We start from the raw sequence: 45,423 nt of genomic DNA, 5'->3' as shown, positions 1-45,423 counted from the left end.
ATGACCATCAACCAGGCCCAAGCCGCCTGACCGAACCTGTCACCTACTCGTGCAGCAGACCCGGATGATGGTGCCGGTGTTGGTGCGTTTGTCGAGTCGGCTGTCGATAGCCATACCGAGTGCGTTGGTGACCAGCGCACCGGTCGGTGAGGAGTCGATCGACCAGCCCACGATCCGGCGAGAGTAGGTGTCGAGGACGGCGCAGCAGTACACCTTGCCCTCCCTGGTCGGATGCTCGGTGATATCGGTGACCCACAGCTGATCTGGCCCCTTTCGCGCGAACCTACGCTCGACGCGGTCGGAGGCGATGTCGTCGGCACGGATCCGCTTCCACTTACGCCGCCCGGTGAGACCCTGCAGGCCCGCGCGGCGCATCAGCAGCTCGACCTGGTTGTGGCCGACCACGACGCCACGCCCGAGAGTGAGCTCGGCGTGGATCCGTCTGCCGCCGTAGATCTGGTGGGACTCGACATGGATCTGGCGGATCAGGTCAGTCAACAGCGCGTGCCGGATCGAGCGCTGGGATGGTGCCCTGTTGCGGTGCTCGTAGTAGCCAGACTCCGAGACGCCCAGGACCCGGCAGGCGACCTGGACAGGAAGTGCCTTTGCGGCCATCACTTCGATGGCCGCGTACCGCCTTTTGGGCTGGTCTGCTCCTTCAGCAGCTCCATAGCGTGGCGACTGATGGCTAGCTCGGTCTCGAGCTCGCCGATCCGCTTCTTGGCGGCCGCCAACTCGGCGTTCTCCGCGGTGCTCCGGCCCGGTTGCAGACCTCGATCGATCCGGTCCTGCCGGCGCCAGTTGTAGATCGTCTGGTCGCTGACGTCGAGGTCGTGCGCGACGATAGCGACGCTCCTCCCGTCAGCAAGCAAGTCGAGGACCTTGCGTCGAAACTCTGCTGGGTAACCATGACGTGCCATCTGATCCTCCTGGTGTCAGACACCAGAATCCAGAAATCCGGACGCCGTGGAACCCAGGACAGACCAGAGCCTCCACTGAACCCAGTACGGGACAGTTGTCATTTCTTCGGGACTGCCCAGGTCGGGCTAGGTCTGGGCGAGAACGGTGTCGCTCATCAGGTGGTGGAAGCGGTCGGGCTGTTCGAACAGGGGTCGGTGCCCGGAGGTGTCGAACGTGATCAGTTGCTTGTCGGGGGCGTCGAGGAGGTTGAACCACTGGGTGGCTGGCCCCAGCCGGCCGGGGGCTTCGTGGCGACCTTCGACGAGGTAGACGGGCACCGCGAGCTGGGTGACGTCGTCGCGGAAGTCGATGTCTTGCAGCTGCGGGTACAGGACGGTGAAGACGTCGAAGAACCCGGCGAAGGCGTGCAGCTGCTCCAGCAGGGTGTATTCCTGCACGAACAGGTTCTCCGAGAAGCCGCCGGCGCCCTCGGCGTTGCGGCTGTGGTCGTAGGGGTAGACCTGACCCTCGTTGGTGAGGGCGGACTCGTAGTCGAGCATGTCGGTATAGGGGGGCGGGCCGCTGCCGGTCAGCCGGGCGGCGAGCGTGGTTTGGCCGGTGCGGCGGGCCCAGGCGAGTGAGTCTCGGTAGAAGACGTTGTCGGTGGCGCGGGGGTCGACCATCTGTCCCACGCCGATGTAGGCCCGGTACAGCTCGGGACGCTGATGGGCGGCGAGGACGCCGAGGATGGTGCCGTAGGACTGGCCGAGCAGGTAGATCTCGTTCTGGTCGAACCGCTCACGGAGGTAGTCGGTGACCTCGATGGTGTCGTCGACCGCCTGTTGCAGGGTCAGCGTCGAGGCCGGGTCCAGGCCGTCGTACGACCTGCCGGTGCCGCGCTGGTCCCAGGTGACCACGACGAAGTCCTGTTCGAGCGCCTGGCCGTGGCGGCGCATGGCTCCCAGCTCGGTGCCTCCGGGTCCGCCGGCGAGGAACAGCAGCACCGGGTTGGTCGTGCTGGTGCCACGGATCATCATCGCCTGGTCGTGTCCGCCGATCGGGACCCGGATCAGCTCGGCCACACTGCCCGGCGCGGCGGCGCCGGTCGCGGTTCGGATGGGGTCGGTGCTGGCCGGTCTCGCGATCGCGACGGTCAGCACCAGCAGGGCGGCGGCGGCGATGACGGCGAGGGCGCGGCGTGTGCCCCGCCAAGCTCTGGCCGCACCGTGCTCGTTCTGAAGGTTGTTGCCGCGTCGCGTCAGGCCGGCCCCTACGGCGGCGCCGAGGATCATCGGTAGCAGAGCCAGCACGGCGTGCAGGCCGCGGCCGAGCAGGAACGCGAGGATGCCGAACGTGCCGCCGTCGCCGAGCCGGAGGCCGTCCACCAGGGGTCCCGTGGAGGTGACGCGGGTGGCTTCGAAGACGGCGGCGAAGATGACCGGGGTCGCCAGCATCGCCCACCGGCTCCGCATCAACCAGCCGCCGACGATCCCGACGGTCAGGCTGACCCCGGTCGCTGACAGCGCCTCGACGGTGGTGATGGGTCCGCGGGGGGTCCACCAGCCGGCCAGCACACCCCAGCCGGCCGCGATGATCACCGGCCCGGCGAGACGGATCCACCGGGACCGGTCATGTCGTCCGACGGTGCCGGTCGTTCGGGCAGGCGTCGGCTGATGAGCGGAGGCTGGGCGTTGTGTGTCGAGGGTGCTCATGCCCCTACGCCGTCCGCTCGACCTCGGTGTCACCGGTGGGGTCGGTCACGGACCCGTCCCCGCTCGGCCGGCGGGCCGCGTTGGTGTCGTCGTCGATGAGAATGGCGGTGGCGCCAGCGGACCTGGACAGCATGGCCTTGCGGTTCACCAGGACGACCACGACAGCGACGAGGACGAACAGGCACATGTCCCACGGCTGCGCGTCAGGCCAGGCCGGCCCGTTCACCTGGGCATGGAACAAGACCGCGACCAGCAAGCTGCCGCGGGAGGCGTTGACCATGGCGGTCAGGATCACGCTGATCGCGACGACGCCGACGAAGAACGGCCAGTACGACCAGCCGCTCTGTTTGGTGCCGCTGAGGAAGAACGCGGGGGTGTGCCACACCGCCACGACCCCACCCAGGATCAGGGACGCCCCCAGGGGCGCGAGGCGGCGCTGCAGCAAGGGGAGGGCGATGCCTCGCCAGCCGAGCTCCTCGATCGGCCCGATCAGCAGCGCCGGCAACATCGCCGGGAGCACCGCATACCAGGGGGCGAACGGGAACGGGTCGGTGAGCGTGCCTTTGACGGCGGCGCCGAGGTAGAAAACGGCAGGCAGCCCGATGGCCAGCAGCAGCCACCAGCCGGCGGGCATCCGCCACAGCGTCAGTCGCCGCAGGAACCGTCCCAGGCCGCGGATCCCGTAGTGCCGGACGACGAGCACGAGCGCGACGATCCCGGGCGTGTACACGATCAAGATGAAGGCCGGGTTCGTGTACCCCATCGGCCCGAACAGGGCCTCGGCCCGGTCGGGGAACACAGCGAGGAGCGTGCCGATCCCCCAGGAAACCATGAACGTGGCGAGGAAGAACACGCGCAGGGTGCGCAACCTGATCGGTTTCGAGCTCGTGGTGTGCGGGGCGGTGACGGTCATGAAGACCTCTCAGAGGGCGGTAACCGATCGACCAGCCAACGGCCGGCCGTCAGCCAGAACATCACCCGTGCCGGGGGAGTCTGGGCGGGGCAACGGGTCTAGGCGGCGGCGGTCGTCGCGTAGATCATCAAGACGTCGACGCCGGGATGCTGTCGATGTGCCCGTTCGGGGCAGGCGTCACCCGGATCGGCGCGGTGGCCGGCGCTGGCACGGCGGCGGCCGCCGATTCGCGAGCCAGGAACGCGCCGAGCTCGGCGATCGTGGACATCAGCGGGGCCGGGACCACCACAGTGGTGTTCTTGTCCACGCCCAGCTCGACCAGGGTCTGCAGGTTGCGGAGCTGAAGTGCGAGGGGATGAGCCACCATGATGTCGGAGGCCTCTCCGAGGGCCGTCGCGGCGAGCGACTCGCCTTCGGCGTTGATGATCTTGGCGGGCTTCTCGCGCTCGGCCTCGGCCTGGCGCGCCATGGCTCGCTTCATGCTGTCAGGGAGCTGGATGTCCTTCAGCTCGACCAACGTCACCTCGACGCCCCATTCGACGGTCGTGACGTCGAGGATGGCACGGATGTCGAGGTTGATCTGATCGGTTTCCGACAGGGTCTGGTCCAGGGTGTGCTGACCCACCACCTTACGAAGCGTGGTCTGGGCGATCTGGTTGATGGCGGCGTTCACGTCCTCGATCGCGACCACCGACTTCGTCGAGTCGACGACCTTGAAGTAGGCGACGGCGGACACGTCGACGCTCACGTTGTCGCGGGTGATGATGCCCTGGGACTGGATCGGCATGGTCACGATCCGCATCGACACCCGGTGCAGGACGTCGACGACCGGGATGATCAGCCGGATCCCCGGCTCGCGCAGCCCCACCACACGTCCGAACCGGAACAGCACACCCTGCTCGTACTGCTTGATGATCTTCACCGACAGCACGGCGATCACGAGCATGACGGCGGCGATGATCAGGATCGTGAGGACGGTGTTCATGGTGATTCTCACACTACGTCTGAAATAACAAACTAGCAATGCGTTTCTAGTAACGGTCTGCTACTGTTCTGTTGGTGACCAGCTGGCGATTCCTCAGCAACCACGGGCGGGCGTTGGTGTGCATCGCCAACGACCCCGGGGCGCGGCTCCGCGATGTCGCCGCCCAGCTGGGAATCACCGACCGGCGGGCTCACGGCATCATCACCGATCTCGTCGAGTCGGGGTATGTGATCAAGACCAAGGACGGCCGCCGCAACCAGTACCAGGTGCGGGTCGACCTGCCGATTCCCGACCCGCCGCCGACCGGCCGGAAGATCGGCGAGGTGCTGGAGCTCCTCGCCTGGACCGGCAACGCCGACACCACCTAGTCCACAACCCGCTACCCCCGCGGGAGGAAATCACTCCGAGGCCGCCCTCGGCCGGCCTGACCCGAACTATCCCGGCCACCGTGAGGCCGGTCGTCATACCCCTGCCGTCCTCGCCGTCGAGCGACCCCAGAGGCCCGCACATCGTAGGACTACGCAGGGAGCTCCCGACCATGACAACGATCCTCGACTCATCTCCGCCTCCCGAAGTTCCCGCACCTCAGGGCAGGACGGGAGGTCACCTCGCGTTGCTGATCCTGGGTGCGGTGCTGGCCCTCGTCGGTCTGGCGCTCACCGGTGCCGCGGCCGGCCTCGGGGCGGCGGTGTTCCAGCAGCGCGACCAGGGGTACCTCACCTTCCCGACCCAGCGGTACGCCGTCGACTCCTACGCGATCACCTCCGAGCAGCTCGAGGTGGTGCTGGACGACGACGACCTCGACCTGGGACGCAGCGGGCCGGTAGCGAGTCTGATGCTCCGGGCGACGTCACCGGGGCCGGGACAGGACGTCTTCGTCGGTGTCGGACCCCGCGCCGAGGTCGCTGCCTACCTGGCCGGGGTCGAGCACTCCGAGATCACCCAGATCGGGTTCAACCCGTTCCGGGTCACCTACCAGACCAGCCCGGGTGCTCAACCCCCGACCACGCCCGGACTCCAGGACTTCTAGGTCGTGTCGGCCCAGGGCCCGGGCACCCAGCAGATCGAGCTCGACCTGACCACCGGCGACTGGGCGATGGTAATCATGAACGCCGACGGCACCAGACCGATCTCGGTCGACGTCCAGGCCGGTGCCCGCTCCAACCTGCTCGGACCGCTGAGTCTCGGCACCCTGATCGCCGGTCTCGTGCTCCTCGGCCTCAGCATCCCCCTGATCGTCATCGGTGCCTCCGGCATCGGCCGTTCCACCGCGATCCAGTCCACCGGTGCACCGATCCTGCGTGTGAGCTCCCTGGCCGCCGGTGGCGCGGAGAGCGCCGCCGCTCCGTACCCAGCGCGCCTGCGAGGCGATCGCGATCCGACGCTGTCCCGTTGGCTGTGGCTGGTGAAGTGACTGCTGGCCTTCCCGCACTACCTGGTGCTCGCTCTGCTGTGGGTCGCCTTCGTGATCACCACGGTCGTCGCCGGAGTCGCGATCCTGTTCACCGGCCGGTACCCGCACGGCCTGTTCCACTTCAACGTCGGGGTCCTGCGGTGGTCCTGGCGCGTCGGCTTCTACGCCTACGGCGCCCTCGGCACCGACCGCTACCCGCCGTTCACCCTCGCCAAGACCGACTACCCGGCGGACTTCGACGTCGACTACCCCGAGCAGCTCAACCGTGGCCTGGTCCTGATCAAGTCCTGGCTGCTCGCTCTTCCGCACCTCGTCGTCATCGGACTGGTGACCGCCACCAGTGCCTCGTGGTGGGCGGCAAGGAGCACCTCGAGCACCGTGGCGGCCGGCGACGGGTCGGCCGGCACGGCAGGGATCTCCCTCCTCGGCGTGCTGGTGCTCATCGCCGGTGTGGTCCTCCTGGTCACCCGGCGGTACCCGCCCGCGCTGTTCGACCTCATCATCGGCATCAACCGCTGGGCCTACCGCGTGCTCACCTACATCGCCTTGATGCGGGACGAGTACCCACCGCTGCGCCTCGACCAGGGCCCGCTCGATCCCGGCGAGACCGGGCCCGAGCACCCGACCGTGCCCACGCCCGAGCCTGTCCCGGTGTCGACATCGTGACGACCGGGCAGATCTGATGAGGACCGTGGTCAGGTGGGTGGTCGTCCTGGTGGTCGTCCTGCACGGACTGCTCCATCTCCTCGGTGCGGCCAAGGGTTTCGGCTGGGCCGAGGTGAGCGCGCTGACAGTGCCCGTGAGCCCTGTCATGGGCGCGGCGTGGCTCGGGTCCGGAACCCTGGTGGTGGTCGCCGGTGTGCTCCTCGCCCGCGCCAGCCGTTGGTTCTGGGTCGTGGGCGCTGTCGCGACCCTGGCCTCGCAGGCGATGATCCTCTCGTCCTGGCGCGACGCCCAGGTCGGCAGCCTGGCCAACGTCGTCCTGTTGGCCGCCGTCGTCTACGGCTACCGCTCCCAGGGACCCACCAGCCATGCCGCGGAGTACCGGCGTGGCGCGACGGCTGCGCTCGCCGGCGCAAGAGGCGAGACCGTCGTGGTCACCGACCGGGACCTGACGTCACTGCCCCCGGCCCTGGCGGACTACCTCCGTGGTTGTGGCGTGGTCGGGAAACCCCGCGCCTCCAACTTCCGGCCCGCTTCCACGGGCGGATCCGCGCATCGGGCGACGCGGCCTGGATGCCGTTCACCGGAGAGCAGGTCAACACCTTCGGGCCCCGGCCGAGCCGACGGTTCCTGATGGACGCGACCCGGGGCGGGCTTCCGGTCGATGTCCTGCACGTCTACCAGGAGGCCACGGCCACCATGCGGGTCGACCTGTGCTCGCTGGTACCGATGGTCAACGCAGGCGGCCCCGAGCTGGACCGGGCCGAGACCGTCACGGTGTTCAACGACCTCTGTCTGCTTGCCCCGAGCGCCCTGGTCGGTGCCCCGATCGCCTGGCGGAGCATCGACGCTCACCGGACCGAGGGAACCTTCACCAACGGCCCACTCACCGTACGAGCCGAGCTGGTCTTCGACCAGGACCACCAGCTGGTCGACTTCGTCTCCGACGACCGTTTCCGTGCCGGCACCGACGGCAGACCGTCACGACCCGAACAGTGGTCCACCCCGATCCGTGGTCGCGGCACCGTCGACGGTACGCAGGTCGTCACCGACGGCGATGGGCGATGGCGCGGTCCCGAAGGGGACTTCACCTACCTGGAGTTCCACCTCGACGAGATCGCCTACGACGTCACCACTCCAGGGGCGGTCGAACTCGTCCGACCCGAGCGGGTGGTGCCGTCCTCAGTCATGCTCGGCGACGGCTCCGCAGCCACCACCGGCCTCCGCCCATGACGCTGCCGGTATCGCGGCTGCGCGCCACGCTCTACTGGCTGCTGGTCTCCGTCACCGTGTTCTACGCGCTGTCGGCGATCGGCGGTGGGCTCGGCATGGTCGTCGCCGACGGGTTGTCGATGCCGAAGTCCCTGCTGGCTGCCACCCCGTTCACCACCTTCGCCATCCCCGGTGTGATCTTGCTGCTCGTCGTCGGCGGCACCCAGGCGTGGGCGGCCTGGTTGCTGATCGCTCGACACGAGTCCGCCCTGCTGTGGTCGACGGTCGCGGGGTTCGGGATGGTGATCTGGATCATCAGCGAGATCTACCTGATCCACGCGTTCACCTGGATCCAGTCCATCTACGTCATCGGCGGGCTGCTGCAGCTCGTCCTGGTGCTCGCCCTGCTGGGCGTGGCGCCGTGGCTGCCCCGGCAGCTCCCCTGGATGCCTCGCACCCGCAACAGCGGGGGCGCCGCGACACGACGCGCCGGTGGACTCGACCCGTCGGTGCAGTGAGGGTCGCGATGCCACAGCTCCTCGGTAGCAGCGCACGCCGACTCGGGATCGTGTCCGCGTCCGTCACCGTGCTCCTGAGCCTTGCGTACGCCGTCCCCCTCACGGCGGGCTTGATGTCCCTCCCGTCACCAGACGCCCCGATCGGCGAGCCGTGGTTCGCGATGATGGAGATCTTGATCATCATCAGCATGCCGGCCATGGTCGCCATGATGATCGCCATACATGCATGGGCGGCGCCGAGCAGGAAGGTCTTCGCCGCGGTGGGCGTGGTCTTCATGGCTCTGACCACCGTCGTGACCAGCAGCGTGCACTTCGTCATCCTCACCGTCAGCCACCGCGCCGAGCTCCTCGGCCAGCCGTGGCTGCAGCCTGCGCTGTCGTTTCGGTGGCTGTCTGTCACCTACGCCCTCGACATCCTGGCCTGGGACGTGTTCTTCGCCATCGCTGTGCTGTCCGCCGCCGTCGTGTTCAGCGGAGACCGTCTGGCTCGGTGCGTCAGGCTCGTGTTGATCGTCAGCGGTGTGCTTGCGCGGACCGGGCTCGCCGGCATCGTCCTGGACGGCGCTCATGTCCGTAACATCGGCATCGCGGGCTACGCGGGTGTCTTCCCGGTCGCTGCGCTCCTGCTGGTGATCGTGTTCCACCGAGCCGGCGCCGCACCAACCGGTGCTCTCCGAGACGAGTCGCGGGCAGTTCTCGTCTGATGTCCGGACTCACGGGCAGCGCCGTCGTGATGCGGTCGAGGCGGTCGCGGATCGGCTCGGGACGTGTCGGAGGGAATCGCCGGCTCAGACACGGGCGTTGATCGCCACCGACGGCGGATGCTCGTTTCCCGGCTGCGATGGGACGCCGCAGTGTGCCAGCCGGTCAGCGCTGGACGGCCTTGATGATCGTGGTCGCCGCTGTCACCCAGTCGTGCTGGATCGCCGCCCCTTCGCGCAGGTGCTCCTCGTACGTCCACAACACGTTGCAGACCTCGCGGACGACGACCCAGTCCCGGACGCGGTCCTCGTCCAGGCCGGCGACGTCCACCACGGTGAACAGCCGGTCCAGCAGCGCCTGCCGGGGCGAGGCAGCGGCCATGATCTCGTCCCACCGGTTGCCCAGCAGAGGTCCGACCTCGTAGCCCGGGTCGCCGGCCAGCGGCTTCGGGTCGATGGCCAGCCACGGCTCGCGCTCGGCGGCGAGCACGTTGAAATAGTGCAGGTCGCTGTGGATGAGGGCCAGGTCGGTCTCCGGGTCACCGGCGAAGTCGCGCAGCAGGCGCTCGGCCTGGCTGACGAAGCGCCGGGAGATGAGGTTCGCGTCCAGCAGTACCGGGAGCCGTCCGAGCCACTCGCGGCACAGGTCGCTGAGCCGTCTGGTCTGGGGGAGGGGGTCCACGTGCAGCCGCCGGTAGAGCCCCGCCACGACCTCGCAGGCGTCGAGGACACCGAGAGCGTGGAGGTCCCGGTCGACGCTCGCCCGCTCCAGCAGCAGCGCGAAGCGGCGGGGGTCGGCCCGCCACAGCTCCACCGCCCCGTCGCCCTGCCACGCGCGCAGGGCGAGGTGCTCGGTCTCGGCCTCCCAGTGCGGCCAGGTCAGCTTGAGCACCGCCTCGCGTCCGTCGTCGGTTCTCACCGGCACGACCATCGCGCAGTTGCCCGACAGCGTCGGCCCGTCCACACGCAGCCGCCACTCGTGGATCAGGTCGTCACTCAGTCGGGGCGCCCGCGCCAGCCAGTCGTCCCAGGAGGGGCGACCCTCGGCCCGGGCGCGCAGTGCAGCGGGGACGTCGACCACCCCGCGACCCTACTCACCCGCGGGACGCCGGACGCCCTGTCGTCTCCCGCCCGTCCCTGCCCGTCCGTCGTCCGCATCGGGTCACCGGATCGGACCGGATTGACTCCGGCACGACTGGGTAACCTGACCCCCGGCCGCCGTCAGCCAGCGCGGCCTTCCCTCACTCACCGACGCAGGAGACAGCCATGTCCGATGTACCCACTCTGACCCTCAACGACGGCCACCGCATCCCCCAGCTCGGCTTCGGGGTCTGGCAGGTGTCCACCGAGGACATCGTCGCCTCGGTCGCCACGGCCCTCGAGATCGGCTACCGGCACATCGACACGGCAGCGATCTACGGCAACGAGGAGGGTGTCGGTCAGGCCATCGCGGACTCCGGCATCCCCCGTGACGAGCTGTTCGTCACCACCAAGCTGTGGAACGACAGCCATGGCGTCGACGCCGCCGTCCGGGCCGCCACGGACAGCCTCGCCAAGCTGCGGTTGGACTACGTCGACCTCTACCTCATCCACTGGCCGACGCCGGCCCGCGAGAACTACGTCGCCGCCTGGCACGGGCTGGAGAAGGTGCAGTCAGCCGGTCTGTCACGCTCGATCGGCGTCTCGAACTTCACCGAGGAGCACCTGCGGCGCGTGATCGCGGAAGGGTCGGTCGTGCCGGCGGTGAACCAGATCGAGGTCCACCCCACGCTCACCCAGGAAGACATCATCGCGGTGAACGACGAGCTCGGCGTCATCACCGAGGCCTACAGCCCCCTGGGCCTGTCGGCGGACCTGGAGGACGAGACGGTCCGGTCGGTCGCCGAGGCCACCGGTCGTACGCCCGCGCAGGTGATCCTGCGCTGGCACCTGCAGCTCGGTCGGGTGGTCTTCCCCAAGTCGGTCACGCCGAAGCGGATCAAGGAGAACTTCGAGGTGTTCGACTTCGAGCTGTCCGACGACCAGGTCAAGGCCATCTCGGGGGTGAACACCGACAACCGGCTGGGGTCCCACCCGAACGACTTCAACTGATCGTCGCGCCCCTGGGTCACTCCCTGGGCGAGGTCGACGGGCCGTCCGCCGCTCAGAGGACCCGGCGGATGGCCCGCTCGAAACCGGTCACGTGCGCCAGGGCCAGCGAGGCCGCGGTGTCGGCCTGACCGTCGGCGATGGCCTCGAGCAGCTCCGCGTGCTCGCGCACGTGCTCGGCCAGGTCGGGCAGCTTGTCGATCACCAGGCACCAGATCCGGGTGGCCAGGTTGTCGTAGCGGACCAGGACGTCCTCGAGGTGGGGGTTACCGGTCGCCCGGTAGACCAGCTTGTGGATCGCCAGGTCCTCGGTGATCACGGTGGTGTGGTCGTCGTCCACCACCTCGAGGTGCCGCACGTCGGCGGCGGTCGCCCGCAGCTCCGCCCGCTGCCGGGTCGTCGCGTTCTCGGCGGCACGACGGGCGGCGTGCGGCTCCAGCAGCTGGCGGAGGTCGGAGATCGCGCCGAGCTCGGTGACGTCGACGACCGTGGCGAACGTGCCCCGGCGCGCGTACGACACGACGAGGTGGTCGGTCTCCAGCCGCTTGAGGGCCTCCCGGACCGGGGTGCGGCCGACACCCAGCTCGGCGGCGAGACCGACGTCGTTGATCGGGTCGCCGGGCCGGATCCGGAGCATGATGAGCCGGTCCTTGATCTGCTCGTACGCCTGGCCGGCCAGCGACATCGCGCCGCCCCGCTCGTCACCGGTGGTCGGTAGGTGATCGATGATCATGGTCGCGGCACCCCCTGGAGGCACCGGTGCTGGCCGCCCGGTGGCCGGGGACGTCTCGATTGACAGGCCCCTTCGGCGGTGAGCATACTACGTGCGAGCGATTGATATATTAGTGACATACCAACAGTCCGGTGGAGGTTGCCGATGGCCGAGGCGCTGCCGCCCCATCCGGAGTTCCTGTGGCGGAACCCCGACCCGAAACGGTCCTACGACGCGGTCATCGTCGGCGCCGGCGGTCACGGGCTGGCCACGGCCTACTACCTGGCCAAGAACCACGGCATCACCGACATCGCGGTGCTCGAGCGTAGCTGGCTGGCGGGCGGCAACATGGCCCGGAACACCGCGATCATCCGCTCCAACTACCTGTGGGACGAGTCCTCGGCGATCTACGAGCACTCGCTGCAGCTGTGGGAGGGTCTGCCCGCCGAGCTCGACTACGACTTCCTGTTCAGCCAGCGGGGGGTGATGAACCTCGCCCACACGCTGCAGGACGTGCGCGACTCGGTCCGCCGGGTGAGTGCCAACAGGCTGAACGGCATCGACGCGGAGTGGCTGGATCCGCAGCAGGTGAAGGAGCTCTGCCCGATCATCAACATCAGCGACCGGATCCGCTACCCGGTCCTGGGGGCGACCTTCCAGCCGCGGGGCGGCATCGCCAAGCACGACCACGTGGCGTGGGCCTTCGCCCGCAAGTGCGACGAGCTCGGCGTGGACCTGATCCAGAACTGTGAGGTGACCGGCTTCGTGCGGGACGGCAACCGGGTCGTCGGCGTCGAGACCACCCGCGGGAGGATCGCCACCGGGAAGGTCGGGCTGTCGGCCGCCGGTCACTCCAGCGTGCTGGCCGCGCTGGCGGGGGTCGACCTGCCCCTGCAGTCGCACCCGCTGCAGGCCCTGGTCTCCGAGCTGCACCAACCGGTGCACCCGACCGTGGTGATGTCCAACCACGTCCACGTCTACGTCTCCCAAGCCCACAAGGGGGAGCTGGTGATGGGGGCCGGGGTCGACGCCTACAACGGCTACGGCCAGCGGGGCGGCTTCCACGTGATCGAGCACCAGATGGCGGCCGCGGTCGAGCTGTTCCCGATCTTCGCCCGGGCCCATCTGCTGCGGACGTGGGGCGGCATCGTCGACGTGACCCTGGATGCGTCCCCGATCGTCGGCACCACTCCGGTGGACAACCTGTACGTCAACTGCGGTTGGGGAACGGGAGGCTTCAAGGCCACCCCGGGGGCCGGCTGGACGTTCGCCCACACCATCGCCACCGGCACGCCCCATCCGCTGAACGCACCCTTCGCCCTGGACCGGTTCGTCAGCGGCGCCCTGATCGACGAGCACGGCGCCGCCGGCGTGGCGCACTGAGGAGCGGCGACGATGATCTTGATCGACTGCCCGCACTGCGGGCCCCGGGACGAGACCGAGTACCACTACGGCGGAGAGGCGCACGTGCCCTACCCGGCCGATCCGCAGTCCCTGACCGACGAAGAGTGGGGCCACTACCTGTTCTACCGCCGGAACCCGAAGGGACTCTTCGCCGAGCGCTGGGTCCACTCGGGGGGCTGCCGCAAGTGGTTCAACGTCCTCCGCGACACCGTCAGCTACCGCATCGAGGCCGTCTACGGACTCGATGACCCCCGTCCCACCGGTGCCCGATCGGCGGGAGGACGCGGATGACCGCACCATCCCACCGGCTCGCCTCCGGCGGCCGCATCGACCGCGCGGTCGAGATCGGTTTCACCGTGGACGGCCGGTCCTACCTCGGCCACCCCGGGGACACCCTGGCCTCGGCCCTGCTGGCCGCCGGGGTGATCGAGACCGGACCCTCGATCTACCTCGGTCGTCCCCGCGGTATCGTCGCGGCCGGCATCGAGGAGCCGAACGCGCTGGTCGACGTGCGGCGTCCGGGCCAGAGCGTGAGCGAGCCGATGGTGCCGGCCACCGTCCTGGAGCTGGTGGACGGGCTCGAGGCTCGCTACCTCTCCGGTGTCGGCACGCTCGACCCGGCCGACGACACGAGCGTCTACGACAAGGCCTACGTGCACACCGACGTCCTGGTCGTCGGGGGCGGTCCGACGGGTCTGTCCGCGGCGCGTGCGGCTGCCGCCACCGGTGCGCGGGTCATCCTCGCCGATGACCAGCCCGAGCTGGGCGGCTCCCTGCTCTCCCAGCCGAACGCCGTCGTCGACGACCTCCCCGCAGCCGACTGGCTCAGCCGCATCGAGCGGGACCTGGCGGTCGAGCCCGAGGTCACCCTGCTCAGCCGGACCAGCGTGCTCGGCAGCTATGACGCGAACTACGTGGTCGCGGTGCAGAGCCGGACCGATCATCTCGGTGCCGCCGGCCGCGACCTCCGTGGCGTGTCCCGCCAGCGGTTGTGGCACGTCCGGGCCCAGCAGGTGATCATCGCCACCGGGGCCCACGAGCGTCCCCTGGTGTTCGCCGACAACGACCGCCCCGGCGTCATGCTGGCCTCGGCAGTCCGCGCCTACCTGAACCGCTACGGCGTCGCTGCCGGCCGTCGGGTCGCCGTGGCCACCACCAACGACTCCGCGTACGCCATGCTGTCGGAGCTGGCGGCCGCCGGGGTCGAGGTCGCCGTCGTGGCCGATGCCCGGTCCGAGCTGTCCGACGTCGCTCGCGCTGCCCGGACCAGCGGCATCGAGGTGGTCGCGTCCGCCACCGTGATCGGCACCTCCGGCGCCCCGAGCGTCACGGCCGCGCAGATCTGCGCGATCGACGAGACCGGTGTTCCGGTGGGCGTGCCGACCGAGGTCGACTGCGACCTGGTCGCCGTCTCCGGCGGCTGGAGTCCGGTGGTGCACCTGCACAGCCAACGACAGGGGGCCCTGCGCTGGGACGACGACCTGGTGGCCTTCGTGCCGACCGGTGAGGTCTCCGGCCAGCAGGTGGCCGGCGCCGCCCGCGGCGTCGGCGCCCTGGACGACTGCGTGACGGACGGGGCGCGGGCCGGGATCGCTGCCGCGTTCCTGGCGGGCTTCGTCAGCGAAGCCGGCTCTCGGGCGCTGTCCGATCCCGCCCCGCCGTCGGCCGAAGCCCCGACCCGGGCGCTGTGGGTGGTGCCCGGCGCCGACGGCGAGCTGTCCCACCTGGACGCTCACTTCGTTGACCTGCAACGGGACCAGACGGTGGCCGACGTGCTCCGGGCGACAGGGGCCGGTCTGCGCAGCGTCGAGCACATCAAGCGCTACACCTCCATCAGCACCGCCAACGACCAGGGCAAGACGTCGGCGGTGAACGCGATCGGGGTGATCGCCACCGCCCTGGTCGGCGTACGACCCGGTGCGAACGGACCGGACGTGGTCGGCCCGGGAGCCGTGGGAACCACCACCTACCGGGCGCCCTACGCACCGGTCGCCTTCGCGGCCCTGGCCGGCCGGGACCGCGGCGACCTGTTCGACCCCGCCCGGTTGACCCCCATCCACCACTGGCACGTCGCCGCCGGCGCCGAGTTCGAGAGCGTTGGTCAGTGGTTACGGCCCTGGTACTACCCGCGACCGGGGGAGTCGATGGACGAGGCGGTGCTGCGTGAGTGCGCCGCCGTCCGGACCTCGGTGGGCATGATGGACGCCACCACCCTGGGCAAGATCGAGATCGCCGGCGCCGACGCGGGGGAGTTCCTCAACCGGATCTACACCAACGCCTTCGCCAAGCTGGCCCCCGGATCGGCCCGCTACGGGGTGATGTGCACCCCCGACGGAATGATCTTCGACGACGGCGTCACGCTGCGCCTCGACCAGCGCCGCTTCTTCATGACCACCACCACCGGCGGAGCGGCGCGGGTCCTGGACTGGCTGGAGGACTGGCACCAGACCGAGTGGGCCGACCTGGACGTCATCGTGACCTCGGTCACCGAGCAGTGGACCACCGTGGCCGTGGTCGGTCCGAAGTCGCGTGCGGTGATCGCGGCGCTCGCGCCGGACCTGGACGTGAGCAACGAGGCGTTCGGCTTCATGACGTTCACCGAGACCACGCTGGCGTCCGGCATCCCGGCTCGGGTCTGCCGGATCTCCTTCTCCGGCGAGCTGGCCTTCGAGGTGAACGTGTCCGGCTGGTACGGGGCACAGGTGTGGGAGGACATCCACGACGCCGGGGCGCCGTTCGGCATCACGCCGTACGGGACCGAGACGATGCACGTGCTGCGGGCGGAGAAGGGCTACCCGATCGTCGGTCAGGACACCGACGGCAGCGTCACCCCGCAGGACGCCGGCATGGGGTGGGTGGTCTCCAAGACCAAGGAGTTCCTGGGCAAGCGGTCCTTCACCCGCAGCGACACCGCTCGCCCCGATCGCAAGCACCTGGTCTCGGTGCTGCCCGTCGACCCGACGCTGCGGCTGCCGGAGGGCACCCAGCTGATCGCGCAGACCTCGACGGTGGAGGGTCTGCGACCGGTGCCGATGCTGGGACACGTCACCTCCAGCTACCACAGCGCAGCGCTGGGCCGGTCGTTCGCGCTGGCGCTGATCAAGAACGGCCGGAACCTGATCGGCCGGACGCTGACCGCTGCGGTGGGCGACGAGCTCGTCGACGTGGTGGTGGCCGAGACCGTTCTCTACGACCCCGAAGGGAAGCGCCGCGATGGTTGAGTCCGCCGTCGTCACCTCGTCCCCGGTGACCTCCCCGCCCGTCGCCGCGCACCGTCCGGCCGCCGAGGGCGCGGGCGGGCCGCGCCGGGTCAGCCCGGCCGCGCACCTGACCGAGCGGTTCGCCGCCGGAGAGGTGGTCGGCCCCCGCGCCGTCTCCCTGCGGGAGGTGCCGTTCCTCACCATGGTGGGACTGCGGTCCGTCCCAGGGTCTGCGGCGGCCGGACGCCTGGAGCGTGCCCTCGGGACCTCACTACCGCTGCGCTGCGGTGAGGTCACCACCTCCGCCGCCGGGTCGTCGGTGCTCTGGCTGTCCCCGGACGAGTTCCTGGTGGTCGACGACCGACCGCCGGCCGCCCTGACCGACGGGCTGGTCGAGGCCCTCGGGGACGGACCGGGAGCGGTCCTCGACCTGTCGGCCAACCGCACTACGCTCGCCCTGGCCGGACCGTCGGCGCGGGCGGTGCTGGAGAAGGGGTGCCCGCTCGACCTGCACCCGCGCAGCTTCGCCGTCGGGACCGCCTGGCTGACCATGATCGGCGCGGTTCCCGTGCTGCTGTGGAAGACCGGTGACGACGCCTTCTGGATCATGCCCCGGTCGTCCTACGCCGACTTCCTGGGTCGCTGGCTGATCGACGCGATGGAGGAGTTCGCCGGCCCCGGCTGACCCTGTCCGACGCGGGCGCCCGCGCTGCGGCATCGTTTGCCTGCACGAGCGTCGAGAGGGCGTGCGGGCGGCCGGGTCCAGCATCGTTCGCCCGCAGGTGTCGAAGACGTGGCACGGGTGCCCTTGTCGGGCAGGGCGTGCCCGAGAGCGCCGCATCCGCGCCACCGAGTTCCGCTGTGGTCATGGGGAATACCGCAGACGCAACCCGGGTCGTCTTCGCCGGGGAGAACCCGATGATCATGCTCTACCGGCCCGGTGGAGAGGACCTGGTGGTAGCAGCCCGCCCCGTGGTTCCTCGGCGGCGAGACAAGCCCGACCCATGGGTGCCAGCGCTGCGAGCGGTTGGCGGCCGCCTCCTGGTGCCGGCTTGCTCACCCATGCCGGGTGCTGGTCACGGTGCGAACCAACGACAACCGCTCGGTGATCCGATCTCTGGTCTGGTGGAGCCGATGAGGCAGGAGGGCTTACTGGTCTTCGACTACGGAAACGCACCACGATCGTGCGAACCGAGGCGCTGGCTCAGCTGAGCAGCGAGCCATCCACACGGTCCCGTCAAGCATCCACTGCGCCACGATCATGGTTCAGTCAGCAGCGACACACCCGGACGCGGGCCAGTCGAGGAGCCGAGCCCCGAGGACAGCGATCTGCAAGGCAAGACCGTCGACCGGGTCGGCGGGGTTGCTGCCGGTCAACGCCTCGATTCTGGCCAGGCGGTAGGTGACGGTGCGCACTGACACGTGCAGCCGGCGTGCGGTCTCGGTGGCGACCGCCCCCGTCGCGTAGTACGTCTCCAGGGTGTGCAGCAACGGTTCCGCTCCGCCACGTGCGCGGGTGAGGGGAGTGAGCACTCCGTGCACCAGGTCGACCAGCGCTGCCTGGTCGCGGCCGATCACCCGGTAGAGAAGGAGGTCCGCGGCCCGGATGGTGGCCGCATCGAGCTGGAGCCGGCGGGCGAGCCGCAGGGCTTCCCGGGCCTGCTCGTAAGACTGGGCGATGCCGTAGGCGCCTTGGTGGGGCTGGCCGGTGCCAACCTGCCAATGATGGTCCCCGGTGTGTCGGCGGAGCTGGTTGCGGAGGTACTCGACCGCCGGTGGGCGGTTCCCGTTCGCTGGGGTGCCCTCGGCGGCGGGTTCGCCGGGCAGGATGACGACGAGAAAGGTGTCCTTGGTGGCGACCAGCACCTCACGGTCCCCGTAGCGATCGACCACGGCACGCTCGATGGGGCTGGCTGCCCGGTCCAGCTGGTGAGCAGACGAGGAGCCGGGTTCGGCGAGGAGAACCTGGTGGGTCCGGCTGAGGTCGAGACCGAACGGCTGCGCGCGCTGGATCAGCCGGGCGACGTCGGCGTCGCCCCGGAGAAGATCGTCGATGAACTCCCGTCGAACGGATTCCTCCTGACGGATCATGGCCCGCCGGGCCGCTTGGTGGCCGTCGATCAACACCTCGACCGCCTCGTTCACCACCCTCAGCATCGTCTCCGCCGCCGCCTTGGTGCCACCAGCCGCGTGCCCCACGGTGGCTGGCATCGCCCGCCACAGACGCCACGCGGCCGACAGGTACAGGTCGACGGCCTGGTCGGCGTCCACGCCCGCCGCGGCGGTCAGCTCACCCAGCTCCCGCAGGGCGGTCAGCTGGGACGGCTGGGGCCGCCGCCCCTCGGTCGCGGCGTCGGACAGGATCTGGAGGTACTCGCCCAGCAGCTGAACCGACACACCGGCCTCTGCGGCCGTGCGTGCCGCCACCTGCGACACCCAATCCGCCCTGCCTCGCTGGTCGAAGTTCGGGTCTGGGTCACGTGTCACAGCATTCCCTCTCGTCCGCCCACAATCCCAATGTAGTTGCCGACGTCCGGCAATGACACCGCGTCGATGATGACCGACTCTGCCTCTATCGGGTCGAGCGCCGTTCGGGGACGATAGAGACATCAGCGCCACTTGGCGCTGCCCGACCTAGGAGGAGTGCTCGATGCCCAGACATCACGATCGCCGAGCACGGCTGGACCTCCACAACGTCAGCGTCGACATCGTCGCTGCCGAGGCCGGACGGTGCGGTTTCACCCACCTGGCCAGCGGGCGCGTCTGCCTGCGTCCCCATCGACACCCGGGGTCCTGCCACCTGCAGAGGACCGTCACGACGGCTACCCCCGCGTCGACGACACGTCTGGCCTAGCACCACCGCACCACACCACACACGTCAACGCTGCGCCGCAGCGTTGCCGGCCGATGCTTGCCATCAGGCCGGTTGTCGCTGTACCCGAGGAGCCGACCATGACCATGGAACTCACTGACACCACAGGCATGCCCGCACCAGCCGCCGCGCAGCTGGCAGCGGTGCGTACCGAGTTGGAGCAGCAGCGCCGCTTCCGCGTGGAGCAGCTCGAGGAGGCTGAGGTCGACGCTGCCGAGGCGTTGGCCGCCGCCGACGACGCCCGCCTGCAGGTGATCCGTTCACTGTTCATCACCACCGAAGCAGCTCTGCGGGAGATCAACGTCGCGCTGGCCCGCCTCGACCACGGTACGTACGGCACCTGTGAGCACTGCCACCAGCCCATCCCGATCGAACGGCTCGAGGTGTTGCCCACCAGCCGGTCCTGCACGCCGTGTCAGGCGCGAGCCGATATCGCCCGGGTCCGCAGAGGTGGACACAGCCGCCGGCCTGTCGCCGGCCCGGCAAGCCGGGCCGCCAGCGCGCCCTCGCAGTAGACCGTCTGGTCGCCTCACCACCTGCCCGGGGCCCCGTGCCCACCAGGCATCTCGGGCCGGTCCGCCATGCTGACCCGCTCAAAACCGATCCGAGCTGTGATCCGTTACCCATCACCTGACCAACCTCGCCCGAGGATCGGACGCGGGACGCCAGCAGGTGTCCACCGCAGTCCGCGACGGGCCCCATGCGGACCGAGCCCCGAACAGGAACCCTGTCGGGCCGCTCAAGGCCGCTGCCCGCACCCAACGCCCGTGTGGCCGCTACCGGCCGCACCTCTCGACTGAAGGACGCAGCCCCCATGACCACCGCCGACACCCTTTTGATGAGCCGTCGATCTCGCCGGCAACAGACCCGTGCTGACTCGCGGACTCGCACCGCCAGTCTCGATGGCCCCCCGCTCGAGCGCCAGCTGCTGCTCCTCTCGTTGACGACGGTGGCGTGCGTTGCGCTCACCTTGTTCTTTCTCCGGCTCGGCATTCCCGGCGCCGCCTTCGTCTTTCTGGGTCTCGGCGTTCTCCTCCTCAGCAGGGGCCACCCAGAGTAGGAATCAGCTGCCGCAACACCTCGACGCGAACGAACGACGCACCGGTCCTGCCCTCGCAATCTGCGGCGAAACAGGCGCGTCACGGCGCGGTGGGATCGCCCCCATCCGCGGCTTGCAGTACACACAGGCAAAAGGATGACTGTCATGTTGACTCTGCGGGAAAGGCGGCTGTTCGACGACCTCGAACGCCAGTTCTACGCCACCGACCCCCACCCGACCGAACCCGTTGACGCAGGTGGCTCGTCGAAGACATGGGTCTTGGAGGCCGCCATGGGGATCTGCGTGGCTACGGTCGCCATCTGTGGCCTCCTTGGGTCACCAGAAGGCGTCGTCTGCTTCACCGGCACCATGATGATCTTGGCCTTCGTGCACTACCACCTCTGATGCCAGCAGACCCCTGCTGCTCCGGCTCGCCGTGGTCGTGGTGCTGTTCGGCACGGTCGTGATCGTCTTCGGGACCCTCCGCTTCCGGGGCCAGCTCGCTCGCCCCGGGGACAGCACCGGCGGCTCCAGCGGACAGGACGCCTCGCCCAACGTCAACCGCCAGCAGGTTCCACGGATCAACCACCGCACGGCGATCGCGCAATCCCCGACGCCGCCACGGGACGGACACACCTACGGAAACAGAGAGGGACATGACCACCGTCACCCATCCCGCCCCCGACCGGGTCGTCGTCATCGGCGCCGGAATGGTGGGCCTGTCCACCGCCTGGTTCTTGCAGGAGCACGGAGTCCAGGTCACGGTCCTGGAGCGGACAGGGGTGGCGGCGGGCTCATCCTGGGGAAACGCTGGCTGGTTGACGCCCGGCGTCGCGACACCCCTGCCGGAGCCGGCCGTCCTCAGGTACGGGTTGCGCGCAGCCCTGTCACCCTCCTCCCCGGTCTACGTGCCGCCGAGCGTCAAGCCGGCACTGCTTCGGTTCCTCACCGGCTTTGTCCGTCATTCGACGTCGAAGGCGTGGAGAACGGCGATGGGGCACCTGGTGCCCCTCAACGACCTGTCCTTGGAGAGCTTCGACCGGCTCGCCCGGGGCGGGGTCCCCGCCGACACACGCGACGCCGGGTCCTTCCTCGCGGCGTACCGCACCGAGGCGGAGCGAAAGACGCTGCTCGAAGAGATCCAGCACATCCACGCGGCCGGTCAGACCGTCGAGTTCGAGGCGCTCACGGGCGACCAAGCCCGCACGATCGAACCGCACCTGTCGCACGAGATCGGTGCTGCCATCCTGCTCAAGGGTCAACGGTTCCTCGACCCCGGACGCTACGTCCACGCACTCGCCGAATCGGTGAGTGACCGCGGCGGCACGATCATGGATGACGTGACGGTCTCACGTCTTCGGGACGTCGGCTCCGCGGTGGTCGTGTCTACCGCCGATGGTTCGGTCGAGCAGTTCGATGGAGCGGTCATCGCGACCGGCGCCTGGCTCGGCGAGCTCGCCCGCCCGTTCGGGGTGCGGAACGTCGTTCAAGCGGGCCGGGGGTACTCGTTCTCGGTCGCCATCGACCAGGTCCCGGAAAGTCCGCTGTACTTCCCGGCGCAGCGGGTCGCGTGTACGCCCATCGGCGACCGGCTGCGTATCGCCGGGATGATGGAGTTCCGAGAGCCCGAGGCCGCGCTCGATCGCCGCCGCGTGGAGGCGATCGCCGACGCCGCCCGTCCGCTGCTGCACGGCATCGACGTTGCTGACCGCCAGGACGAATGGGTGGGCTCCCGTCCGTGCACGGTCGACGGCCTGCCACTCATCGGAGCCACGAAGAGCCCCCGGGTCTATGTCGCAGGTGGCCACGGTATGTGGGGCATCACCCACGGTCCGGTCACCGGCCGTCTCCTCGCGCAGATGATGGTGACGGGCAAGCACCCCGAACACATCAGACCATTCGACCCTCTGCGGCGGAACTGATTCATGCAGGCGGGCCGCCGGGTCGTCGTCAGTCAGTCGACCAGCTCGAGCTCGGGCTCTCTCGGTGACCCGGAGGCCTGACACCCGACTATCACGTCCCGGCGGAGACTGGCACATGGAGCTCTCGCTCGGAAGTGACGGTGCTTGTCGCTTCGTGCGGCGTGAGCCCGGCGGTGTCGGTTGGGGCATTTCGCGGGCCGCGACGACGGGACGAGGCGAGCCGGATCGTCGAGCTGGAATGAAGGTGCGGTGACGTCGGATGAGGAACACCTGGGCATTTGTCAAGGGGCTTACGGACTGCTTGACAGCGACCGGTGGTCCTCTTTTCCCGAGAATCTTCACTGCCTTCGCGGACTCCACGAGATCGTCATGATTTCGCGGTTGCTGTCGAGTGGGATCCCGGTATAGTCCGAGGCAGACGGGTGTCGAGTTGTCGGTGTCAAACGAATCCGTTTGACGACCACATTCGATGAGGTGGGGGCCAGTGGATGGCTGAACCAACAGATCGCGCTGTTGATTCCGGACCGGTTTCGCTCGGTCGTCCGGGGGCCCACTCTGTCACAGCAGAGGACTCGTCACGCACCGAAGAACAAGGTGGTGGTCCAGCGCCCCGTGGGCTGGCCCTTCTCCTTGTCGGCGGGATCATGGCGCTGATCTCGCCGGTGATCGCGTTCCTGGTCGGGACCTATGCCGACACCCAGGTGGCGCTGTGGCTGCTGGTCGGGATCGGGGTGGGCGCAGTCGGAGTGGTGGTGACGATCCTGGGCGGTCTGCGCCTGCACAAAGACCTGAGCCACCGCTCCCCGGATTGACGAGACGGCACCGTACGACCGCGGCGTCCTGCTGGCCGCTGGAAACCCTGGTGACGCCGACACCGATCGCTGCGTGAGCAGACGTCCACCCGATTTCGACCCTTACCCCGTGACCCATGGAGGCTCCGATGAGCACCGACACCGATCAGCGCCTTCCCGGGCGCGACCGTCGAGCGATGCTGATCAGCAAGGGCTGGGTCCAGGGTGTCGCCATCGTGATGATCTTCGGGTTCTTCGTGATGGGGATCCTCGCGTATCGGACCTACACGGCGTCCATGCCGCAACCGGAGAAGGTCGTCAGCGGCAGCGGGGAGACGGTGTTCACCACGGCAGACATCACCGCTGGACAGGAGCTCTTCAACCGCCGGGGCCTGATGCAGTACGGGTCCATCGTCGGACATGGCGCGTACCTCGGTCCTGATTACACCGCCGACTACCTGCGTCGCTCAGCCGACTTCGTGGAGGAGCAGCTGCGGAGGCAGGGATCGGCCGATCCACGCGCGGACCTGATCGAGGAGTTCCGCACCAACCGCTACGACAAGGCCACTGGCGTCCTGACCTTCACCGACAACCAGGCGCTGGCCTTCGAGGCCCTCAAGACGCACTACGGAGCGTTCTTCGGTGAGGACTCGACGAAGAACGGCCTCATCCCCCGGTTGATCACGGATCCGCAGGAGATCCACCAGCTGACGGCCTTCTTCGGCTGGACAGCATGGGCGGCCGCGGCCGAGCGACCGGGTCATGACTACTCCTACACCAACAACTGGCCCGCCGAGCCCCGGGTCGACAACGGTCCTACCGCCGACCTGGTGATCTGGAGCGTCTTGTCGCTGGTCGTGCTCTTGGTCGGCACCGGCGGTTTGTTCGCCGTCTACGGGCGCTGGAGCCAGAGCATCGGCTGGCACAGTGCGGAAGCGCCGGTGCTGTCGTTCCGGCAGCCGGGTGAGGTGGCGCTGACACCGTCTCAGCGTGCTACCGCTTGGTTCTTCTTCGTGATCGCCGGGTTGTTCCTGGTCCAGGCGTTGCTAGGGGCGGCCGCTGAGCACTACCGGGCAGATCTGCTGAGCTTCTTCGGCATCGATCTCGCGCGGCTTCTCCCGTTCAACCTGGCGCGGACCTGGCACCTCCAGCTGTCGCTGTTGTGGACCGCGGCCGGGTTCTTGGCGGCGGGCATCTTCTTGACCCCGTTCATCGGTGATCGTGAGCCGAAGCGACAGTCGACCCTGGTCTACATCCTGTTCGGGGCTGTCGTGGTGGTGACGGTGGGAAGCCTGTTGAGCGAGGCGCTCTCCATCCACGGTGTCGCCTGGGCCAAGGGGCCGCTTTTCGAGCAGCAGTGGGAGTACCTCGATCTGCCCCGAGTCTGGCAGGCACTCTTGACGCTCGGGCTCTTCATCTGGATTGCCATCATCTACCGCGGAATTCGGACCAGGTTGAAGTCGGAATCCCGGGGCAACATGCCGTGGTTGTTCTTGTTCTCGGGCCTAGCCATTCCGGTCTTCTATGCAGTGGGTATGTTGGCCGGCAATGAAACACGGCTCTCGGTGGCGGAGTTCTGGCGTTTCTGGGTGGTTCACCTGTGGGTGGAAGATTTCCTCGAGCTGTTCACGACGGTGATGGTGGCGTATATCTTCGTCATGCTGGGAGTGGTGCGCGAGAGGATCGCACTCGGCATCATCTTCTTGGATGTGATCTTGTATTCCGCCGGCGGCGTCATCGGCACGATGCATCACCTGTACTTCTCCGGGACCCCGGTGGAGCACATGGCTCTGGGTGCCTTCTTCTCCGCTGCCGAGGTGATACCGCTGACCTTCTTGACCGTGGAGGCGTGGACGTTCCTGCAGCTGGGCGCGCGGCAGGAGAAGAGGTCCAGTGCACCGTTCCCGCACCGTTGGGCGGTCATGTTCTTGGTCGCCGTGGGTTTCTGGAACTTCCTCGGCGCAGGCGTCTTCGGCTTCTTGGTGAACCTGCCCATCGTGTCCTACTACGAGATCGGCACCGCCTTGACCGCGAATCATGCGCACGGGGCCATGATGGGCGTCTACGGCATGTTGGCGGTCGGCCTCTCCCTCTTCGCGCTGCGCTACATCATCCCGCCACAGAAGTGGCCCGAGCGGATGGCCAAGCTGTGCTTCTGGTCACTGAACATCGGATTGGCCTGGATGGTCTTCGCGACTCTGCTACCGCTCGGGGTGCTACAGCTGTACCACTCGGTTCGCTTCGGCTACTACGAAGCTCGTTCGCTGGGCTTCATCACGACGCCGGGCAACGCCCTGCTCGAGTGGACCCGTCTGCCGGGGGATCTGCTCTTCATCATCGGTGGCTGCATCCCGTTCCTCTGGATCTGCTTCCAGGGTCTGCGGTACTTCCGCAGCGGACCGACGACGATGGAGCTCCCCGCCGACGCGCTCTACACGGAGACCCAGCCAGTGACGGCCGCTTCGCTCCGGGATGGTCCCCCGTGATGTCGATCAACGTCCTGCTCGTCTGTGGCTACACCCTCTTCCTGGTGCTGACGGCCTACGGGTTCGACCACCTGGCCAAACGGACCGCTGTCAAAGCACGACGCTGGCGGACCGGGTCCTTCCGCTACCACCAGGACCACGACGCCTGGAAGTGTCCGCAGGACCAGTGGTTGTGGCCGACGTCATTCGACCCGGAGCAGCGCGTCGTCCGCTACCGCGCCAAACCCTCGGTCTGCAACTCCTGCCCCGTCAAGGACACCTGCACCACATCGAGCCACGGGCGCGAGGTGAGCCGCGAGATCGACCCCTGGCCCTACTCAGAAGCCGGCCGATTCCACCGGGGGATCGCCTGTGCGATCGCGGTCCTGGCCGTCGTCCTCCCGGCCGCGATGCTGCTGTCCCGGCCGTCTGCGATGGACCTGCTCGCCCTGCTGGCCGCCATCGGCATCGGCATCGGCGCAGGCATCCCTCTGGCGCGACACCTCTGGAGGTCACCCACGGGGTTCCCCGAGCACATACCCCAGGTCTCCGTCTACGAGGAAGCGTCGACCGATCGCTTCTCGACCACGTGGGGGTCGTTCAGCCGCCGACCGAGAACGTCAGCACCAGAGGAGAACACCACGCCATGACGACGGCGATCATCGTGGGACTGACCCTGCTGGTCGTGGCGATCCTGGCAGCGACCACCTCCCTGCGAGTACTGCGGGAGTACGAGCGAGGCGTCGTCTTCCGACTCGGCCGCCTCCAGACCCTCTACGACCCAGGACTGCGACGAGTGCTTCCGCTCGTCGACCGGATGATCAAAGTCGATCTCCGGTTGGTGACGCTGACGATTCCGCCCCAGGAGGTGATCACCCGCGACAACGTTCCGGCGCGCGTCAATGCCGTTGTGCTCTTCCGTGTCATCGATCCGGTCAAGTCGGTGATGGAGGTGGAGAACTTCGCTGTTGCCACCTCGCAGATTGCTCAGACCTCACTGCGGTCACTGCTCGGCAGGGTCGATCTGGATACGTTGCTCGCCCACCGCGAGAACCTGAACGAGGACCTGGCCACGACCATTGCGGCGCAGACCATGCCGTGGGGCGTCGAGGTCAGGGTGGTGGAGATCAAGGACGTGGAGATCCCCGAAGCGATGCAGCGGGCCATGGCCCGAGAGGCGGAGGCAGAGCGCGAACGTCGGGCGAAGATCATCAACGCCCGCGGTGAGCTCCAGGCTTCCGAAGAGCTGCGCCAAGCTGCCGAGATCCTGAGTCGCAATCCGGCTTCGCTGCAGCTGCGCTACCTGCAGACTCTGCTCGAGCTCGGCGCCGACCAGAACTCCACGGTCGTCTTTCCCCTCCCCATCGACATCGTCGGTCCCTTCCTGAACAGCATGGTCCACCACGACGTCAGCACGACGGTGGAGAGAGCCACATCGGCGACCAACGGGACCGAGGTTCCGCGGTGACGATGCCGTGATGGAGCCGGACACCCCTGGTCGACGTGGGGTCCTCCGATCTCCTGGAGGCATCGGCTATGAGTCGTCAACCGCCTGGGTCGATGAGGCGGCCTGCCTGGAACAGGTCTGGTCCGGCGTCACCGGCAGCCGTGCGTGGGCACCTGCCGCTACGAGTACCGCACCACCGCCGCGATCATGCCCTGCCTGGGCGCGGCCGTGCCCTGCCTGGACGCGGCCGTGCTGATCGACGGCCGGAACGCCTACGGGGAGGTGCGACCGCACGACGACGAGTTCGTGCGCTCGGCGGTGCTGGCCTTGAGCGAGACCTGGCCGACCCGACCCGACGAGCAGCCGTCGACCCCGTGATCAGCCCCGCAGCCGGGTCATCTCCGGGTCGACCAGCGGCTCGGCGGTCACGGTGGCCTTGATCAGCTGACCGAAGTAGCCGATCTCCACCTTGTCGCCCTCGCCGAGGGTGCTCGGCAGGTAGGCGTACGCGATCGGGGTGCCGACCGTGAAGCCGAAGGCGGCGCTGGTGACGTGACCGACCGCCTGCCCGTCGACCAGCACCGGTTCCTTGCCCAGCACCATCGAGCGCCCGTCGTCCACGGTCAGGCAGCGCAGTCGCCGGGCAGAGGTCTCCGCCGACCGTCCGACCAGCGCCTCCCGGCCCACGAAGGACTCCTTGGCCATCCGCACGGCGAAGCCGAGCCCCGCCTCGTACGGGTCGTGCTCGGTGGTCATGTCCGCGCCCCACGAGCGGTAGCCCTTCTCCAGCCGGAGCGAGTTGAAGGCGGTCCGTCCGGCGGCGATCAAGCCGAGCGGCTGACCGGCGTCCCAGAGCACGTCCCACAGCCGCTGGCCGTTGTCGGCGCTGGTGTAGAGCTCCCAGCCCAGCTCGCCGACGTAGGAGAGCCGCATCGCGGTGACGGGGACGCCGCCGATGGTGGCCCGCTTGGCGCGGAAGTAGCGCAGGCCGTCGTTGCTGAAGTCGTCGGGGCTGATCGAGGTGACCAGGTCGCGGGCCCGCGGACCCCAGAGCCCGAGGCAGCAGGTGCCGCCGGTGACGTCGCGGACCTGCACCCAGCGCTCGGGGGTCGCGCGTCGCTGCCAGCGGGCCTCCCGCCGGAGGTGGACCAGGTCGACGGGTGAGTTGGCCCCGACCTGGAACGTCTCCTCGTCGAGGCGGGCCACCGTGATGTCGCTGCGGATGCCGCCGTGGGCGTCCAGCAACAGGGTGTAGGTGACCGCCCCTGGCTTCTTGGCGCAGTCGCCGGTGGTCAGCCGCTGCAGCAGGTCGACCGCCCCGGGTCCGGAGACCTCCAGGCGCCGGAGGGGCGTCATGTCGAACACGGCCACGGCGGTGCGCGTGCGCCAGGCCTCGGCGGCGGCGATGGGGGAGTAGAAGCGGCTGGACCAGGCGTCCCGGTCGACGGGGCGCCACGCGTCGGGTAGGTCGTCGAGAAGCGTGGCGTTGGCCTCGTACCAGTACGGCCGCTCCCACGCGCCGCCCTCGAGGAAGCGGGCACCGAGCTCGGTCTGCCGGGCGTGGAACGGGCTGACCCGCAGTCCCCGCGGGGACTCCTTCGGCTGCAGCGGGTGCAGGATGTCGTACACCTCGACGAAGTTCTGCTGGGCGGTCTCCTCGACGTACGAGCGGGCGAGCTGCACCTCCTCGAAGCGGGACACCTCGCACTCGGCCAGGTCGACCTGCGAACGCCCGGTCGTCAGCACCTCCGCCACGGCCCGGGCGATACCGGCGGAGTGGGTGACCCAGACCGCCTCGGCGATCCAGAAGCCGTCGACGTCGGGGGACTGTCCGACGAGCGATCCGCCGTCGGGGGTGAAGGAGAAGATCCCGTTGAAGCCGTCGGCGATCTCGCTGTCCCGCAGCGCGGGCAGCAGCTCCCGCGAGGCCTCCCACACCGGCGCGAAGTCCCCCGGGGTGAACGGCAGCCGTGACGGCATGTGCTGCTGGTCGACCTGCTCGGGCGTCACCCCCAGCGATGCCGCGACCACGGGCATCGGGCGGTGGGCGTAGGAGCCGATGCCGTAGCGGTCCCCGTGCTCGCGGTAGTAGAGGTCCTGGTCCTGGTGTCGCAGGATCGGCAGACTCGCGCCGTTCGGGTCGTCGTTGCGACCGACCAGCTCCGGCACGGTGGTCGTCGTGACGTACTGGTGGGCGAGGGGGAGCAACGGGACGGCCATGCCGACCATGGCCCCGACCTCGACGCCCCAGAAGCCGGCGCAGGAGATCACGATGTCGGCCGGCAGCACCCTGTCGGGGGTCACGACGCCGGTGACCCGACCGTCGGACTGCTCGATCCCGGTCACCGGGGTGGAACCGAGGTAGCGCACCCCCGCCGCCCTGGTCCGTTCGATCAGCAGCTGCGTGGCGCGGGCCGCCAGCGCCAGGCCGTCGCTGGGGATGTGCAGACCGCCGAGGACGGCACCGGGGGCGAGCAGCGGGTACAGCCGGCGGCACTCGTCCGGACCGATCAGCTGCGTCGGGACCCCCCAGGAGGTGGCCCAACCGTGCTTGCGCTTCAGGTCCTCCAGCCGGGCCGGGGTGGTGGCCACCTCGAGTCCGCCGACCTGCCGGAAGCAGCTCTGGCCGTCGGCCTCCAGGGACAGCAGCTTGTCCACCGTGTAGCGGGCGAACAGCGTCATCGCCTTGGACGGGTTGGTCTGGAAGACCAGTCCCGGGGCGTGCGAGGTCGATCCGCCGGGCAGGTCCAACGGTCCCTGCTCCACCACGGTGATGTCGCTCCAGCCGCGCTGGACCAGCTCGTCGGCCAGGTTGGTCCCGACGATCCCGGCGCCGATGATCACCACGCGCCTTGCGGTGTCGGCCGTCTCCGGTTCGGTACCGGCCCGGGCGGGGCCGGCGGGCTCGGCGGCGGCGGTGGCAGATGACATGGGGAGCACCTCGGGTGGTCGGGTGGCGGTTCAGCGGAAGACGACGGTGCTGCGACCGTGCAGCAGGACCCGGTGCTCACAGTGCCAGCGCACCGCCCGGGAGAGCGCCAGGCACTCGGCGTCCTGGCCCACCGTCGCGAGGGTGCGTGGGTGGTACGTGTGGTCGACCCGGATCACCTCCTGCTCGATGATCGGTCCCTCGTCCAGGTCCGGCGTCACGTAGTGCGCCGTCGCCCCGACCAGCTTCACCCCTCGCGTGTAGGCCTGGTGGTAGGGCCGGGCGCCCTTGAAGCCGGGCAGGAACGAGTGGTGGATGTTGATCGCGCGACCGGCGAGCGTCTGGCACAGGTCGTCGGACAGGATCTGCATGTAGCGGGCCAGCACGACCAGGTCGATGGCGTGCTCGTCCACCAGGGCCAGCAGTCGGGCCTCCACCTCGGTCTTGGTGTCGGGCCGGACGGGCAGGTGGAGGAACGGCAGGCCGGCGGCCTCGGCCATCGGACGCAGGTCGTCGTGGTTCGACACCACCAGCGCGATCTCGCCCCCCAAGGTGCCCGCGCGCCACCGGAAGATCAGGTCGTTCAGGCAGTGGCCGAGCTTCGACACCATCACCAGCAGCCGCGGCGGCCGGTCGTCGTGGAAGGAGAACGTCATCCCGAACCGCTCCGCCACCGGGGCGAACGCGGTCGTCAGCCACCCGACGTCGACCGCCCGGTCGGTGGCGAAGGCGGTGCGCAGAAAGAGCGCCCCGCGGTCGTTGTCGTCGAACTGGTGGTGCTCGACGATGTCCAGCCCGTGCGCGAGCAGGAAGCTGGTGACCGCCTGGACGATGCCCCGGTGCTCCGAGCACGTCAACGTCAGGACGCCGAGCGTCCGCGGGCCGTGGGCCGCAGAGGTGGTGATGGGCTCGAGGGCCGAGTCCACGGACAACGCTACTCCTGGTGGATGTGTCGTATCCAGTTGATATATCAGAGGTTAGCGCCGACGCGCGACCCACGTCAACGACCGGGCCGCCCGGGGTGGGCCGGACGATCGCGGGATCTGCCCGGCTCGCGGCCGCTGACACCGATCGCGTCCTCTGACACTGATGGCGGGCAGGATGCAACCTGTGGAGCTCCCCGGGCGTAGTGCCTGTGAGTCGAGTGGAAGGGGCCCCGTCCATGCGCGTACGGGCTGCGGTGAGCCGCCGTGCGTAGACCCATGGCCGCACCGGGGGGACTGGTGGCTGTGACGGTCACCGCGCACGGGCGGGGACTCGACGTGGACGCCTTCGACGCGCTGTACGCGGGCTCGTTCAAACGGCTGGTGGCCCAGATCTACGCGATGTGCGGGAACTTCGCCGAGGCCCAGGACTGCGTGCAGGAGGCGTTCGTCCGGGCCTGGGACCGGCGGCGATCGCTGGATCCCGACCAGAGCCCGGAAGCCTGGATCCGCACGGTGGCCTACCGGCTCGCGGTCAGTCGGTGGCGTCGGGCTCAGCGCGCCCTCGGGCTGGCCGACCGCTCGCAGCTGCCCGACGGCCTCGCCGAGCCCGACCCCTCCCGGCTCGAGCTGCTGCGGGCCCTGCGCCAGCTGCCGCCCGACCAACGGCGAGCCGTCGTCCTGCACCACCTGTGCGATGTGTCGGTGCGGGACATCGCCGTCGAGACCGGTGTGCCGGTCGGCACCGTGAAGGCCCGACTGTCCCGGGGCCGGACCGCGCTGGCGGCTCTGCTCACCATCTGCGAGGACGAGGAAACCGATGGCTGAGTGGGACGATCTGGAGACGCGGCTGAAAGACCTCGGGCGAGGTGCCGCCGAGCTGGTCGACGACCCGCTCGACCCGTCGGTCGTCCGCGGGCTCGGGTCCCGCCGTCGGCGGCGGCGCCGGGTCGCGCTGGCCGTCGCGGTGGTGATCATGGTGGTCACCGGCGGGGTGGCCGTCTACGGCGCCACCCTGCCGCCGACGCTGCTCCCGCCGACGCCGGCCGGATCCCCGACCGTGAGCACGAGCCCGGATCCCGGCGAGGGTGAGCCGGACGCTCGGGGTCGACGTCTCCCCGACGCCACCGGTCGGCCGGACCGCCGAGCCCCGGCGCCGCCGACCTACCCGACGTCCACGCCGTCGTCCCCGAGCGCGAGCGGGTCGCCGACCCCCACCTCGACGCCCACGCCGAGCGAGGAACCGAGCGCCACACCGACCGGTGACCCCGAGCCGGAGCCGACCGAGGAGCCGTCAGGGGCTGACCCCACGCAGACGGCCCCAGGCCAATCGGGCGGGGGCCAACCGGGCGGGGGCCAACCGGGCGGGGGGGAACCCAGCTCGGGGCCCACGAACGTGGAGGGCTCGACCGGCTGAGTCCGGCGAGGCCGCCCGGCCCCGTCAGCTCCCGGGATCGGCCCTGTCCGCTCCCGGGATCGGCCCTGTCAGGTCACGGGATCGGCGTCGTCCAACCGGAAGCCGACCTTCAGGCTGACCTGGAAGTGAGCCACCGCCCCCTCGGCGAGGTGACCACGGATGTCGGTGACCTCGAACCAGTCGAGACCGTGCAGGGTCTGGGCGGCGCGGGCGACACCGTTGCGGATGGCGGCGTCGACGCCCTCGGTGGAGGTGCCGACGATCTCGGTGATGCGGTAGACGTGATCAGCCATACGGCCAACCTACGACTGCCGGTGGCGACCCGCCAGAGCCACCGGACCAGGGCCGGGACCGGGCCGGGTTGCCGGTCCGACGGGCGGATGGGGATACTCGCTGAGCCACGGCGAACCTGCTGGGCAGGACCCGGAGGATCACTGCGATGGCCCACCCCACCCGCCGCCTGGTCGTCACCGCGGTGACCGCCGTGCTCCTGGTCGCCCTCGGCCTGGTGGCACCCCCGGACCGCTCGGGGCTGGTCGGGCCGGAGTCGGCCACGGCGGCGTCGCTCCCGCAGCCCGGCCAGCGGGGCACGTCGGTCCGAGCCCTGCAACAGCGGCTCGTCCAGGCCGGCTACCTGCGGGCCCAGTACCGGACCGGGTACTACGGCTCGCGGACCAAGAAGGCCGTCAAGGCCCTGCAGCGGGCGTCGAAGCTGAAGGCGACGGGTCGGATGACCAGAGCCACCGACCGGGCGCTGACCACGGCGGTCGCCGCGATGAAGGGTCCACGCACCTGGTACCACTCCGAGACCATCGGCCGTTCGCAGAGCGGGCGCGCCATCTCGGCCTACCGGGCCGGCGAACCCGGTCGCCCCGTCGTCGTGGTGATGGCCACGATGCACGGCGAGGAGGACTTCGGCCAGTACGTCGCCTACGGACTGCTCGAGGGCCGACCGGTCAGGGGCGTCGACCTGTGGGTGGTCCCGGTCGTCAACCCCGACGGGCTGGCCCACGACCGCCGGTGGGTCGACGGCCACGTGGACCTGAACCGGAACTTCCCGTACGCGTGGGTGAAGCGCGCCAACAGCGGTCCCCGCGCGGTGTCCGAACGGGAGACCCGGGTGATCATGGACTTCCTGCGGCGCACCCAGCCCCGCTACCTGGTCAGCTGGCACCAGCCGTTGAACGGGGTGGACACCGACAAGGTGAAGGACCTGGCGCTGTCGAAGCGGCTGGCCGCGAATCTCCAGCTCCCCTTGAAGGAGCTCGACTGCGGCGGCGTGTGCCACGGGACGATGACCGCCTGGTACAACCACACCTTCGCCGGCGCCGCGGTCACCGTGGAGTACGGCTCGGCGGCGCGCAGCACCCGGCGGATGAAGACCAGGGACGCCGACGCGGTCCTGGCGGCCGTGGGTGGCCGACGCGGTTGACGGGAGCGTCCTTGACAGTGGCTCCGGTGATCGACATCGTCGCGTCATGCGAGAGCAACACGCGTCTCCTACGCTGATGCTGCGTCCCTTCGACGACCTGACGGAAGCGACCCCATGACGACGTCCGCCGAACCTGGAGCCGCCCCCGCCGGTCCGTCCGTCCCGGACCCGGCTGCCGCCGGTCCGGGGGTGCGGTCGGGCGAACCCTCGTTGCTGATCGACGGTCGGTGGGTGCGCTCGGGGGACGGCGGCGTCCGGCAGTGCCTCAACCCGGCCGACGGCACGGTGGTGGCCACCGTCGACGAGGCGACACCCGGGGACGCCACCCTGGCGGTCGCCGCGGCCCGGCGAGCCTTCGACACCGGACCGTGGCCGACCACGCCGGTGGCCGAGCGGACGGCGCTGCTGCACCGGATCGCCGACCTGCTGGCCCGGGACTCCGAGCAGCTGGCCGCGATCGAGACCGCCGACACGGGCAAGACGCTGGGTGAGAGCCGGATCGACATCGACGACGTGATCGCGGTGTTCCGGTACTACGCGGGACTGCTGGCCTCCGCCGCCGACCGCCTGGTCGACGTCGGCGATCCCCAGGTGATCAGCCGCGTCCGTCGGGAGCCGATCGGCGTCTGCGTGCTGATCGCGCCCTGGAACTACCCGCTGCTGCAGATGTCGTGGAAGGTGGCGCCCGCCCTGGCCGCGGGCTGCACCATGATCATGAAGCCCAGCGAGGTGACGCCGCTGAGCACGATCGCCTTCGCCCGGCTGATCACCGAGGCCGGGGTGCCGGCCGGCGTGGTCAACCTGGTACAGGGCAGCGGTGCGACCCTCGGGGGCGCGTTGACCGACACCGACGAGGTCGACTTCATCTCGTTCACCGGGGGCCTGGCCACCGGGAAGACCATCTCCCGGGTCGCCGCCGAGCACGTCACCAAGGTGGCCGTCGAGCTGGGCGGCAAGAACCCGCACATCGTCTTCGCCGACGCGGACTGGGAGAGCTCGGTGGACCAGGTGCTGACCGGGGTGTTCCTGCACTCCGGACAGGTCTGCTCCGCCGGCACCCGGTTGATCGTGCACGACTCGATCGCCGACGACTTCGTCGCAGCGCTGGTGGAGCGGGCCCGCCGGATCCGGATCGGACCCGGCACGGACCCCTCGTCGGAGACCGGGCCGCTGGTGTCGGCGGCTCAGCGGGACAAGATCGAGACGTTCGTGGCGCTCGGGGTGTCCGAGGGTGCCGAGCTCGTCACCGGCGGCACCCGACCCGCCGACCCGGCGCTGGCCGACGGCTGCTTCTTCCTGCCCACCGTGTTCGACCACTGCGACCGGTCGATGCAGATCGTCCAGGAGGAGACGTTCGGACCGATCCTCACCGTCGAGCGGTTCGAGACCGCCGAGGAGGCGATCGCGTTGGGCAACGACACGGCGTACGGTCTCGCGGCCGGCGTCCGGACCGCTGATCTGGACCTGGCCGAACGGGTGGCCCGGGCGCTGCGGCACGGCACCGTCTGGATCAACGACTTCGGCTACTACACCGCGGCAGCGGAGTGGGGCGGGTTCAAGAAGTCGGGCAACGGCCGTGAGCTCGGACCCACGGGTCTGGCCGAGTACCAGGAGACCAAGCACATCTGGCTGCACACGGCGCCCGCACCCAAGGGCTGGTTCACCGGCGAGAGCTGAGCCTGGGACCGGCAGGCCGCGATCAACCCCCGACACGACAGGAAGTGGTCAGCATGTCCTCAGCCGACACGTCGTCACCCGCCAACCCGGGAGGCGACGACCACGACCTCGCAGCCTTCGGCTACAAACCGTCACTCGACCGGAGCATCGGCAAGTTCGCCAGCTTCGCCGCCGGCGTCAGCTACATCTCCATCCTCACGGGCACGTTCCAGCTCTTCTACTTCGGCTTCGGCACGGCCGGGCCGGCCTATCTGTGGAGCTGGCCGCTGGTCTTCGTGGGCCAGCTGATGGTGGCGCTGTGCTTCATGGAGCTCGCGGCCAAGTACCCGGTGGCGGGCTCGGTCTACAACTGGGCCAAGACGCTGGGCAGCAGGGTGGTGGGGTGGTCCGCCGGCTGGCTGATGCTGACGGCCTCGATCGTGACGCTCTCCGCCGTCGTGCTGGCCCTGCAGATCAACCTGCCCCGGATCTGGCCCGGCTTCCAGGTGATCGGCGACGGCAGCGGCTCGTCCTTCGCCGCCAACGCGGTGCTGCTCGGCACGGTCATGATCATCCTGACCACGGTGATCAACGCGCTCGGGGTGCGGCTGATGGCGGCGATCAACAGCGCGGGTGTCTTCATCGAGCTGATCGCCGCCGTGCTGATCGCCGTGCTCCTCGCGGTGCACATCAACCGCGGTCCTCAGGTGTTCTTCTCCACCAACGGCTACGGCACCGGGGAGAGCGGTGGCTACCTCGGGCTGTTCCTGATCGCCGCGCTCGCCTCCGGCTACGTGATGTACGGGTTCGACACCGCCAGCTCCCTGGGTGAGGAGACCGTCGAGCCCCGGCGGACGGCGCCCAAGGCGATCCTCCGCGCCCTGCTCGCCTCCTTCGTGATCGGTGGCGCCATCCTGCTGTTCGCCATCCTGGCTGCACCCGACCTGCAGGACCCGTTGCTGGGCAGCCCGCAAGGAAGCCTGCAGTACATCGTCGAGTCCGTCATGTGGGGTCCCCTGGGCACGGTCTTCCTGGTCTGCATCGTGGTCGCCGTCATCGTCTGCTCGCTCGCGGTGCACACCGCGGCCATCCGGTTGACCTTCGCGATGGCCCGGGACAACGCGCTGCCGTTCGGGGAACGGCTCGCCCGGGTGCACCCGAGGACCAGGACCCCGGTCGTCCCGGCCGTGGTGATCGGCGTCCTGGCGATCCTGATCCTGGTGATCAACGTCGGCCAGCCGCAGATCTTCACGGTGCTGACGTCGATCGCCATCATCATGATCTACCTGGCCTACCTGATGGTCACGGCTCCGATGCTGGCCCAGCGACTGAAGGGGCAGTGGCCACCGAAGGACCTGGAGTCCGGGGGGTACTTCACCCTGGGCCGCTGGGGGCTGCCGGTGAACATCCTGGCCGTCGCCTGGGGCATCGCCATGGCCGTCAACCTGGCCTGGCCGCGCGAGGCGGTCTACGGCTCACCCTGGTACAACACCTGGGGGGCGTTCCTCTACATCGGTGTGATCCTGGGCTCGGGGCTGCTCTGGTTCGCGATCAGGGGCCGACACAGCATCGGCACGCTCGCCTCGCACGCGGTCCAGGAGAAGGAGGACGCGGCGTGAGCGCCGAGGAGTTCGACTACGTGATCGTCGGCGGGGGGACCGCCGGCTGCATCGTCGCCGCCCGGTTGAGCGAGGATCCCGCGGTCCGGGTCTGCCTGCTGGAGGCCGGTCCGTCCGACGTCGGCGACGACGCGATCCTGATCTTGAACAGGTGGATGCACCTGCTGGACTCCGGCTACGACTGGGACTACCCGGTCGAGCCTCAGGAGAAGGGCAACAGCTTCCTGCGGCACGCCCGCGCCAAGGTCCTCGGGGGCTGCTCCTCGCACAACTCCTGCATCGCCTTCTGGCCACCGGCGGAGGGTCTCGACGAGTGGGCCGCCGCCGGCGCCACCGGCTGGGACGCGGCCAGCACCTGGCCGTACGTCGCCAGGCTGGAGGACAACGACGCCGAGGGCGACCACCACGGGCACGACGGACCCGTACGACTCCGCGACGTGCCGCCCGTCGACCCGTGCGGGGTGGCGCTGCTCGCCTCGGCAGCCGCGGTCGGCATCCCCACGGTGGCCTTCAACCGCGGCGAGACCGTACGCCAGGGAGCGGGCTGGTTCCAGATCAACGCGGACGAGGACGGTCGGCGGATGTCCAGCTCGCACGCCTACCTGCATCCCGTCCTGGGCCGGCAGAATCTGGAGGTCCGCACCGGCTGCCGGGTCAGCGAGATCGTCATCGACGACCAGCTGGTGGCCACCGGTGTGCGGTACCAGCGTCCGGATCTGACCGGCTACGACGTCGTGACGGCCCGTCGCGAGGTGGTCGTCACGGCGGGGGCCATCGACACCCCGAAGCTGTTGATGCTGTCGGGGGTCGGTCCGGCGGACCACCTGGCGGAGATCGGCATCCCGGTCCGGGTCGACTCTCCCGGGGTCGGGGCCAACCTCGACGACCACGTCGAGGGTCTGGTGTTCTGGGAGGCGTCCGCGCCGATGGTCACCGAGTCGACCCAGTGGTGGGAGATCGGGATCTTCGCCACCACGGAACCGGGGCTGGACCAGCCGGACCTGATGATGCACTACGGCAGCGTGCCGTTCGACATGAACACCCTGCGACACGGCTTCCCCACGACCGACAACGGTTTCTGCCTGACGCCGAACGTCACCCAGGGGCGGTCCCGGGGCACCGTGCGGCTGCGGTCCCGGGACTTCAGGGACCGGCCGAAGGTCGATCCCCGCTACTTCACCGACCCCGACGGCCACGACGAGCGGGTGATGCTGGCCGGGGTGAGGCTGGCCCGGGAGATCGCGGCGCGGCCGCCGCTGGCGCAGTGGATCGCCCGGGAGCTCGCACCCGGGCCGGACATCACCAGCGACGAGGACCTGCTGGACTACATCCACCGCACCCACAACACCGTCTACCACCCCGCCGGCACCGCGCGGATGGGGGCGGCGGACGACGACCTCGCCCCGCTGGATCCCGAGCTGAGGGTGAAGGGGATCCGGGGCCTGCGGGTGGTGGACGCCTCGGCGATGCCCAAGCTGCCCGCCGTCAACCCCAACATCACGGTGATGATGATGGCCGAGAAGGCCGCGGACCTGATCAAGACCGCGGCGGGGTCGGCAGGCTCGGGGTCCGCAGGAGTGGCGGGGTCGGCAGCGGACACAGGGTCCGCAGCGGGCACGGGGTCCGCAGCGGCCACGGGATCCGCAGGGGTCACGGGGGAGCCGGCCGGGTCCCGGTGATCGACCTCCCCGAGATCATGGCCTTCCTGACCCGCACGGCCCCCTTCGACGGTCTCTCCCCGGCCGAGCTGGGTCGTCTCGCCACCGAGGCCACGGTGCTCGAGCTCGACGCCGGGGAGGTCGTGGTCGACGGCACGGCCCCGCCGACCGGCGAGCTCTGGGTGGTCTACCGCGGGCAGGTGCAGCTGTGGGCGGCGGGCGAGGAGAACGACGGCGAGCCGATCGAGACGGTCCACCCCGGGGAGATCTTCGGCTTCCGTTCCCTGCTGACCGGTGAGAGCGCCCAGTTCACGGCGCGGTCGGTCGGTCACTGCGTCCTGGTCCGACTCCCGGGTCGGGTCGCCCGGCCGGTGTTCGCCCGACCCGCGGGGGCCTCCTACCTCGCCGGGCAGGTCGTGCCGGGTGTCCGCCAGCCACGGTCGCCCTTCGAAGCCGTGCTGGGCCGACGGCCGGTGGGGGAGCTCCTGCACGCCGCCCCCGTGCTGGTGACCGGCGAGACCACGGTGCGTGACGCCGTCCGGCGGATGACCGAGATGCGCAGCTCTTACGTCCTGATCCCGCTGGGCGACGGGGACCACGGCATCTTCACCGACCGCGACCTGCGTACGCGGGTGGTGGCGGAGGACCGCAGCGTCGCCGAACCGATCCGGACCGTGATGACCGCACCGGCCCGCGTCGTCTCCGACGACCGGGTCGTCACCACGGTGCTGATCGAGATGATCGAGCACGGTCTGCGGCACATGCCGGTGGTCGACGTGCGGGGCCGGGTGCTGGGCGTGCTGGAGGACAGCGACCTGCTGGCGGCGTCCACCCGGCGGGGTTTCGTGGTGCGGCGGTCCATCGCCTCGGCCGCCACGCCCGCTGACCTCGTCCGCGCCTCCGCCGGGGTGACCGAGCTGGTCGTCGACCTGGTGCGGGCCGGAACCGACGCCCTGGCCACCAGCGGGATCCTGTCCGTGGTGATCGACAGCATGGCCAGACGGGCGGTGGAGCTGGCGATCGGGGAGACCGAGGACCTGCCCACGGCGGGGTTCGCCTGGATCACGCTCGGCAGCGTCGCCCGTCGGGAGGCGATGCCGTCGTCGGATCTCGACACGGCGATGTCCTGGGCCGACGACGGCGAGCCGGACGCCGCCCGCTATCTGCGGATCGCGCGCCGGGTGCACGAGATCCTGGACGCCTGTGCTCTGCCGGCGGACCGCAACGGCGCCCTGGCCAGCACGCGCCGCTTCGCCCGGTCCGGCTCGGCCTGGAGGAGCGCGGCCCGGACGTGGATGGCGGAGCCCCTGGCCGACCAGGGCCTGGTGATGTCGTCGCTGCTGGTCGACGGTCGGGTGATCTGGGGCGAGCCCGGACTGCACACGGTCCCGGTGGCCTACCGGCGGATGCGTCTCGACCATCCGGAGGCGCTGCGGCTCCAGCTGCTCGACGCGCTGTCGACCCGCGTCGGACCGCGTCCGTTCCGCTCCGTGCTGTCCCGGCGATCCGGCACCTTCGACCTCAAGGCGCACGCGTTGACCCCGGTGGTGAACCTGGCGCGGTGGGGCGGACTGAGTGTCGGCATGGCGTCGGCGACGACCCCGGCCCGGCTGGCGGGCGCCGCCCGCAACGACCTGCTCACCCAGCAGGATGCGACAGTGCTGGAGGAGGTGTTCGCCCTGCTGCAACGGATCCGGATGAGACACCAGGTCGACCAGATCGTCGCCGGTCGCCCGCCGGGCGACGTGGTCCGGCTCGGCGAGCTGACCCCGCTCAACCGCAGCCTCCTCGCCGAGAGCGCCCGCGAGGTCGCGGCGGTGCAGAAGCGGATCACCGGCCGGCTGACCAGCGTCACGCGCGGGTAGCGCCCGGCACCAGGGCTCTGAGGCACCTGGGGTCCTGGCGCCCGGGAGCAGGGCCGGCCGGCTCAGACGGTGTTCTGGGGGCTGCGCTCCGGGGGCAGCAGCCCGATCCCCTCGAGCTGCCTCGCGAGTCCGGCGCCGTCGTGGGCGGAGAGCCAGGGGACCTGGCTCCCCTCGGGCTTGGGCGACTCCCGCAACGAGCTGCCGGCCAGGACGGCCTCGCCCGGGGTGAGCTGGCGGATGCAGACGGCGACCACCTGGTCGGGGTGGGCGTCGGCGAACTCGCGGTAGAGCATCTCGTCGTGCTGACCGTCGTCCCCGAACAGCAACCACTTGACCTGGGGGAACTCGTCGGCCCAGCGGTGCAGGTTGGCCCGCTTGTGGTCCTTGCCGCTGCGGAACCAGCGGTCCTTGGTCGGTCCCCAGTCGGTGAGCAGCAGGGCGCCGGGCGGATACAGGTTGCTGGACAGGAACCGGGTCAGGGTCGGGGCCACGTTCCAGGCGCCGGTGGACAGGTAGAACACCGGCGGTGCGTCGTGCGCGTCGGAGAGCCGCTCGTAGAGCACCGGCATCCCCGGGGTGGCCGCGCGGGCGTGCTCGTTGACCACGAAGGTGTGCCAGGCGGCCAGCAGCGGCCGGGGGAGCGCGGTGACCATCACCGTGTCGTCGATGTCGGAGATGATGCCGAAGCGCTCCTCGTCGCCGAGCACGAAGATGTCGGCGGTGACCGGCGGCGAGCCGCCGGCGCTCATCGTGATCGTGTGCCGGCCGGGTGCCATCTCCTGCTCGACGACCACGTCGACCACGCCGCCGTGATCGGCGCGCACCGTGTGGTGGACGCCGTTGAGCTCGACATCGACCTCGGCGTCCGCGACCGGCACGCGGGTGAACGAGCGCCAGCCCCGGACGCCGGTCGGATCACCGCGGAAGACCACGCCTCGTCGGGAGTAGAGCACCCGCGCCAGCACCCGCACCCAGCGGGGCGACCCGTAACCGGTGTAGGCGATGACCGCCGGCCGGTAGCCGTGGCGTTTCACCCAGTCGGCCCGCCACCGCAGGATGGCTTGATCGACCCGGGCCGGACGGTGCATGTCGTCGCGCGCGCTCACCGACAGCAGTCTGTCAGTCCCACCCCGATGGCGGGGAGGCGGTCACTCGCCGCCGTTGCGACGCAGGACCTCGCTCAGTCGCTCGGCGGCGGCGATCACGGCCGGGGCGTGCAGCCGACCGGGCTGGCGGGACAGGCGCTCGATCGGACCGGACACGCTGACGGCGGCGATCACCTTGCCCGAGGGCGAGCGCACCGGGGCCGACACCGACGCCACCCCGGGCTCCCGCTCGCCCACGGAGTGCGCCCACCCGCGACGGCGTACGGCGGCCAGCGCGACAGCGGAGTAGCGGCTGCCCCGCAGACCGCGTTGCAGTCGCTCCGGCTCCTCCCAGGCCAGCAGCACCTGGGCCGCGGAACCGGCGTTCATGGTCAGCTGGGTCCCGACCGGGACGGTGTCGCGGAGACCGGACATCCGTTCCGCCGTGGCGACGCAGACCCGCACGTCCCCCTGCCGACGGAACATCTGAGCCGATTCGCCGGTGATGTCGCGGAGCCGGGCCAGCACCGGTCCCGCCGTGGCCAGCAGCCGGTCCTCACCGGCGGCCGAGGCGAGCTCGCCGAGCCGGGGTCCGAGGATGAAGCGCCCCTGCAGGTCGCGGCTGACCAGTCGGTGGTGCTCAAGGGCGACGGCGAGGCGGTGGGCGGTGGGACGGGCCAGCCCGGTGGCCGACACCAACCCGGCCAACGTGGTGGGCCCGGTCTCCAGTGCGCTGAGCACGAGAGCGGCTTTGTCCAGGACGCCGACGCCGCTAGAGTTGTCCATGCCTTGATACTGCCGTCTCGGATGCTGGAACGCAAGTCAGCAGACGGGCGCCGGCAGAACCATGGCCTCGACCCCCGGCCGCCCTCGCGAGATGATCCTGGGCACCGACACAACAGACCGACCGAGGAGATGACGCCCGTATGGCGAAGACGCTGAGCGAGAAGATCTGGGACGCACACGTCGTGCGCTCGGCGGCCGGTGAGCCCGACCTCCTCTACATCGACCTGCACCTGGTGCACGAGGTGACCAGCCCGCAGGCCTTCGACGGTCTGCGACAGGCCGGCCGTCCGGTCCGTCGACCCGACCTCACCATGGCCACCGAGGACCACAACACCCCGACGCTGAACATCGACCAGCCGATCGCGGATCCGGTGTCGCGGACGCAGGTGGACACGCTGCGCAACAACGCCGCGGAGTTCGGTGTCCGCATCCACAGCCTGGGTGACCTGGACCAGGGCATCGTGCACATCATCGGTCCGCAGCTGGGACTCACCCAGCCGGGCATGACCGTGGTGTGCGGCGACTCGCACACCTCCACGCACGGGGCGTTCGGCTCGATCGCGTTCGGCATCGGCACCTCCGAGGTCGAGCACGTCCTCGCCACCCAGACCCTGCCGCAGGCCAAGCCGAAGACCATGGCGGTCAACGTCGCGGGCGAGCTGCCGGCCGGCGTGACGTCGAAGGACATCGTGCTGGCGCTGATCGCCAAGGTCGGCACCGGCGGCGGCCAGGGCTACATCGTGGAGTACCGCGGCTCGGCCATCCGGGCGCTCTCCATGGAGGGCCGGATGACGATCTGCAACATGAGCATCGAGTGGGGCGCCAAGGCCGGGCTGATGGCGCCGGACGAGACGACGTTCGCGTACGTGCAGGGCCGTCCGCACGCTCCGGAGGGGGAGGACTGGGACGCCGCCGTCGCCTACTGGCGCACGCTGACGACCGATGAGGGTGCCGAGTTCGACGTCGAGGTCGACCTCGACGCGACCCAGCTGACGCCGTTCGTGACCTGGGGCACCAACCCCGGCCAGGGGGTGCCGCTCGGTGCCCGGGTGCCCGATCCCGAGGAGTTCCCCGACGAGGCCGACCGCACCGCCGCCACCAAGGCCCTGCAGTACATGGACCTGGAGGCCGGCACGCCGATGCGTTCGATCGCCGTGGACACGATCTTCCTGGGCTCCTGCACCAACGGCCGGATCGAGGACCTGCGGGCCGCGGCGGACGTGATCAAGGGCCACAAGATCGCCGACAGCGTGCGGATGCTGGTCGTCCCGGGCTCCGCCCGGGTCCGGCTGCAGGCCGAGGACGAGGGGCTGGACGTCGTGTTCAAGGAGGCCGGCGCCGAGTGGCGGGCGGCCGGATGCTCCATGTGCCTGGGCATGAACCCCGACCAGCTCGCTCCCGGCGAGCGCTCGGCCTCCACCTCCAACCGCAACTTCGAGGGTCGGCAGGGCAAGGGGGGTCGCACCCACCTGGTCTCCCCGCTGGTCGCGGCCGCCACGGCCGTCCGCGGCACCCTGAGCTCGCCGTCCGACCTCTGACCCCCGACCTCCCAGGAGCCCATCACCATGGAGAAGTTCAGCTCGCACACCGGCACCGGCCTGCCGCTGCGACGCAGCAACGTCGACACCGACCAGATCATCCCGGCGGTCTACCTCAAGCGGGTCACCAAGACCGGCTTCGAGGACGGGCTGTTCGCCGCCTGGCGCAACGACCCCGACTTCGTGCTCAACCAGCCGCAGTACGCCGGCGCCACGATCTTGGTCCCGGGACCGGACTTCGGTACCGGTTCGTCACGCGAGCACGCCGTCTGGGCCTTGCAGAACTACGGATTCCGGGTCGTCATCGGGTCCCGGTTCGGTGACATCTTCCGGGGCAACTCGGGCAAGGCCGGTCTGCTGGTCGCGGTCCTGGACCAGAAGATCATCGAAGAGCTGTGGGACTTCATCGAGGTCAACCCGGACCGGCCGCTGACCGTCGACCTGCAGGAGCAGACGATCACCGCCGACGGCTTCCGGGCCGACTTCGAGATCGACCCCTACACCCGCTGGAGGTTGCTGGAGGGGCTGGACGACATCGGTCTGACCCTCCGGCACGTCGACGCGATCGACACCTACGAGGGCGGCCGTCCCTCGTTCAAGCCGAAAACCCTGCCGGTGAAGGTCGCCAGCAGCTCCTGAATCTGCCTTCGGCGATCACCGAGACGGCCACTTTCGTTGTTTTCAGGCGAAACTCGCCGTTTCGGTGATTGTCTGCGCGCCCGGAACTCTCTAGCGTGGGTCCGTGCAGACGTGGTTGCGGCTGCTGACAACCTCCCCATGGAAGGGAAGCCGTGAACAAGGCTGAGTTCATCGAGGTGCTCTCGACTCATTTCGACGGCAACAAGGCAGAGGCCGCCCGGGCTCTGAACGCCGTCACCCAGACGATCACCTACCAGACGGCCGGCGGTGAGAAGGTGACGATCACCGGCTTCGGTGTCTTCGAGAAGGTGCACCGCTCCGCCCGGATGGTGCGCAACCCGCGGACCGGGGAGCGGAAGCGGGCCAAGGCGACGGCGATCCCGCGGTTCCGCGCCGGCACCGACCTGAAGGCGTACGTGGCGGGCACGAAGAAGGTGCCCAAGGCCGCCAAGAAGACCGCCAGCAAGAGCACCGCTGCGCCGGCGACCAAGGCCGCTGCCCCGGCCACCAAGACCACGGCGGCCGCGGCGATCAAGAAGACCGCCACGAAGGCGCCGGCGACCAAGGCGGCCACCACCAGGTCCGCCGCGGTCAAGGCGACCCCGGCCAAGGCGTCCGCCACCAAGAAGGCGGCGGTCACCAAGGCGCCGGCCACCAAGGCGCCGGCCGCGAAGACGACGGCGGCCAAGAAGACCCCCGCCACCAAGACCACGAGCGCCGCCAAGACGACCAGCGCCGCCAAGACCGCCAGCCCGGCGAAGAAGGCGACGCCGGCCAAGAAGACCTCTGCGGCCAAGACGACCAGCGCCGCCAAGAAGGCGCCGGCCAAGAAGACGACCGCCAAGCGCTGAGTGCCCTCGACCGTTCGACGGTCAGGCCCAGCAGCGGAGATCATCCGCCACCCGGACGGCATGCAGA

At 69.7% G+C, this 45,423-nt stretch carries 45 protein-coding genes; 32 read left to right on the top strand and 13 right to left on the bottom strand.

Annotation, left to right across the window (positions count from 1 at the left end; genetic code table 11):
- Nucleotides 1-39 precede the first annotated feature (39 nt).
- From ABD714_RS07865 to ABD714_RS07845, 5 genes are all read right to left on the bottom strand, one after another.
- On the bottom strand, nucleotides 40-615 hold the full coding sequence (locus tag ABD714_RS07865) for an IS3 family transposase (RefSeq protein WP_344811750.1): 576 nt from the start codon (nucleotides 613-615) through the stop codon (nucleotides 40-42).
- Entirely contained in the window at nucleotides 615-920 is a 306-nt protein-coding gene (locus tag ABD714_RS07860; protein WP_344811749.1) for a transposase, read from the bottom strand. The genes ABD714_RS07865 and ABD714_RS07860 overlap by 1 nt, the downstream gene beginning before the upstream one ends.
- A 126-nt stretch (nucleotides 921-1,046) precedes the next feature.
- A complete protein-coding gene (locus ABD714_RS07855) occupies nucleotides 1,047-2,498 on the bottom strand; it encodes an alpha/beta fold hydrolase (RefSeq protein ID WP_344811748.1) in 1,452 nt (483 codons plus the stop codon).
- 118 nt (nucleotides 2,499-2,616) lie between these two features.
- Nucleotides 2,617-3,525, bottom strand: coding sequence for a CPBP family intramembrane glutamic endopeptidase (locus tag ABD714_RS07850; RefSeq protein WP_344811747.1), 909 nt, complete (start codon nucleotides 3,523-3,525; stop codon nucleotides 2,617-2,619).
- Nucleotides 3,526-3,652: 127 nt separating this feature from the next.
- Nucleotides 3,653-4,510, bottom strand: a complete 858-nt coding sequence (locus ABD714_RS07845; RefSeq protein WP_344811746.1) for a slipin family protein — start codon at nucleotides 4,508-4,510, stop codon at nucleotides 3,653-3,655.
- Between the two features lie 74 nt (nucleotides 4,511-4,584).
- Between ABD714_RS07845 and ABD714_RS07840 the strand changes: the two genes are divergently transcribed.
- The 8 genes from ABD714_RS07840 to ABD714_RS07805 all read left to right on the top strand — a co-directional run bounded on the left by ABD714_RS07840 (nucleotide 4,585) and on the right by ABD714_RS07805 (nucleotide 9,021).
- A complete protein-coding gene (locus ABD714_RS07840; RefSeq protein WP_344811745.1) occupies nucleotides 4,585-4,878 on the top strand; it encodes a helix-turn-helix transcriptional regulator in 294 nt (97 codons plus the stop codon).
- A gap of 263 nt (nucleotides 4,879-5,141) precedes the next feature.
- Nucleotides 5,142-5,540, top strand: a complete 399-nt coding sequence (locus ABD714_RS07835; RefSeq protein WP_344811744.1) for a hypothetical protein — start codon at nucleotides 5,142-5,144, stop codon at nucleotides 5,538-5,540.
- 3 nt (nucleotides 5,541-5,543) lie between these two features.
- Complete coding sequence (locus tag ABD714_RS07830) at nucleotides 5,544-5,924, top strand: hypothetical protein (RefSeq protein WP_344811743.1); 381 nt, start codon at nucleotides 5,544-5,546, stop codon at nucleotides 5,922-5,924.
- The gene (locus tag ABD714_RS07825; protein ID WP_344811764.1) at nucleotides 5,925-6,590 is read left to right on the top strand and encodes a DUF4389 domain-containing protein; all 666 of its coding nucleotides are present in this window, start codon (nucleotides 5,925-5,927) and stop codon (nucleotides 6,588-6,590) included. It abuts the gene before it with no gap.
- Nucleotides 6,591-6,615: 25 nt separating this feature from the next.
- Entirely contained in the window at nucleotides 6,616-7,221 is a 606-nt protein-coding gene (locus tag ABD714_RS07820) for a hypothetical protein (RefSeq protein WP_344811742.1), read from the top strand.
- On the top strand, nucleotides 7,161-7,820 hold the full coding sequence (locus ABD714_RS07815; protein ID WP_344811741.1) for a DUF6544 family protein: 660 nt from the start codon (nucleotides 7,161-7,163) through the stop codon (nucleotides 7,818-7,820). The genes ABD714_RS07820 and ABD714_RS07815 overlap by 61 nt, the downstream gene beginning before the upstream one ends.
- Nucleotides 7,817-8,317: a hypothetical protein gene (locus ABD714_RS07810; RefSeq protein WP_344811740.1), complete on the top strand. Its 501-nt coding sequence runs from the start codon at nucleotides 7,817-7,819 to the stop codon at nucleotides 8,315-8,317. Before ABD714_RS07815 ends, ABD714_RS07810 begins: the two co-directional genes overlap by 4 nt.
- Nucleotides 8,318-8,367: 50 nt before the next feature.
- Complete coding sequence (locus ABD714_RS07805; protein WP_344811739.1) at nucleotides 8,368-9,021, top strand: hypothetical protein; 654 nt, start codon at nucleotides 8,368-8,370, stop codon at nucleotides 9,019-9,021.
- Nucleotides 9,022-9,184: 163 nt separating this feature from the next.
- Here ABD714_RS07805 and ABD714_RS07800 read toward each other — a convergent pair whose 3' ends face one another.
- Nucleotides 9,185-10,099, bottom strand: coding sequence for an aminoglycoside phosphotransferase family protein (locus ABD714_RS07800; RefSeq protein ID WP_344811738.1), 915 nt, complete (start codon nucleotides 10,097-10,099; stop codon nucleotides 9,185-9,187).
- A gap of 185 nt (nucleotides 10,100-10,284) precedes the next feature.
- On the opposite strand from ABD714_RS07800, the gene ABD714_RS07795 reads away from it, so the two are divergent.
- Nucleotides 10,285-11,109, top strand: a complete 825-nt coding sequence (locus tag ABD714_RS07795) for an aldo/keto reductase (RefSeq protein ID WP_344811737.1) — start codon at nucleotides 10,285-10,287, stop codon at nucleotides 11,107-11,109.
- 52 nt (nucleotides 11,110-11,161) lie between these two features.
- Here the strand turns inward: ABD714_RS07795 and ABD714_RS07790 are convergent, their stop codons facing one another.
- Nucleotides 11,162-11,839, bottom strand: a complete 678-nt coding sequence (locus ABD714_RS07790; RefSeq protein WP_344811736.1) for a GntR family transcriptional regulator — start codon at nucleotides 11,837-11,839, stop codon at nucleotides 11,162-11,164.
- Nucleotides 11,840-11,983: 144 nt separating this feature from the next.
- Between ABD714_RS07790 and ABD714_RS07785 the strand changes: the two genes are divergently transcribed.
- From ABD714_RS07785 to ABD714_RS07770, 4 genes are read left to right on the top strand one after another with little or no spacing between them, the layout of a single operon-like run.
- Nucleotides 11,984-13,201, top strand: coding sequence for a sarcosine oxidase subunit beta family protein (locus ABD714_RS07785; RefSeq protein ID WP_344811735.1), 1,218 nt, complete (start codon nucleotides 11,984-11,986; stop codon nucleotides 13,199-13,201).
- A gap of 12 nt (nucleotides 13,202-13,213) precedes the next feature.
- On the top strand, nucleotides 13,214-13,513 hold the full coding sequence (locus ABD714_RS07780; protein WP_344811734.1) for a sarcosine oxidase subunit delta: 300 nt from the start codon (nucleotides 13,214-13,216) through the stop codon (nucleotides 13,511-13,513).
- Nucleotides 13,510-16,443: a 2Fe-2S iron-sulfur cluster-binding protein gene (locus tag ABD714_RS07775; protein ID WP_344811733.1), complete on the top strand. Its 2,934-nt coding sequence runs from the start codon at nucleotides 13,510-13,512 to the stop codon at nucleotides 16,441-16,443. Before ABD714_RS07780 ends, ABD714_RS07775 begins: the two co-directional genes overlap by 4 nt.
- Nucleotides 16,436-17,107 (top strand): sarcosine oxidase subunit gamma, encoded by a 672-nt coding sequence (locus ABD714_RS07770; protein WP_344811732.1) that lies wholly within the window; start codon nucleotides 16,436-16,438, stop codon nucleotides 17,105-17,107. Before ABD714_RS07775 ends, ABD714_RS07770 begins: the two co-directional genes overlap by 8 nt.
- 581 nt (nucleotides 17,108-17,688) lie before the next feature.
- On the opposite strand, the gene ABD714_RS07765 is transcribed toward ABD714_RS07770, so the two are convergent.
- Nucleotides 17,689-18,849, bottom strand: coding sequence for a PucR family transcriptional regulator (locus tag ABD714_RS07765; RefSeq protein WP_344811731.1), 1,161 nt, complete (start codon nucleotides 18,847-18,849; stop codon nucleotides 17,689-17,691).
- 525 nt (nucleotides 18,850-19,374) lie between these two features.
- On the opposite strand from ABD714_RS07765, the gene ABD714_RS07760 reads away from it, so the two are divergent.
- The 9 genes from ABD714_RS07760 to ABD714_RS07720 all read left to right on the top strand — a co-directional run bounded on the left by ABD714_RS07760 (nucleotide 19,375) and on the right by ABD714_RS07720 (nucleotide 27,336).
- Nucleotides 19,375-19,809 carry a TraR/DksA C4-type zinc finger protein gene (locus tag ABD714_RS07760; RefSeq protein WP_344811730.1) on the top strand — a complete coding sequence of 145 codons (435 nt, stop codon included), beginning with the start codon at nucleotides 19,375-19,377 and terminating at the stop codon, nucleotides 19,807-19,809.
- A 299-nt stretch (nucleotides 19,810-20,108) separates the two neighbouring features.
- Nucleotides 20,109-20,354, top strand: coding sequence for a hypothetical protein (locus tag ABD714_RS07755; protein ID WP_344811729.1), 246 nt, complete (start codon nucleotides 20,109-20,111; stop codon nucleotides 20,352-20,354).
- Nucleotides 20,355-20,498: 144 nt separating this feature from the next.
- Nucleotides 20,499-20,738, top strand: coding sequence for a DUF3040 domain-containing protein (locus tag ABD714_RS07750; protein ID WP_344811728.1), 240 nt, complete (start codon nucleotides 20,499-20,501; stop codon nucleotides 20,736-20,738).
- 251 nt (nucleotides 20,739-20,989) lie between these two features.
- The gene (locus tag ABD714_RS07745) at nucleotides 20,990-22,255 is read left to right on the top strand and encodes an NAD(P)/FAD-dependent oxidoreductase (RefSeq protein ID WP_344811727.1); all 1,266 of its coding nucleotides are present in this window, start codon (nucleotides 20,990-20,992) and stop codon (nucleotides 22,253-22,255) included.
- Nucleotides 22,256-22,899: 644 nt separating this feature from the next.
- Nucleotides 22,900-23,067, top strand: coding sequence for a hypothetical protein (locus ABD714_RS07740; RefSeq protein WP_344811726.1), 168 nt, complete (start codon nucleotides 22,900-22,902; stop codon nucleotides 23,065-23,067).
- Between the two features lie 128 nt (nucleotides 23,068-23,195).
- Nucleotides 23,196-25,532, top strand: a complete 2,337-nt coding sequence (locus ABD714_RS07735) for a nitric-oxide reductase large subunit (protein ID WP_344811725.1) — start codon at nucleotides 23,196-23,198, stop codon at nucleotides 25,530-25,532.
- Nucleotides 25,532-26,161 carry a hypothetical protein gene (locus ABD714_RS07730; protein ID WP_344811724.1) on the top strand — a complete coding sequence of 210 codons (630 nt, stop codon included), beginning with the start codon at nucleotides 25,532-25,534 and terminating at the stop codon, nucleotides 26,159-26,161. Before ABD714_RS07735 ends, ABD714_RS07730 begins: the two co-directional genes overlap by 1 nt.
- Nucleotides 26,158-26,979 carry a slipin family protein gene (locus ABD714_RS07725; protein ID WP_344811723.1) on the top strand — a complete coding sequence of 274 codons (822 nt, stop codon included), beginning with the start codon at nucleotides 26,158-26,160 and terminating at the stop codon, nucleotides 26,977-26,979. The genes ABD714_RS07730 and ABD714_RS07725 overlap by 4 nt, the downstream gene beginning before the upstream one ends.
- A gap of 144 nt (nucleotides 26,980-27,123) precedes the next feature.
- Complete coding sequence (locus ABD714_RS07720) at nucleotides 27,124-27,336, top strand: hypothetical protein (protein ID WP_344811722.1); 213 nt, start codon at nucleotides 27,124-27,126, stop codon at nucleotides 27,334-27,336.
- On the opposite strand, the gene ABD714_RS07715 is transcribed toward ABD714_RS07720, so the two are convergent.
- Together ABD714_RS07715 and purU are read right to left on the bottom strand one after the other, a co-directional pair.
- Nucleotides 27,337-29,889, bottom strand: a complete 2,553-nt coding sequence (locus ABD714_RS07715; protein ID WP_344811721.1) for a GcvT family protein — start codon at nucleotides 29,887-29,889, stop codon at nucleotides 27,337-27,339.
- Nucleotides 29,890-29,919: 30 nt separating this feature from the next.
- On the bottom strand, nucleotides 29,920-30,813 hold the full coding sequence (gene purU, locus ABD714_RS07710) for a formyltetrahydrofolate deformylase (protein ID WP_425562354.1): 894 nt from the start codon (nucleotides 30,811-30,813) through the stop codon (nucleotides 29,920-29,922).
- Nucleotides 30,814-31,089: 276 nt separating this feature from the next.
- On the opposite strand from purU, the gene ABD714_RS07705 reads away from it, so the two are divergent.
- Together ABD714_RS07705 and ABD714_RS07700 are read left to right on the top strand one after the other, a co-directional pair.
- Nucleotides 31,090-31,638 (top strand): RNA polymerase sigma factor, encoded by a 549-nt coding sequence (locus ABD714_RS07705; protein WP_344811720.1) that lies wholly within the window; start codon nucleotides 31,090-31,092, stop codon nucleotides 31,636-31,638.
- Nucleotides 31,631-32,227 carry a hypothetical protein gene (locus ABD714_RS07700; RefSeq protein ID WP_344811719.1) on the top strand — a complete coding sequence of 199 codons (597 nt, stop codon included), beginning with the start codon at nucleotides 31,631-31,633 and terminating at the stop codon, nucleotides 32,225-32,227. Before ABD714_RS07705 ends, ABD714_RS07700 begins: the two co-directional genes overlap by 8 nt.
- A gap of 68 nt (nucleotides 32,228-32,295) precedes the next feature.
- Here ABD714_RS07700 and ABD714_RS07695 read toward each other — a convergent pair whose 3' ends face one another.
- The gene (locus ABD714_RS07695; protein WP_344811718.1) at nucleotides 32,296-32,520 is read right to left on the bottom strand and encodes a dodecin; all 225 of its coding nucleotides are present in this window, start codon (nucleotides 32,518-32,520) and stop codon (nucleotides 32,296-32,298) included.
- Between the two features lie 146 nt (nucleotides 32,521-32,666).
- Here ABD714_RS07695 and ABD714_RS07690 point away from each other — a divergent pair, with 146 nt between their 5' ends.
- From ABD714_RS07690 to ABD714_RS07670, 5 genes are all read left to right on the top strand, one after another.
- A complete protein-coding gene (locus ABD714_RS07690; RefSeq protein WP_344811717.1) occupies nucleotides 32,667-33,659 on the top strand; it encodes a DUF2817 domain-containing protein in 993 nt (330 codons plus the stop codon).
- 114 nt (nucleotides 33,660-33,773) lie between these two features.
- Nucleotides 33,774-35,336: an aldehyde dehydrogenase family protein gene (locus ABD714_RS07685; RefSeq protein WP_344811716.1), complete on the top strand. Its 1,563-nt coding sequence runs from the start codon at nucleotides 33,774-33,776 to the stop codon at nucleotides 35,334-35,336.
- 53 nt (nucleotides 35,337-35,389) lie between these two features.
- Nucleotides 35,390-36,934, top strand: a complete 1,545-nt coding sequence (locus ABD714_RS07680) for an APC family permease (protein ID WP_344811715.1) — start codon at nucleotides 35,390-35,392, stop codon at nucleotides 36,932-36,934.
- Nucleotides 36,931-38,613: a GMC family oxidoreductase gene (locus ABD714_RS07675; RefSeq protein ID WP_344811714.1), complete on the top strand. Its 1,683-nt coding sequence runs from the start codon at nucleotides 36,931-36,933 to the stop codon at nucleotides 38,611-38,613. Before ABD714_RS07680 ends, ABD714_RS07675 begins: the two co-directional genes overlap by 4 nt.
- Entirely contained in the window at nucleotides 38,610-40,457 is a 1,848-nt protein-coding gene (locus tag ABD714_RS07670) for a putative nucleotidyltransferase substrate binding domain-containing protein (RefSeq protein WP_344811713.1), read from the top strand. The genes ABD714_RS07675 and ABD714_RS07670 overlap by 4 nt, the downstream gene beginning before the upstream one ends.
- Before the next feature lie 62 nt (nucleotides 40,458-40,519).
- On the opposite strand, the gene ABD714_RS07665 is transcribed toward ABD714_RS07670, so the two are convergent.
- Both ABD714_RS07665 and ABD714_RS07660 read right to left on the bottom strand, forming a co-directional pair.
- Nucleotides 40,520-41,563, bottom strand: a complete 1,044-nt coding sequence (locus ABD714_RS07665; protein WP_344811712.1) for an App1 family protein phosphatidate phosphatase — start codon at nucleotides 41,561-41,563, stop codon at nucleotides 40,520-40,522.
- Between the two features lie 42 nt (nucleotides 41,564-41,605).
- A complete protein-coding gene (locus ABD714_RS07660) occupies nucleotides 41,606-42,328 on the bottom strand; it encodes an IclR family transcriptional regulator (RefSeq protein ID WP_344811711.1) in 723 nt (240 codons plus the stop codon).
- A 140-nt stretch (nucleotides 42,329-42,468) separates the two neighbouring features.
- On the opposite strand from ABD714_RS07660, the gene leuC reads away from it, so the two are divergent.
- From leuC to ABD714_RS07645, 3 genes are all read left to right on the top strand, one after another.
- A complete protein-coding gene (leuC, locus tag ABD714_RS07655) occupies nucleotides 42,469-43,866 on the top strand; it encodes a 3-isopropylmalate dehydratase large subunit (RefSeq protein ID WP_344811710.1) in 1,398 nt (465 codons plus the stop codon).
- Nucleotides 43,867-43,893: 27 nt separating this feature from the next.
- A complete protein-coding gene (leuD, locus tag ABD714_RS07650; protein ID WP_344811709.1) occupies nucleotides 43,894-44,505 on the top strand; it encodes a 3-isopropylmalate dehydratase small subunit in 612 nt (203 codons plus the stop codon).
- Nucleotides 44,506-44,657: 152 nt separating this feature from the next.
- The gene (locus ABD714_RS07645; RefSeq protein WP_344811708.1) at nucleotides 44,658-45,356 is read left to right on the top strand and encodes an HU family DNA-binding protein; all 699 of its coding nucleotides are present in this window, start codon (nucleotides 44,658-44,660) and stop codon (nucleotides 45,354-45,356) included.
- Nucleotides 45,357-45,423 lie beyond the last annotated feature (67 nt).

The sequence above is a fragment of the Microlunatus aurantiacus genome (assembly GCF_039536605.1).
Classification (GTDB): Bacteria; Actinomycetota; Actinomycetes; order Propionibacteriales; family Propionibacteriaceae; genus Microlunatus; species Microlunatus aurantiacus.
This window is presented reverse-complemented; position numbering and strand designations above follow the sequence as displayed.

Excerpts from the sequence above, each read along its gene's own strand:
- ABD714_RS07760 (WP_344811730.1), top strand. The coding sequence starts at position 19,375 with ATGACCATGGAACTCACTGACACCACAGGCATGCCCGCACCAGCCGCC.
- ABD714_RS07745 (WP_344811727.1), top strand. The coding sequence starts at position 20,990 with ATGACCACCGTCACCCATCCCGCCCCCGACCGGGTCGTCGTCATCGGC.
- ABD714_RS07775 (WP_344811733.1), top strand. The coding sequence starts at position 13,510 with ATGACCGCACCATCCCACCGGCTCGCCTCCGGCGGCCGCATCGACCGC.
- ABD714_RS07685 (WP_344811716.1), top strand. The coding sequence starts at position 33,774 with ATGACGACGTCCGCCGAACCTGGAGCCGCCCCCGCCGGTCCGTCCGTC.
- ABD714_RS07865 (WP_344811750.1), bottom strand. The coding sequence starts at position 615 with ATGGCCGCAAAGGCACTTCCTGTCCAGGTCGCCTGCCGGGTCCTGGGC.
- ABD714_RS07695 (WP_344811718.1), bottom strand. The coding sequence starts at position 32,520 with ATGGCTGATCACGTCTACCGCATCACCGAGATCGTCGGCACCTCCACC.
- ABD714_RS07770 (WP_344811732.1), top strand. The coding sequence starts at position 16,436 with ATGGTTGAGTCCGCCGTCGTCACCTCGTCCCCGGTGACCTCCCCGCCC.
- ABD714_RS07740 (WP_344811726.1), top strand. The coding sequence starts at position 22,900 with ATGGCGCTGATCTCGCCGGTGATCGCGTTCCTGGTCGGGACCTATGCC.
- ABD714_RS07850 (WP_344811747.1), bottom strand. The coding sequence starts at position 3,525 with ATGACCGTCACCGCCCCGCACACCACGAGCTCGAAACCGATCAGGTTG.
- ABD714_RS07715 (WP_344811721.1), bottom strand. The coding sequence starts at position 29,889 with ATGTCATCTGCCACCGCCGCCGCCGAGCCCGCCGGCCCCGCCCGGGCC.
- ABD714_RS07810 (WP_344811740.1), top strand. The coding sequence starts at position 7,817 with ATGACGCTGCCGGTATCGCGGCTGCGCGCCACGCTCTACTGGCTGCTG.
- ABD714_RS07690 (WP_344811717.1), top strand. The coding sequence starts at position 32,667 with ATGGCCCACCCCACCCGCCGCCTGGTCGTCACCGCGGTGACCGCCGTG.
- ABD714_RS07795 (WP_344811737.1), top strand. The coding sequence starts at position 10,285 with ATGTCCGATGTACCCACTCTGACCCTCAACGACGGCCACCGCATCCCC.
- leuD (WP_344811709.1), top strand. The coding sequence starts at position 43,894 with ATGGAGAAGTTCAGCTCGCACACCGGCACCGGCCTGCCGCTGCGACGC.
- ABD714_RS07755 (WP_344811729.1), top strand. The coding sequence starts at position 20,109 with ATGACCACCGCCGACACCCTTTTGATGAGCCGTCGATCTCGCCGGCAA.
- ABD714_RS07725 (WP_344811723.1), top strand. The coding sequence starts at position 26,158 with ATGACGACGGCGATCATCGTGGGACTGACCCTGCTGGTCGTGGCGATC.
- ABD714_RS07750 (WP_344811728.1), top strand. The coding sequence starts at position 20,499 with ATGTTGACTCTGCGGGAAAGGCGGCTGTTCGACGACCTCGAACGCCAG.
- ABD714_RS07860 (WP_344811749.1), bottom strand. The coding sequence starts at position 920 with ATGGCACGTCATGGTTACCCAGCAGAGTTTCGACGCAAGGTCCTCGAC.
- ABD714_RS07705 (WP_344811720.1), top strand. The coding sequence starts at position 31,090 with ATGGCCGCACCGGGGGGACTGGTGGCTGTGACGGTCACCGCGCACGGG.
- ABD714_RS07730 (WP_344811724.1), top strand. The coding sequence starts at position 25,532 with ATGTCGATCAACGTCCTGCTCGTCTGTGGCTACACCCTCTTCCTGGTG.
- ABD714_RS07700 (WP_344811719.1), top strand. The coding sequence starts at position 31,631 with ATGGCTGAGTGGGACGATCTGGAGACGCGGCTGAAAGACCTCGGGCGA.
- ABD714_RS07680 (WP_344811715.1), top strand. The coding sequence starts at position 35,390 with ATGTCCTCAGCCGACACGTCGTCACCCGCCAACCCGGGAGGCGACGAC.
- ABD714_RS07815 (WP_344811741.1), top strand. The coding sequence starts at position 7,161 with ATGCCGTTCACCGGAGAGCAGGTCAACACCTTCGGGCCCCGGCCGAGC.
- ABD714_RS07660 (WP_344811711.1), bottom strand. The coding sequence starts at position 42,328 with ATGGACAACTCTAGCGGCGTCGGCGTCCTGGACAAAGCCGCTCTCGTG.
- ABD714_RS07780 (WP_344811734.1), top strand. The coding sequence starts at position 13,214 with ATGATCTTGATCGACTGCCCGCACTGCGGGCCCCGGGACGAGACCGAG.
- ABD714_RS07785 (WP_344811735.1), top strand. The coding sequence starts at position 11,984 with ATGGCCGAGGCGCTGCCGCCCCATCCGGAGTTCCTGTGGCGGAACCCC.
- ABD714_RS07845 (WP_344811746.1), bottom strand. The coding sequence starts at position 4,510 with ATGAACACCGTCCTCACGATCCTGATCATCGCCGCCGTCATGCTCGTG.
- ABD714_RS07790 (WP_344811736.1), bottom strand. The coding sequence starts at position 11,839 with ATGATCATCGATCACCTACCGACCACCGGTGACGAGCGGGGCGGCGCG.
- ABD714_RS07735 (WP_344811725.1), top strand. The coding sequence starts at position 23,196 with ATGAGCACCGACACCGATCAGCGCCTTCCCGGGCGCGACCGTCGAGCG.
- leuC (WP_344811710.1), top strand. The coding sequence starts at position 42,469 with ATGGCGAAGACGCTGAGCGAGAAGATCTGGGACGCACACGTCGTGCGC.